This window comes from Cypionkella sp., assembly GCF_030652235.1.
GTDB lineage: Bacteria > Pseudomonadota > Alphaproteobacteria > Rhodobacterales > Rhodobacteraceae > Cypionkella.
Genome location: NZ_JAUSBA010000046.1, coordinates 1 through 56,863, shown reverse-complemented (window position 1 = coordinate 56,863; position 56,863 = coordinate 1). Strand labels below are relative to the sequence as shown.

At 60.8% G+C, this 56,863-nt stretch carries 49 protein-coding genes and 3 pseudogenes (1 of these 52 cut by a window edge); 17 read left to right on the top strand and 35 right to left on the bottom strand.

All coding sequences use genetic code 11. The features are described 5' to 3' along the window. The 4 genes from Q7V03_RS16675 to Q7V03_RS16660 all read right to left on the bottom strand — a co-directional run. A protein-coding gene (locus Q7V03_RS16675) for a tRNA-binding protein (RefSeq protein WP_304926720.1) crosses the window boundary here: on the bottom strand, positions 1-255 show its 5' portion. 111 nt of this gene lie to the left of the window's left edge; only the first 255 of its 366 coding nucleotides appear in the window; the start codon lies at positions 253-255; the stop codon falls past the left edge of the window. After that, positions 252-1,064, bottom strand: a complete 813-nt coding sequence (gene proC, locus Q7V03_RS16670) for a pyrroline-5-carboxylate reductase (protein WP_304926719.1) — start codon at positions 1,062-1,064, stop codon at positions 252-254. The genes Q7V03_RS16675 and proC overlap by 4 nt, the downstream gene beginning before the upstream one ends. A 124-nt stretch (positions 1,065-1,188) precedes the next feature. After that, positions 1,189-1,692, bottom strand: coding sequence for a YbjN domain-containing protein (locus Q7V03_RS16665; protein ID WP_054009027.1), 504 nt, complete (start codon positions 1,690-1,692; stop codon positions 1,189-1,191). A gap of 526 nt (positions 1,693-2,218) precedes the next feature. Then, the gene (locus Q7V03_RS16660) at positions 2,219-3,145 is read right to left on the bottom strand and encodes a helix-turn-helix domain-containing protein (protein ID WP_304926718.1); all 927 of its coding nucleotides are present in this window, start codon (positions 3,143-3,145) and stop codon (positions 2,219-2,221) included. A 147-nt stretch (positions 3,146-3,292) separates the two neighbouring features. Here Q7V03_RS16660 and Q7V03_RS16655 point away from each other — a divergent pair, with 147 nt between their 5' ends. The 6 genes from Q7V03_RS16655 (at position 3,293) to Q7V03_RS16630 (ending at position 11,487) form a co-directional block, all read left to right on the top strand. Then, positions 3,293-4,525: an ABC transporter substrate-binding protein gene (locus Q7V03_RS16655; RefSeq protein WP_304926717.1), complete on the top strand. Its 1,233-nt coding sequence runs from the start codon at positions 3,293-3,295 to the stop codon at positions 4,523-4,525. A gap of 69 nt (positions 4,526-4,594) precedes the next feature. After that, positions 4,595-5,500, top strand: a complete 906-nt coding sequence (locus Q7V03_RS16650; RefSeq protein ID WP_304926716.1) for a carbohydrate ABC transporter permease — start codon at positions 4,595-4,597, stop codon at positions 5,498-5,500. Continuing rightward, positions 5,500-6,348 (top strand): carbohydrate ABC transporter permease, encoded by an 849-nt coding sequence (locus Q7V03_RS16645; RefSeq protein ID WP_304926715.1) that lies wholly within the window; start codon positions 5,500-5,502, stop codon positions 6,346-6,348. Before Q7V03_RS16650 ends, Q7V03_RS16645 begins: the two co-directional genes overlap by 1 nt. Before the next feature lie 16 nt (positions 6,349-6,364). Then, positions 6,365-7,453 carry an ABC transporter ATP-binding protein gene (locus tag Q7V03_RS16640; RefSeq protein WP_304926714.1) on the top strand — a complete coding sequence of 363 codons (1,089 nt, stop codon included), beginning with the start codon at positions 6,365-6,367 and terminating at the stop codon, positions 7,451-7,453. Further along, positions 7,453-9,405 (top strand): beta-galactosidase, encoded by a 1,953-nt coding sequence (locus tag Q7V03_RS16635; RefSeq protein WP_304926713.1) that lies wholly within the window; start codon positions 7,453-7,455, stop codon positions 9,403-9,405. The genes Q7V03_RS16640 and Q7V03_RS16635 overlap by 1 nt, the downstream gene beginning before the upstream one ends. A 3-nt stretch (positions 9,406-9,408) precedes the next feature. Beyond that, a complete protein-coding gene (locus Q7V03_RS16630; RefSeq protein WP_304926712.1) occupies positions 9,409-11,487 on the top strand; it encodes an alpha-galactosidase in 2,079 nt (692 codons plus the stop codon). Positions 11,488-11,661: 174 nt separating this feature from the next. Here Q7V03_RS16630 and Q7V03_RS16625 read toward each other — a convergent pair. Continuing rightward, positions 11,662-12,252: pseudogene (locus Q7V03_RS16625) on the bottom strand (IS5/IS1182 family transposase); the annotation flags it as partial. 260 nt (positions 12,253-12,512) lie between these two features. Between Q7V03_RS16625 and Q7V03_RS16620 the strand changes: the two are divergent. Further along, positions 12,513-13,304 (top strand): dimethylarginine dimethylaminohydrolase family protein, encoded by a 792-nt coding sequence (locus Q7V03_RS16620; RefSeq protein WP_304926711.1) that lies wholly within the window; start codon positions 12,513-12,515, stop codon positions 13,302-13,304. Between the two features lie 90 nt (positions 13,305-13,394). On the opposite strand, the gene Q7V03_RS16615 is transcribed toward Q7V03_RS16620, so the two are convergent. Beyond that, positions 13,395-13,811 (bottom strand): hypothetical protein, encoded by a 417-nt coding sequence (locus Q7V03_RS16615; RefSeq protein WP_304926710.1) that lies wholly within the window; start codon positions 13,809-13,811, stop codon positions 13,395-13,397. 90 nt (positions 13,812-13,901) lie between these two features. On the opposite strand from Q7V03_RS16615, the gene Q7V03_RS16610 reads away from it, so the two are divergent. Continuing rightward, complete coding sequence (locus Q7V03_RS16610) at positions 13,902-14,903, top strand: hypothetical protein (RefSeq protein WP_304926709.1); 1,002 nt, start codon at positions 13,902-13,904, stop codon at positions 14,901-14,903. A gap of 12 nt (positions 14,904-14,915) precedes the next feature. Here Q7V03_RS16610 and cydX read toward each other — a convergent pair whose 3' ends face one another. The 5 genes from cydX to cydD form a co-directional block, all read right to left on the bottom strand. After that, positions 14,916-15,038, bottom strand: coding sequence for a cytochrome bd-I oxidase subunit CydX (gene cydX, locus Q7V03_RS16605; protein WP_054005837.1), 123 nt, complete (start codon positions 15,036-15,038; stop codon positions 14,916-14,918). A 12-nt stretch (positions 15,039-15,050) separates the two neighbouring features. Beyond that, the gene (gene cydB / locus Q7V03_RS16600) at positions 15,051-16,214 is read right to left on the bottom strand and encodes a cytochrome d ubiquinol oxidase subunit II (protein WP_304926708.1); all 1,164 of its coding nucleotides are present in this window, start codon (positions 16,212-16,214) and stop codon (positions 15,051-15,053) included. A 4-nt stretch (positions 16,215-16,218) separates the two neighbouring features. After that, the gene (locus tag Q7V03_RS16595) at positions 16,219-17,829 is read right to left on the bottom strand and encodes a cytochrome ubiquinol oxidase subunit I (protein ID WP_304926707.1); all 1,611 of its coding nucleotides are present in this window, start codon (positions 17,827-17,829) and stop codon (positions 16,219-16,221) included. Positions 17,830-17,921: 92 nt separating this feature from the next. Continuing rightward, entirely contained in the window at positions 17,922-19,559 is a 1,638-nt protein-coding gene (locus Q7V03_RS16590; RefSeq protein ID WP_304926706.1) for an amino acid ABC transporter ATP-binding/permease protein, read from the bottom strand. Further along, positions 19,556-21,208 (bottom strand): thiol reductant ABC exporter subunit CydD, encoded by a 1,653-nt coding sequence (cydD, locus tag Q7V03_RS16585; RefSeq protein WP_304926705.1) that lies wholly within the window; start codon positions 21,206-21,208, stop codon positions 19,556-19,558. Before cydD ends, Q7V03_RS16590 begins: the two co-directional genes overlap by 4 nt. A 153-nt stretch (positions 21,209-21,361) precedes the next feature. Between cydD and Q7V03_RS16580 the strand changes: the two genes are divergently transcribed. Both Q7V03_RS16580 and Q7V03_RS16575 read left to right on the top strand, forming a co-directional pair. Next, positions 21,362-21,691: a hypothetical protein gene (locus tag Q7V03_RS16580; RefSeq protein WP_304926704.1), complete on the top strand. Its 330-nt coding sequence runs from the start codon at positions 21,362-21,364 to the stop codon at positions 21,689-21,691. Between the two features lie 227 nt (positions 21,692-21,918). Then, positions 21,919-22,692, top strand: a complete 774-nt coding sequence (locus Q7V03_RS16575) for a nitrilase-related carbon-nitrogen hydrolase (RefSeq protein WP_304926703.1) — start codon at positions 21,919-21,921, stop codon at positions 22,690-22,692. A 142-nt stretch (positions 22,693-22,834) separates the two neighbouring features. Here Q7V03_RS16575 and galE read toward each other — a convergent pair whose 3' ends face one another. From galE to Q7V03_RS16530, 9 genes are all read right to left on the bottom strand, one after another. After that, the gene (gene galE, locus Q7V03_RS16570; RefSeq protein WP_304926736.1) at positions 22,835-23,821 is read right to left on the bottom strand and encodes a UDP-glucose 4-epimerase GalE; all 987 of its coding nucleotides are present in this window, start codon (positions 23,819-23,821) and stop codon (positions 22,835-22,837) included. Positions 23,822-23,921: 100 nt separating this feature from the next. After that, entirely contained in the window at positions 23,922-24,839 is a 918-nt protein-coding gene (locus Q7V03_RS16565) for a hypothetical protein (protein WP_304926702.1), read from the bottom strand. 74 nt (positions 24,840-24,913) lie between these two features. Then, positions 24,914-26,218 (bottom strand): UDP-glucose/GDP-mannose dehydrogenase family protein, encoded by a 1,305-nt coding sequence (locus Q7V03_RS16560; protein ID WP_304926701.1) that lies wholly within the window; start codon positions 26,216-26,218, stop codon positions 24,914-24,916. A 156-nt stretch (positions 26,219-26,374) separates the two neighbouring features. Next, positions 26,375-27,241 carry a glycine-rich domain-containing protein gene (locus Q7V03_RS16555; RefSeq protein ID WP_304926700.1) on the bottom strand — a complete coding sequence of 289 codons (867 nt, stop codon included), beginning with the start codon at positions 27,239-27,241 and terminating at the stop codon, positions 26,375-26,377. Then, the gene (locus tag Q7V03_RS16550) at positions 27,241-27,654 is read right to left on the bottom strand and encodes a hypothetical protein (protein ID WP_304926699.1); all 414 of its coding nucleotides are present in this window, start codon (positions 27,652-27,654) and stop codon (positions 27,241-27,243) included. Before Q7V03_RS16550 ends, Q7V03_RS16555 begins: the two co-directional genes overlap by 1 nt. A gap of 10 nt (positions 27,655-27,664) precedes the next feature. Continuing rightward, positions 27,665-29,275, bottom strand: a complete 1,611-nt coding sequence (locus Q7V03_RS16545) for a DUF2793 domain-containing protein (RefSeq protein WP_304926698.1) — start codon at positions 29,273-29,275, stop codon at positions 27,665-27,667. Between the two features lie 78 nt (positions 29,276-29,353). Beyond that, the gene (locus Q7V03_RS16540) at positions 29,354-30,235 is read right to left on the bottom strand and encodes a DMT family transporter (protein ID WP_370651152.1); all 882 of its coding nucleotides are present in this window, start codon (positions 30,233-30,235) and stop codon (positions 29,354-29,356) included. Positions 30,236-30,253: 18 nt separating this feature from the next. Next, positions 30,254-30,859, bottom strand: a complete 606-nt coding sequence (locus Q7V03_RS16535) for a LysE/ArgO family amino acid transporter (RefSeq protein ID WP_304926696.1) — start codon at positions 30,857-30,859, stop codon at positions 30,254-30,256. Continuing rightward, on the bottom strand, positions 30,852-31,235 hold the full coding sequence (locus tag Q7V03_RS16530) for an ACT domain-containing protein (protein ID WP_304926695.1): 384 nt from the start codon (positions 31,233-31,235) through the stop codon (positions 30,852-30,854). The genes Q7V03_RS16535 and Q7V03_RS16530 overlap by 8 nt, the downstream gene beginning before the upstream one ends. Before the next feature lie 84 nt (positions 31,236-31,319). Here Q7V03_RS16530 and Q7V03_RS16525 point away from each other — a divergent pair, with 84 nt between their 5' ends. Further along, positions 31,320-31,475: a LysR family transcriptional regulator gene (locus Q7V03_RS16525; protein ID WP_370651153.1), complete on the top strand. Its 156-nt coding sequence runs from the start codon at positions 31,320-31,322 to the stop codon at positions 31,473-31,475. A gap of 29 nt (positions 31,476-31,504) precedes the next feature. On the opposite strand, the pseudogene Q7V03_RS16520 reads toward Q7V03_RS16525, so the two are convergent. From Q7V03_RS16520 to Q7V03_RS16505, 4 genes and pseudogenes are all read right to left on the bottom strand, one after another. Continuing rightward, positions 31,505-32,324: pseudogene (locus Q7V03_RS16520) on the bottom strand (IS5 family transposase). A 145-nt stretch (positions 32,325-32,469) separates the two neighbouring features. After that, a complete protein-coding gene (locus tag Q7V03_RS16515; RefSeq protein ID WP_304926694.1) occupies positions 32,470-33,213 on the bottom strand; it encodes a YebC/PmpR family DNA-binding transcriptional regulator in 744 nt (247 codons plus the stop codon). 84 nt (positions 33,214-33,297) lie between these two features. Then, the gene (locus Q7V03_RS16510; protein WP_304926693.1) at positions 33,298-34,227 is read right to left on the bottom strand and encodes a DMT family transporter; all 930 of its coding nucleotides are present in this window, start codon (positions 34,225-34,227) and stop codon (positions 33,298-33,300) included. 5 nt (positions 34,228-34,232) lie between these two features. Further along, positions 34,233-35,045 carry a TIGR00282 family metallophosphoesterase gene (locus tag Q7V03_RS16505; RefSeq protein ID WP_304926692.1) on the bottom strand — a complete coding sequence of 271 codons (813 nt, stop codon included), beginning with the start codon at positions 35,043-35,045 and terminating at the stop codon, positions 34,233-34,235. A gap of 153 nt (positions 35,046-35,198) precedes the next feature. Here Q7V03_RS16505 and Q7V03_RS16500 point away from each other — a divergent pair, with 153 nt between their 5' ends. Both Q7V03_RS16500 and pdeM read left to right on the top strand, forming a co-directional pair. Further along, complete coding sequence (locus Q7V03_RS16500; RefSeq protein WP_304926691.1) at positions 35,199-37,589, top strand: ligase-associated DNA damage response DEXH box helicase; 2,391 nt, start codon at positions 35,199-35,201, stop codon at positions 37,587-37,589. Positions 37,590-37,690: 101 nt separating this feature from the next. Beyond that, on the top strand, positions 37,691-38,332 hold the full coding sequence (pdeM, locus tag Q7V03_RS16495) for a ligase-associated DNA damage response endonuclease PdeM (protein ID WP_304926690.1): 642 nt from the start codon (positions 37,691-37,693) through the stop codon (positions 38,330-38,332). A gap of 106 nt (positions 38,333-38,438) precedes the next feature. Here pdeM and Q7V03_RS16490 read toward each other — a convergent pair whose 3' ends face one another. From Q7V03_RS16490 to Q7V03_RS16470, 5 genes are all read right to left on the bottom strand, one after another. Then, the gene (locus Q7V03_RS16490) at positions 38,439-39,164 is read right to left on the bottom strand and encodes a LytTR family DNA-binding domain-containing protein (protein ID WP_304926735.1); all 726 of its coding nucleotides are present in this window, start codon (positions 39,162-39,164) and stop codon (positions 38,439-38,441) included. A gap of 172 nt (positions 39,165-39,336) precedes the next feature. Continuing rightward, positions 39,337-40,227 (bottom strand): bifunctional methylenetetrahydrofolate dehydrogenase/methenyltetrahydrofolate cyclohydrolase FolD, encoded by an 891-nt coding sequence (gene folD / locus Q7V03_RS16485; RefSeq protein WP_304926689.1) that lies wholly within the window; start codon positions 40,225-40,227, stop codon positions 39,337-39,339. Between the two features lie 12 nt (positions 40,228-40,239). Continuing rightward, positions 40,240-41,118: a bifunctional 5,10-methylenetetrahydrofolate dehydrogenase/5,10-methenyltetrahydrofolate cyclohydrolase gene (locus tag Q7V03_RS16480; RefSeq protein WP_304926688.1), complete on the bottom strand. Its 879-nt coding sequence runs from the start codon at positions 41,116-41,118 to the stop codon at positions 40,240-40,242. Positions 41,119-41,127: 9 nt separating this feature from the next. Further along, positions 41,128-41,430: a chorismate mutase gene (locus Q7V03_RS16475; protein WP_304926687.1), complete on the bottom strand. Its 303-nt coding sequence runs from the start codon at positions 41,428-41,430 to the stop codon at positions 41,128-41,130. An 87-nt stretch (positions 41,431-41,517) separates the two neighbouring features. Then, positions 41,518-43,194 carry a formate--tetrahydrofolate ligase gene (locus Q7V03_RS16470; RefSeq protein ID WP_304926686.1) on the bottom strand — a complete coding sequence of 559 codons (1,677 nt, stop codon included), beginning with the start codon at positions 43,192-43,194 and terminating at the stop codon, positions 41,518-41,520. A gap of 322 nt (positions 43,195-43,516) precedes the next feature. On the opposite strand from Q7V03_RS16470, the gene Q7V03_RS16465 reads away from it, so the two are divergent. Next, positions 43,517-44,725, top strand: coding sequence for a calcium-binding protein (locus tag Q7V03_RS16465; protein WP_304926685.1), 1,209 nt, complete (start codon positions 43,517-43,519; stop codon positions 44,723-44,725). Here the strand turns inward: Q7V03_RS16465 and Q7V03_RS16460 are convergent. Next, positions 44,722-45,333 carry a sulfurase gene (locus tag Q7V03_RS16460; protein WP_304926684.1) on the bottom strand — a complete coding sequence of 204 codons (612 nt, stop codon included), beginning with the start codon at positions 45,331-45,333 and terminating at the stop codon, positions 44,722-44,724. The two genes, Q7V03_RS16465 and Q7V03_RS16460, sit on opposite strands and share 4 nt — an antisense overlap. Position 45,334: 1 nt before the next feature. Further along, positions 45,335-46,105 (bottom strand): methyltransferase domain-containing protein, encoded by a 771-nt coding sequence (locus Q7V03_RS16455; RefSeq protein ID WP_304926683.1) that lies wholly within the window; start codon positions 46,103-46,105, stop codon positions 45,335-45,337. Between the two features lie 108 nt (positions 46,106-46,213). Here Q7V03_RS16455 and Q7V03_RS16450 point away from each other — a divergent pair, with 108 nt between their 5' ends. The 3 genes from Q7V03_RS16450 to Q7V03_RS16440 all read left to right on the top strand — a co-directional run bounded on the left by Q7V03_RS16450 (position 46,214) and on the right by Q7V03_RS16440 (position 47,004). After that, positions 46,214-46,408: a hypothetical protein gene (locus tag Q7V03_RS16450; protein WP_304926682.1), complete on the top strand. Its 195-nt coding sequence runs from the start codon at positions 46,214-46,216 to the stop codon at positions 46,406-46,408. A gap of 117 nt (positions 46,409-46,525) precedes the next feature. Next, a complete protein-coding gene (locus Q7V03_RS16445) occupies positions 46,526-46,717 on the top strand; it encodes a hypothetical protein (RefSeq protein WP_304926681.1) in 192 nt (63 codons plus the stop codon). Then, entirely contained in the window at positions 46,714-47,004 is a 291-nt protein-coding gene (locus tag Q7V03_RS16440; protein ID WP_304926680.1) for a hypothetical protein, read from the top strand. Before Q7V03_RS16445 ends, Q7V03_RS16440 begins: the two co-directional genes overlap by 4 nt. On the opposite strand, the gene Q7V03_RS16435 is transcribed toward Q7V03_RS16440, so the two are convergent. From Q7V03_RS16435 to Q7V03_RS16420, 4 genes and pseudogenes are all read right to left on the bottom strand, one after another. Beyond that, positions 46,956-49,286, bottom strand: a complete 2,331-nt coding sequence (locus Q7V03_RS16435) for a glycosyltransferase (protein ID WP_304926679.1) — start codon at positions 49,284-49,286, stop codon at positions 46,956-46,958. The two genes, Q7V03_RS16440 and Q7V03_RS16435, sit on opposite strands and share 49 nt — an antisense overlap. A gap of 824 nt (positions 49,287-50,110) precedes the next feature. Next, on the bottom strand, positions 50,111-51,127 hold the full coding sequence (locus Q7V03_RS16430) for a UDP-glucuronic acid decarboxylase family protein (protein ID WP_304926678.1): 1,017 nt from the start codon (positions 51,125-51,127) through the stop codon (positions 50,111-50,113). 1 nt (position 51,128) lies between these two features. Next, on the bottom strand, positions 51,129-56,165 hold the full coding sequence (locus Q7V03_RS16425; RefSeq protein ID WP_304926677.1) for a glycosyltransferase: 5,037 nt from the start codon (positions 56,163-56,165) through the stop codon (positions 51,129-51,131). A 577-nt stretch (positions 56,166-56,742) separates the two neighbouring features. Further along, positions 56,743-56,863 (bottom strand): annotated as a pseudogene (locus Q7V03_RS16420) (IS5/IS1182 family transposase); the annotation flags it as partial.

Sequence of the window (56,863 nt, the reverse complement as noted above, 5' to 3'; positions counted from 1 at the left end):
CTGTCGAGCTGGGAAATTGACCACCGCCAGCACTTGCCGCCCGATCAGGGCTTCCGGCGTATAATGTTCGGTGATCTGTGCCGAGGAGCGTTTCTCACCAATTTCGGGGCCAAAATCGAGCCAAAGTTTGTAGGCCGGCTTGCGGGCCTCGGGATAGGGTTCAGCGCGGGTGATGCGGCCAACGCGGATATCGACCTGCGCGAACTCGGCATAGGTGATCTGGGCTGCGACACTTTGTGGGGGGGCATCGGTCATTTACCAAGCTCCCTGCCCCGGTCGGCGGCGACTTTGACGGCGCGTTTCAGCAACGGCGGGAAGCCTGTGTCTGGGTCCATCAGCACCGCAAGGGCGGCCGCCGTGGTGCCGCCCGGAGAGGTCACGTTGATGCGCAACTGGCTGGCGGGCTCTGACGACTGATAGGCCAGTTCGCCTGCACCGCAAACGGTTGCGCGCGCCAGTTTCATCGCGATGTCGGGCGACAGGCCCTCAGCCTCACCCGCCGCAGCCATCGCTTCGATCAGATGGAACACATAGGCCGGGCCCGAGCCGGACACCCCGGTCACAGCGTCAATCTGATGCTCGCCGTCGAGTTCCACCACTTGGCCAACCGCCAGCATCAATTGATGCGCAAGGGCGAGGCCATCGGCCCCAGCGTGAGAATTGGCGCAGATGCCCGTGATGCCGCGCCCGACCATCGCCGGGGTGTTCGGCATGGTGCGCACGATCGGAGTACGCGCGCCCAAAGCCGCTTCGAACGTGGCAATCGAGGTGCCTGCGGCAATCGATATGAACAGCGTCGTCCCATTGCCCAAGGCTTGCAGGGCAGGCAAGGCCGCGCCCATCATCTGCGGTTTGACGGCGAGCAAGGCCACGGCTGGGGCTGGCGGCATGCCTTGGTTCAGATGCACGCCGGTGGCTTTCAGCCAGTCGGTCGGATGCGGCTCGATCACCCATACGCTCGTTGCAGGCACCCCCGCCGCCAACCATCCGGTCAGCAGCGCCGTCCCCATCTTGCCACATCCCAGCAAAACCAGCCCATCGCGGGCCACCACATCCAACAGCATCGAAAACTCCCCTTTTACAGAGAGGTTAGTGCGCTTTGTCAGGACATTGAATCTAAATTCAGGGCGATCTGCGAATAAGAGCCGATTTCCGAGTTAGGACGCGACTGCAGAAACGCTGTGCGCTTCAGGCCCGGCCGTAAGCCTCGGCAATCGCGACTTTCATCGCATCAGCGGGGGATTTGTCGGCCCAGGACACCAGCTGAAACGCCGGATAAAACCGTTCCGAGGCAGTGATCGCGCCGGAAATCAGCCGATCAATCTGCTCGGGCGCCACCATCTGTCCGCCCGCAAGGCAGAGGCCATAGCGGAACACCATCAGTTTTTGCTCGGCCCAATAGGTGAAAGCCCCGGTCCAAACCATGTCGTTGCAGCGGTTCAAAACGTCGTAGAGGGCCGCCATTTTATCAGTTGGCGGCTCCATCTCAAAGGTGCAGATCAGCCGCAAAGTTTCGTCCTGCGCCGACCACGCAAGGGTCAACGCATAGGTGCGCCACTGGCCCTCGACCGCCATCGCGATCTGATCATCGGTGACGCGGTCGAATTCCCAATCATGGTGGGCGGCGAGATTTTCCACGATGTCGATCGGATGAAGATCGTCGCTCAGCAGGTAATCTTCGGAAAATGACATGGGCCGGCCTCATTATAAAGCCCCAGTGACGATACCGTCCCCTATGGGCTGGGCGCCCGGCAACCAACAGCGTAACCCGGCATCGCCCTTACTAGATATAGTGTGGCTATGGGGGAAGCCTGTAAAGCAAATTGTGGAGAAATCTTCTGTGGACAAGTTGTTTGTGTGTGGCGTGACAGCAAAAGCTGCAGAGTTTGACAGCAGAGTCTGCAGCAACGCGATTTTGCGAAAGTGAGCGCAGTCTAGTCTCTGGATAATCCAGATCCCCTCGGTAAAACTGGATCAACTTACTTTGTCCGCCTGAAATGCAAAGGCACAATTTGATGCCTGACTAGGAAGTCGCACCCCGTGCCTGGGGAACTGAGTTTTGATCGGAACACAAGAGCACTCGTGCTTGACTTACCATGGCTCTGGGGGGCTCAGTCGCGTAATCTGCGCGTCCGCCAGCCAGAAAAGGATACTCATCGTTCAGTCTCGGGGCGGAGAGTGAAATCACGCCATACCTGCAAGATCAACGTGTCCTGACTTAGGAAGAAAGCACGGCTTTCGCACGCAGTCTTTGGCGGAACTTTTTTGGGCGTTCGCCAAACCTATCGGAAAAAGCTTCATAAAAGCGTGAAATTGAGCCAAATCCGGATTCGTAGACGATTTCGGTGATGGATTTATCCGTCGAGATCAACAGCGATTGCGCCGTGTCCAGTCGGTGGCGGGTGATGGCTTGGGTTATGCTTTGCCCGACAGAGCGCTTGAAAAGCGACATGGCGTAGTTGGGGTGCAGGCCACTGCTGGCCGCCACCGCTTCGGCCCGGACATCCCCGAGCGCATGTTCAGCCACGAACCGCAGCATGCGTTCCACATGCTCGATCCGCTCTGCCCCATGCGGGGCCAGGCTGGCAATGGCCGAGCCTTCCTCGCGCAGATCGCGCCAACCGTCGCGCTCGATGCGCAGCACCCGCGCGGTCAACTCATTTCGGATGATCTCGGTCAGGCTGGCATCGTCCGAAAGCAATTCTAAACGCCAGCGCATGAAAATATCGCGGTCCCAAGCGGTGAGATGCATCGCCTCGATCACCGCGCCGCGAAACACCGCATCGCGAAACTGGCTGAGTGACGCCAATCCCAAAAACACCGACATTGGCACATACAGGCAGACAAACCGCGTAGGCTCGGCGCGCGCGATCACCTGATGCGGCACCATGCCCCAGAACAGGCACAGCCGCCCGGCATCCACAGTCAGTTCCCGGCCGTCAAACCAATAGGTCATCTCGCCTTCCAGCACGAAATTCAGTTCAATCTGGCTGTGCATATGCGGGCCAGGCATGCGTTGAACTTCCAAAGATTCACCCGCACAAAACCGATGATCGCCAAACACCACAAGCGGATGGCGCGGGTCATATTCGGGATGCGCGGGCGTCGACTCGTCGCGCATATTGGCCAAAGTCTGGGTTTGCATTGCATCTGCACCTTAGAATCCCGGAAGTATTACACGGCATGTCGATAGAGTTTACTGCATTTGATGCCAAACTCAATCGCAACCAGATACTCTCTAGGAGGAGAGGTTTCTGGGACAAAACCGAATTTCGGTTTCAGGGAGGAAACCATGACACTGACAAAAGCCCTTACCGGGCTGGCGCTTAGCGCATTTCTGATGGGCACAGCCGCCTTCGCAGGCGAGATTGTGATCAACTCGGACCAATCAGACCCAACGCCGAAAAAGGCGATGGAAGAATTGATCGCTGATTTTCAGGTGAAGTATCCTGACATCACCGTGAAATGGAACAACTTCGATCACGAAGGTTACAAAGCCGCGATCCGCAACTTCTTGACAGCCGATCCGCCGGATGTGGCCGCCTGGTATGCAGGCAACCGGATGGAGCCCTTCGTCAAAGCCGGTCTGTTTGAGGATGTCAGCGACGTTTGGGCCGCCAACGGTCTGGATGATCAATTGAAATCGGCGGCCTCGTCGATGACCATTGACGGCAAAAAGTGGGGCGTTCCCTACACCTACTACCAGTGGGGCATCTACTACCGCAAAGACCTGTTTGAACAAAACGGCATCACGCCCCCGAAAAACTGGGCCGAACTGCTGGCTGCCAGCGAAAAGCTGAAGGCCGCAGGCATCGCGCCTTTCGCCATTGGCACCAAGGCTTTGTGGCCAACTGCGGGCTGGTTCGACTATCTGGATCTGCGGGTGAACGGCTATGAATTCCACATGGATTTGACGGCTGGCAAGATCCCCTACACCGATCCGCGCGTCAAAGCCGTGTTTGAGAAATGGGCCGAGCTGGTCAAGCCGGGCTATTTCATCGAAAATCACGCCGCGATTGATTGGCAGGATGCCATCCCGCAAATGGTGCAGGGCAAGGCTGCGATGTATCTGATGGGCAACTTTGCGGTGGCCACGATGAAAGACGGCGGGCTGACCGAAGACCAGATCGGCTTCATGCAGTTCCCGGAAATCACCGCAGGCATTCCGATGTCGGAAGATGCGCCGACCGACACGTTCCACATCCCGGCAGGGGCGAAGAACAAAGAAGACGCAAAGGTGTTCCTAGCCTATTTGGCCTCGCCCGAAGCACAAGCCAAGATGAACGCGACGCTGGGCCAGCTGCCGGTCAACAACCAATCGGCAAAACCCACCGACACCTTCCTTGAGGCAGGCTTCACCATGCTGTCGAATGCACATGCCTTGGCACAGTTCTATGACCGCGACGCGCCTGCGGAAATGGCCAAGGCCGGGATGGAGGGCTTCCAGGAATTTATGGTCAAGCCCGACGACATCGACCGCATTCTTGAGCGGCTCGAAAAAACCCGCGCCAAAGTCTACAAATAGGTCGGACTCCTCCCCCGACTGCGGGGTCGCCTTCGGGCGGCCCCGACCCGCTTTATTCACGAGGTCGATATGCCCCACGATCCCCAGCCTGCCAGGTTCTGGAAACGGAACCAGATGAAGATTGCGCCCTATGCTTTTCTGGCACCGGGTGCCGTGATGTTCCTGATTTACGTGTTGATCCCGATTGTGCAATCCATCTGGATCAGCTTTCAGGACTGGGACGGTCTGGGTCCGAAAACCTGGGTGGGTCTGGCCAACTATGTCGAGTTGATGGACGACGACACCTTCTACGTCGCGCTGAAAAACAACCTGTTGTGGCTTGGGCTATATCTGCTGGCGATCCCGATGGGACTGGCGGCTGCCTTGTTTTTAAACCAGAACGTCTGGGGCATCCGGCTTTACAAATCCTTGTTCTTCTTCCCATTTGTGATCAGCCAAGTCGTTGTCGGCCTGATGTTCACCTGGTTCTACGCCCCCGATTTCGGCCTGTTTTCGCAACTGATCAAATGGCTGACCGGCAGCGAAGTGGCCATTCTGGCGGACGAGCGCTACGTCACCTATGGCATCATCGCGGCAGGGCTTTGGCCGCAGACCGCTTATTGCATGATCCTGTATCTGACAGGCCTGAACAATCTGAACTTTGAGCAGATCGAAGCCGCCCGGATGGACAATGCCCGTGGCTGGCGCTTGCTGCGGCATGTGATCTTGCCACAACTGGCGCCCGCGACCTTCATCGCCATGGTCGTCACGGTGATCGGTGCCTTGCGCAGCTTTGATCTGGTGTCAATCATGACAGCAGGCGGCCCCTATGGCTCCAGTCAGGTGCTGTCTTACTTCATGTATGAACAAGCTTTGTCCGAATACGGCTATCGCATGGGGTATGGGGCCGCCATCGCGGTGGTGCTGTTCCTGATCATGATGGTGTTTATCACGCTGTTCATCATGCGGATGATCGCACAGGAAAGGAACCGCTGATGTTTCCGACCCCGATCCAAAAAGCCTCGGCCCCCGCCCGGCTTGCTTATCAGATCGCGTTGCCCATCGCTTTGGTGATCTGGCTGTTCCCGCTGATCGGCGTGGCGGTGACATCGCTGCGGCCTGCCTCTGATCTGGCGGCAGGCAACTACTTTGGCATGCCCTCGTCGATCGCCTATGAAAACTACGCGTCGGTGTTTCGCGACAGCCCGATCGGCTGGTATATCCTGAACTCGTTCAAGGTCACGATCCCGACGGTGATCGGCGCGGTGGGTCTGTCGTGCCTGACCGGATTTGCGCTGGCGGTGTACGGCTTTCGCGCCAATCTGTGGGTGTTCTTTGCCTTTGTGGCCGGCAACTTCATCCCGTTCCAGATCCTGATGGTGCCGGTGCGTGAGTTGACCCTTAAGGCCGGATTGTATGACACGACCCTAGGGCTGGTGCTGTTTCATGTGGCGTTCCAGACCGGGTTTTGCACCCTGTTCATGCGCAACTTCATCAAGGGCCTGCCGTTTGCGCTGATCGAAAGCGCGCGGGTTGAAGGCGTCAGCGAATGGCAGATTTTCCGCCACATCGTGCTGCCCTTGATGCGCCCTGCCATCGCGGCGCTGTCGGTGCTGGTGTTTACCTTCGTGTGGAACGACTACTTCTGGGCCACGGTTCTGGTGCAGGGCCAGCACGCGATGCCCGTCACGGCAGGGCTTTATGCGCTGAACGGGCAATGGGTGGCGGCGTGGCATCTGGTATCCGCTGGGTCGATCATCGCAGCGCTGCCGCCCGTCCTGATGTTTTTCCTGATGCAGCGGCATTTCATTGCCGGACTGACCCTTGGCGCGACCAAGGGCTGATGAAAAGGAGCCTGTCATGGCCGAAGTAAGCCTAAGCAACGTCAAAAAAGACTTTGGTGCGATCAGCATCATCAAGGGCATCGACCTTGAGATCAAAGACGGCGAGTTTTGCGTGTTTGTCGGCCCCTCGGGCTGCGGCAAATCCACCTTGCTGCGGATGATCGCGGGGCTGGAAGATATCTCGCAAGGTGCCCTGCGCATCGGCGGGCGCGATATGACCCGCGTTGGCCCGTCAGATCGTGGTGTGGCCATGGTGTTCCAAAGCTATGCGCTTTACCCGCATATGACCGTGGGCGAGAACATCGGCTTTGGCCTGCGGATGACCGGCCATGACAAGGCCGAGATTGCCAAGCGCACGGCGGCGGCGGCCAAGATGCTGCAACTTGAGCCCTTGCTGGCGCGCAAACCCGGCCAGCTTTCGGGCGGGCAGCGGCAACGGGTGGCGATTGGCCGCGCGATTGTGCGCAACCCCGAAGTGTTCCTGTTCGACGAGCCGCTCTCGAACCTTGATGCGTCGTTGCGGGTGCAGATGCGCGGCGAAATCTCGCGGCTGCATCAGGATCTGGGTGCTACGATGATCTACGTGACGCATGATCAGGTCGAAGCGATGACGATGGCCGACAAGATCGTGGTGCTGTCGGCGGGGCGCATTGAACAGGTCGGCAGCCCGCTAGAGCTGTATCACCGCCCGAAAAATCTGTTCGTTGCAGGCTTTATCGGCAGCCCGAAGATGAACTTCATCGCGGTTGACGCCCGCCCCCATGACGGCGGCATCGAAGTGACGTTGCCCGGCGGGGCCGTGTTGCAACTGGCAGGTTCGTTGGCGGCGGCAGCCAAGATGACGCTGGGTCTGCGCCCCGAACACGCCAGTGCCACCGGTGCGGGCGATGCGGTGTTGCCCGCAAAGGTGCATCTGGCCGAACATCTGGGGTCGGAAACCTTGTTCTTCGTGGGCCTTGCCGATGGCACCGAAATCGCGGTGAAGGCCGATGGTCTGGCCCCCGAACGTCCCGGCGATAGCATGCAGATCGGCTTTCCGGCGCGCGCCTGCCATTTGTTCAATGCCGACGGCCAGGCCGTGCTGAATGGGGATCTGACGCGCTGATGCTGGGAGTTTGTTATTACCCCGAACAGTGGGACGAAAGCCGCTGGGCCACCGATGCACGCCGGATGCGGGAATTGGGCATCTCTTACGTGCGCATCGGCGAATTTGCTTGGTCGCGGATCGAGCCTGCGCGCGATCAGTTCAACTTTGGCTGGCTGGACCGCGTCATGGATGTGCTGCACGCGGCGGGGCTAAAGATCGTGCTGGGCACCCCCACCGCCACGCCGCCGAAATGGCTGGTCGATGCATGCCCCGACATTTTGCCTTACGACGAACAGGGCCGGGTGCGCGGCTTTGGCTCGCGCAGGCATTACACGATGTCGTCGCAGACATGGTGGCGCGAAAGCGCACGCATCGTCACCGCCATTGCGCAACGCTTTGGCAATCATCCCGGTCTGGTCGGCTGGCAGACCGACAACGAATACGGCTGCCATGACACCACCCTGTCGTGGGGCCCGGAAGATTTGCGCGCCTTCCAAGACTGGCTGCGCCGCCGCTATCAATCCTGCGATCAGCTGAACGAGGCTTGGGGTGCGGTGTTCTGGTCGATGGAGGTCGCTGACTTCTCGCAAGTCACCCTGCCCAACCTGACCGTAACCGAAGCCAACCCGGCGCATCGGATGGATTTCTGGCGGTTTCAGTCTGAACAGGTCGCAACCTATGATCTGATGCAATGCGACATCATCCGCGCACAGTCGCCAGATCGCTGGATCACCCATAACTTCATGGGTTTCGTGTCGGATTTCGACCATTTCGCGGTGGCCGATCACCTTGATCTGGCATCCTGGGACAGCTACCCGATTGGCTTTGTTGAAAAATTCCCGTTCTCGGAGGCCGAGCGTAACCGCTGGGCGGAAACCTCGCATCCCGATATCGCGCCATGGCACCATGATCTGTATCGCGGCGTCGGGCGGGGTCGGTTCTGGGTGATGGAACAACAACCCGGCCCGGTGAACTGGGCCGCTTGGAACCCGGTGCCAAAGCCCGGTATGGTGCGGCTCTGGACATGGGAAGCCATGGCGCACGGGGCCGAGGTGGTCAGCTATTTCCGCTGGCGTCAGGCCCCGTTCGCGCAAGAGCAGTATCACGCCGGCCTAAACCTGCCGGGGGTGGACAAATTATCGCCCGGGGGCCTTGAGGCAGGCCAAGTTGCTCAAGAAATCGCCCAACTTGGCCCGCTGCCCGCCGTGCAGCAGGCCCCGGTGGCCATCGTGTTCGATTACGCCAGCTATTGGGCGACGATGGTGCAGCCGCAGGGCCACGACTTCCGCTATGAAGAACTGGCCTTCCGCTGGTATGAGGCCTTGCGCCGTCGCGGGCTGGATGTCGATGTGGTGCGCCCCGGCGCAGCCTTGGACGGCTACGCGGCGGTGATCGTGCCCACGATGATCCATGTGACTGATGCCGCACAGGCGGCGTTGGAAGCGGCACAAGGCGTGGTGCTTATCGGCCCGCGCGCAGGCTCGCGGACCCGCAACTTTGCCGTGCCGTCCGACTTGCCACCCGGCCCCCTGCACGCCCTGACACAGAACCGGGTGATCGAGGTCGCCTCTCTGCGCCCCGGCCTGACCCAGACGGTCGATGGCGCGGTGCAAGGCAACGCCATCCGCTGGCGCGACCATGCGACCAGCACCGCACAGGTGCTGGCCCGCTTTGAAGATGGTGGTCCTGCGCTGACCCAGCACGGCAGCACCTTGCACCTGCTGTGCTGGCCGGATCAGGAATTGCTCGGGTCTGTGATGGATCTGGTCTGCCAAAACGCAGGCTTGCAAACCATGGCGCTGCCCGAACATATCCGCCTGCGTCGTCGCGGTGATCTGTGGTTTTTCACCAATTACGGCCCTCAGGCATGGACCCTGCCCGATGGCTTTGATTGCCTGCTGGGCGATCCTCAGATGCCACCGCACAGCGTCACCGTCGCAAAAGCTCTATCCCAACCGAAAGAGGTCTAAGCAATGCCGCAGTGGCGTCTGGATACCGCGCAGCAAACCCTTGTGATGGCAAGCACAGGTGCTGTGCCTCAGGTGGTCTATTGGGGCACCCCGCTGCCCGTCTCCGAAGATCTGGCCGCCCTTGCGCTGTCGCAGGTGTCCGATCTGACCGGCGGGATGCTCGACCGCTTGCCCGATCTGTCGCTTTGCCCGCTGCCGGGATCCGACTGGCAGGGCCAGCCCGGCATGACAATCAGCGAAGTGGATGGCCGCCAGATCACCCCGCGCTTTCAGCTTGAACGTGCCGAGATTGCCCCAGACAGCCTGATGCTGCACAGCGCCGCGGATGGCCTGCGCCTAACCCACAGCTTTCGCGCCCATGCCACGGGCGTCATCGCGATGACCACCACCCTGCACGCGGATCGCCCGGTGCGTTTGCATTGGCTGGCAGCACCCGTGCTGCCCATCGCCGCCTTGGGCACCGAGATGATTGACGTCGCAGGAAAATGGCTGGGCGAATTTCAGCTACAGCGTCAACCTTGGTCTGTTGGCGCCCGCCTGCGCGAGTCCCGCACCGGCCGCTCGGGTCAGGAACATCCGCCCTACGCGCTGTTTCCCGAACCCGGCTGCACCAACACCGCAGGCACAGTGCGCGCACTGCACTACGCATGGTCGGGCGGGCACCGCATGGTGGCCGAAGAATTGCCAGACGGGCGGCGTCAAGTGCAGTTTGGCCACGCATGGGGGTCGGAACTTGAAGCGGCTACCAGCTTCCAATCGGCTGAACTGCTGGCGGTGGTGTCAGACAGCGGTCTGAACGGCATCGGCCGGGTGTTCCAGCGCGATATGCGCGACCGCGTGGTGACATGGCCCGACCCCGCCCGCCCGCGCCCGGTGCATTACAACTGCTGGGAGGCGGTGTATTTCGACCACGACCTTGCCACCCTCTCCGACATCGCCAGCCGTGCCGCCAGCTTGGGGGCAGAGCGTTTCGTGCTCGACGACGGTTGGTTCGGGCGGCGCGACAATGACACCTCAAGTCTTGGCGACTGGACGGTGGACCTGCGCAAATGGCCACAGGGCCTGCACCCGCTGATCCGCCACATCCACGATCTAAACATGACCTTTGGTCTCTGGGTCGAACCCGAGATGATCAACGCCAACAGCGACCTTTACCGCGCCCACCCCGATTGGGTGCTGGGGCGCGCCGATCAAACCACAGGGCGCAATCAACTGGTGCTGAACCTTGGTTTGCAACCGGTGCAGGATCACCTGTTTGGCGTGCTGGCTGCGCTGCTGCGCGAATACCCGATCGACTATCTGAAATGGGATCACAACCGCCTGTTGCCGGTGGTGGATGCAGCGCAAAACCGTGGCATCTATGCCCTGATGGCCCGCCTGCGCGCCGCACATCCGCTGGTCGAACTTGAAAGCTGCGCCTCGGGCGGCGGGCGGATCGACGCGGGGATACTGGCACACACCCATCGCGTCTGGCTGTCTGATTGCCTCGATCCAATCGAGCGGCTGCGCATCCAGCACGACGCCGCGCTGTTTTTGCCGTCTTGCCTTGTCGGAAGCCACGTCGGCGCGCGCAGATCCCACACCACAGGCCGCGTGCAGGCGATGTCGCTGCGCGCCTGGGTGGCCGCCACCCGTCACTTTGGCTTCGAGATGGACCTGCGCGCGCTGGATGCAGACGAGGCGCAAATATTGGGCCGCGTCACCGCCTGGTGGAAATCCAACCGCGATTGGCTGATGCAGGCCGCGACCTTGCGGCTCGACAGCGCAGACCCCGCCGTGACCGCCGAAATGCAACTCGCCGAGGACGGGGCGCGGTTTGTGTTAACCGCTGCACAGATCGAGATAAGCCGGCAGATTCTGCCAAAAGCCCTGCGCCTGACAGGGCTTGACCCGACAGCACACTACGAAATCCGCCTGCTCAACCCGGAAGACGCGCCACCGCAATCGCGCGCAAGATGCGCTTTGGCAACGGGCTCGCTGCGCCTAAGTGGCGCCGCACTGATGGCGCAGGGCATCCTGCTGCCGGTTGCATGGCCCGCAACGATTTGGATGATAGAGGGCTCTGTTGCACAAATCGTCTGATGACCGAAGATACCCTTTCCCCGGACAGAGTCATCTTACCGCTTCAGTGACGGGTCTGCCCAGCGCGGTGAAGCCGTTCACAGGACGGCGCCACGGACTTTAAACTCAACCACCTGACACGGCGAGGTGGGGTAATTAACCCTCAAGGCATGACGCGCGCTTTCTCCTCTGGGGTCAGGCAACGCGAACGACCCTGGCCGTTCCGAGGGCCAAGAATCGGTTCATCAGTGTGATGCGGATCTGGATTTCGGCCGCTTGGCAGTCGGCGTCTCGGGCGGCGCTGCGCTCGCCGAAGGCTTAAAGCCCCGCATCCGTTGCCCGGCAATGGGTTTCTTACAAACCATAAAAGGGTTCGCCTCGATCAGGCTTCGGACATTTTATCGGGTCCAGCGCTTCCAGAACGTCCTGCCATAGCGCCGGGTGGCGCGCAGGGTTTCGGGGGGGCGTATGCCGCCGGACAGCCCGGTTTCCGCACAGCCCTGCTTCCACGGTCGGCCGTTCTTGCGGATCGGTATGATCGCGGTTGCCTGGCGCTCGATGATGGCGGTGTGGCAGCTTCGGCCTCAGGGCTCTGGTCGCGCCGCCCTGGCAAAAGAAGACTGTCGCCATCGCGGCTGGGGGTAAACTGCACGGCCCGGATGTCAGACGTGGCGGTGGCCATCGCCAGATGTCCCTTGCGCGCCTGCCACGCGCCATCGCCAAGGACCGTGGTCGCGCGCTGTCCACGCGCAGGTTCAAGGGGCTATCCGCGCACCGGTGGGCGATATATCAAGCCGCCCACATGCCACCGCCGGCGCTGTGGCATTGCTGACTGCGGTGCAGGGATGACTGCAAGCTGACAGACAAAACAGGACGTATCAGCGCCAAACATGGGGGCGAGATCGCCAAGCCTGTTTCCAAATTACACTGACAGAGGAAAGCCTTAAGCTGTGGCTGGTCGGTTTTCGCTGCGGGCTGCCGCGCTTGGATTTGCGGGGATGCGAAGTTTGCCCTAGTGTCGCGCAAATTCGGATCAGGAGTCTTTCATGCAGTCTTACACGTTCAGCCACGCCATCACCCGCAGACCCTCGGCCAGCATCATCGCGGGCTTGCGCGCGGTGGATACCGGCACGCCAGATCTGGCGCTGATGCAGGCGCATCATGCGGATTATGTCGCGGCGCTGATCTCAACCGGGGCGGAAGTCGTCGAATTGGCCGCGCTTGAGGCTTTCCCGGATTCGGTGTTTGTCGAAGATACCGCGTTGTGCCTGCCGAAAGGCGCAGTGGTGATGCGGCCTGGTGCGCCGTCGCGTCTGGGCGAAGCGGCGGAAATGGCCCCGCATTTGCAGGCGCTTTATGGCCAAGTGCTGCGGATTGAGGCGGCAGACAGCTTCATCGAAGGCGGCGATATTCTGACCACAGAAACCGAGATTCTGGTCGGGCGTTCGGCGCGCACCAATGCAGCAGGCGTGGCGGAACTGACGCGGTTGGTTGCCGACTGGGGCTATAGCGTGCGCGAAGTGTTCACGCCGCCGGGGGTTCTGCACTTCAAAACCGACTGCTCGCTGCTGGACGCCGAGACGATCCTGTCGACCAAGCGGCTGGCGGAGTCGGGGTGTTTTGCCGGCTATAAGGTGATCCATGTGGCGGAAGGTGAAGAGGCTTGCGCCAATACGATCCGCTTCAACGATCTGGTGATCATGCCTGCGGGCTTTGCAAAGACCCGCGCGACGTTGGAGCAGGCGGGCTATAATGTGCGCGAGATCGGCAACAGCGAATGTGCCAAGCTGGACGGCGGCATGTCTTGCCTGTCGCTGCGGTTCACGCCTGCGCGCTAAGGATTTGCTCTTTTGAAAAATACTCCCGCCGGAGGCTGCCTGCATCAGCGGCAGGAAGCCTCCGGCGGGAGTATTTTTGCCAAGATGAAATCAGGGCGTCATCACATCGGCACGCTTGAAATCGGCGCTGGCCGCGGTGCCGTCATCAAATGTTACGCTGATGGAAATACTCTGGATCGAGCTTAGAGGTGCAGTGAGGTATATCTCTGCGCCCTCCATCTTCAACGCATTGGGTTGCGGCGCGGTGTCATAGCAAGGCTCCATCGCCCACACCTTGTCTGGGGCAGCCCCATTCAAGCCGTAGCGGATTTCGCTAAGCCCACAACGCCATGCCAGAAGCTGGGTGAAATACAGCAAATCCTTGCCGTCAAATTCGCGCACCGCAATCCAGTTGGCGCGGGTGGCGTCCAGGATCGGTTTGATCTCCGCCGCAGTCGTGAAGTTTTCGGCAAAAGCCGTCGTGGGGATTGTCGCGCAGACGGCAACAATCAGGGAATTCTTCAACATCTGAACCTCCTTTTGCTTTTGCTGCCCTGCAATCGCGCCTAATGTCGCGCCAACAGCAGCAGCACGGGGGCCAATCCCCGCGAGAGAAACATGACCGATCCCAAGCCTGCGCGACAAGCGTTCAATATCGTGGCGGTGGTGCAGGCGGGGCGGCTTCAGTATGAAGCGTTGTTGCTGGCGGCCTCGCTACGGGCGACCAATCCGAACTTTGCCGGCAAGTTGTATCTGGCAGAACCGCAGCAGGGCGGGGCTTGGCCTAAGTCGGTCGCGGTGACGGATGCCACGGTGCGGGCGATGTTGCTGGAATTGGGCGCCGAGTTTTTGCCGTTCGAGGCGGTGCATTTCGGCCAAAGCTATCCGCATGGCAATAAGATTGAGGCTTTGGCGGCACTGCCGGATCAGCCCTTCTTGTTTCTGGACACCGACACGCTGATCACCGGCGATTTCGACACGGTGGAGTTTGATTTCACAACGCCCGCAGCCTCGATGCGGCGCGAAGGAAGCTGGCCTGCGCAAGAGTTGTACGGGCCGGATTTGGCGGCAACTTGGCGCGCGCTGTATGATCGGTTTGGTTTGGCGTTTGACGGTACGATTGATCCGACCCAACCCGAAAATTACTGGCAAAGGTTCATGTATTTCAATGCGGGGTGGTTTTTCCATGCCAGCCCGAAGGCGTTTGGGGCGCGGTTTTTAGACTACGCTTTGGCGATCCGCGATGACCGGCCCGAGGCTTTGATCTGTCAGGAGATTTACCCTTGGCTGGATCAGATCGCGTTGCCTTTGGTCATTCACAGCTTTGGCGGCGGGCGTCCGGGCGCGGCTCTGGCGGGCTTGGATGGGGCAGTGACTTGTCATTACCGCACGTTACCGCTGCTTTATGCGCGCGAAAATGACCGCGTGGTTGAGGTTTTAGAACATGTAGCGGGCCGGAAAGACCTGCGGCGGATCTTGCGCGATCACGAGCCCGCACGGCTGATGATTTATCAGAACCGGGGCCGCAAGGTGCGGGCGCTGTTTGACCGTGACGACCTGCCCCGTCGCGAGCAAGCGATCCGGTTTGTGCTAAAGCGCGAAGGGTTGTGGCTGCGTTAATCTTGCCGCAGCTTATGCGTCATCTTCAAGTGTGCCGATTTTGCGGCTGTCTTCCTGCATTTCCAGCCACATCGCGTTGACCACCGCGAACATCGCAGCCAGCGGCAGGCCAAGCATCCATGCGAAATACCACATATTCTTATCCTTTCAGTAAAGACCGTGAGAGTTTTCCGAGACATCCGCCTCTGTGACTTTGCCCCAGAGCACTTTGTAAACCCACGCGGTGTAGATCAGGATCAACGGCAGGAAGATCACCGTAACCACCAACATGATGAACAGGGTCAGGTGTGAGGATGAGGCATTCCAGACTGTCAGCGAGGATCTTGGATCGGTGGATGAGGGCAGAATGAACGGGAACATCGTCAGCCCCACCGAGGCGATCATGCCAAAAATTGCCATTTTGGAGGCGAGCAGCGTGGTGATTTCGCGCCCAGCCCGCAGGCCAAGATAGGCCATCAATCCGCCGACAACGCCCATGATCGGGGCAATCGCGATCCATGGCCGCAGGGCATATGCCTGCATCCAACTGCCGCCTTTCGTCACCTCAAAATGCAGCGGGTTCGACGGGCCGCCTGTGACATACGCGCCCGCGATCTGGTATCCGTCAAAGCCGTAGGCCAGCCAGAGGCCCAAGCCAATATAGCCGCCAATCGCCACCAGTGCAGCCCACGAGCCGATACGGCGGGCGCGGGTTTGCACCGGACCTTCCGCTTTCAGGGTCAGCCAAGCCGCGCCGTGCATCACCAGCATCGCCAGTGACACGACACCGGCGCACAACGCGAAGGGATTAAGAAGGCTGAGGAATTTCACATACCACACGCCTTCATAGATCGCGTGCAGATCATCGGTGAAGTGAAACGGCACACCCTGCAGCACATTGCCAACCGCCACGCCAAAGATCGTAGCCGGCACAGCGCCGCCCGCGAACAATGCCCAATCCCATGTTGCCCGCCAGCGCGGATCGTCGCGTTTGGAACGGTATTTGAACGCCACAGGCCGCACGATCAGCGCCGCCAGCACAATCCACATCGCAAGGTAGAATCCCGAGAACGACACAGCATAAAGCGGCGGCCATGCCGCAAAAATCGCGCCACCACCAAGGATGAACCAGACCTGATTGCCCTCCCACACCGGGCCTACGGTGTTGATCGCCACCCGGCGCTCGGTGTCGGTTTTGGCGACGAAGGGCAGCAAAGCCCCGACCCCCATGTCGAAACCATCAGTCAGCGCAAAGCCGATCAGCAGCACACCAACCAAGACCCACCATGTCAGGCGTAGGGTTTCGTAGCTGAGAAGTTCATGCAGGATCATGGCGTTACTCCGCTGGCATTGCGATGGCATCGGCGTTTTTGCGCCCCATCAGCCGGATTTCATGGCGCTTCATCCAAGCCTCGGTTTCGGCAACCTCAAGGAACGGGCCTTTGCGGATGTATTTCAGCATCAGACCCATCTCGACGACGAACAGGATCGAATAGAAGATCACAAAGCCCGCCAGCGTGATCGCCACTTCTGTCATCGACAGCGCCGAGACCGACAGCGCTGTCGGCAGCACCCCGTCCACCGTCCAAGGCTGGCGGCCAAATTCGGCAACAAACCAGCCCATTTCAGCGGCAATCCAGGGGGTTGGAATCATCCAGACCGCCAGATGCAGCGCTGGGCGCGGGAATTGCATCCGCTTGAACGAGGCGCGGTAGAAGAAGTAGATCATGGTGCCGATGAAGGCGAACCCCAGGCCCGCCATGATGCGGAACGCCCAGAACAGCGGCCAAACCGTTGGCACCGTGTCATTCGCGGCCATTTTGATCTGCGCTTCGGTCGCCAGATGCGGCGTGTCGGTATATTTGCGCAGCAGCAGTGCAAAGCCCAGATCGGCGGAGTGCCGCTCGAAGGTATCTTTCACGACCTGCGGCGTGGCCTCACGCTCGGCGCGCAGGGTCAGCAGCGCCTCATAGGCGATCATGCCGGAACGGATGCGGGTGTCGGCTTGCGCGACAAGTTCCGTGATGCCGGGGATTTCGGTGGTCAGCGACCGGGTGCCGATCAGGCCCATCACATAGGGGATATGAATGGCGTAATGCGTCTCTCGGGCTTCCTGATCAGGAAAACCGAAAGCGGTGATCGCGGCGGGGGCAGGTTCGGTGTGCCACATGCCTTCGATGGCTGCGAGTTTCATCTTTTGGCTGTGGGTGGCATTGTAGCCAGATTCATCGCCCAAAAGCACCACTGAGAACGCCGAGGCCAACCCAAACGCCGCAGCCACAGCGATAGAGCGGCGCGCAAGTTCAACATGGCGGTCGCGCAAAAGATACCAAGCCGACACGCCCAGCACGAACACCGAGGCGGTGACATAGCCCGCCGAGACGGTATGGACGAATTTCGCTTGAGCGACTTCGTTGAACAACACGGCCCAGAAATCGGTCATCTCCATCCGCATCGTCATCGGGTTGAATGCGGCACCGACCGGATCTTGCATCCAGCCGTTGGCGATCAAAATCCACAGCGCGGAAAAGTTCGAGCCAATAGCGACCAGCCAAGTGACCCCAAGATGCGCAGTCTTGCTAAGTTTATCCCAGCCGAAGAAGAACAGTCCGACAAACGTGGCTTCCAAAAAGAACGCCATCAAGCCTTCGATGGCAAGGGGTGCGCCAAAGATGTCGCCAACGTATTGGCTGAAATAGCTCCAGTTCATGCCAAATTGGAATTCCATGGTGATGCCGGTCGCCACACCAATCGCAAAGTTGATGCCGAACAATGCGCCCCAGAATTTGGTCATCTGCCGCCAGATCGGGCGGTTGGTCATCACATAGACTGTTTCCATAATAGCAACGATGATCGACAGGCCGATGGTCAGCGGCACGAACAGGAAGTGAAACATCGCGGTTGTGGCGAATTGTAGCCGCGAAAGCTCGACAATACCGAATTCCATAGATGTGCTCCTGCTGATCGGGGTGCCGATGTCGCTTGCTGTATCAAGCCTGCACCCAGCGGGCAGAGCTAAGCTATATCACAGATTACAATTTAGGGGATCATCCGCACAATGTCAGCCCAATCCAGCTCGACAGGGCGATGTGACGCAGTCAGAATCGCAGCTTGGGGCAGATAGCGGCGGATGCCGTGCAGAACGTCGCGGGCGATGGCGGTATCAAGGCCCTCGGTCGGCTCGTCCAAAAGCAGGATCGCAGGCGCGCGCAGCAGCGCGCGCGCGATGCTCAGGCGGCGGGCTTCTCCGCCCGAAAGGCCCGCGCCGCGCGGGCCAAGTTGGGCGTCAAGGCCGCCCTTGGTGCGGATCACTTGATCCAAAGCCACGGCCTGCAGCACGGCCCACAACGAAGCGTCGTCAGCCTCGGGTGCGGCGAGGGTCAGCGCTTGACGGATGCTGCCCGCCATCAGGGCGGCGCGTTGCGGGATCAGGGTCAGTTGCGCGCGCAGGGCGACCTCACTCCAGTCGGGCAGAGGGTGGTCGCCCAACCAGATCGTGCCGCTGCTGGGGTGAAGCAGGCCTGCGGCCAGCAGCAAAGCGGTGGATTTTCCCGCACCACTGGGGCCGGCAAGGGCGAGGGTTTCGCCGGGGTGCAGGGTGAAGCTAAGCGGGTGCAGGCTGGGGCGGGCAGCGCCGGGGCGGCGGTGGCTGACGGCGTCAAAGCGCAGCGCGGTCGCTGCATGACTTCGCCCGCTTTGAAGGGCAGGTGCAGACAGCCCCTGTACCACACGCCGAGCGGCAAGGGTCATCCGGCCCAGTTCCGCCACCGCGCGGCGCAGCGGGGATACGGTTTCCAACAGAGCGAGGGCGGCGAAGAAACCCATCGCGGCCAGCGCAGGGCTAAGCTGGCCGCGTTGCGCAAGCGCCATGCCCAGCGCCAAGGCCACCGTCGCCAGCCCGGTGCCAAGGCAAGACAGCGCAAGGCCTGCGCGCCGCTCGACACGGTCTTGCGCAAGGCGGGCGCTTTGCCTGCGGCTGTCTGCGGCCAGAACCGCGCTTTTCTGCACCGCAAGTTGGCCGTAAACCGCAAGATCGCCGCGCGCTTGCACCAGATCAATAAAGCGGCTGCGGAAGGCTTGGGCCGCCAGTTCGGCGCGGCGCGAGGGCGCAAAGCCCACCCTGCCTGCCGAGATCAGCACCACAGCACCGCCACCGACAAAGCCCAGCGCCAGGGTTGCGGCAATCGTCAGCCCTGCCAGCGCCCAAAGCACCGCGAACGTAAGCAGATGTGTGGTGATCCCGGCGATCAGCGGCAGGACCAGCCGCAACGGCAAGCCGTCCAACGCGTCAATATCAGCGATGAGGCGGTTCAGCATCTGCGGGCCACGCAGGCGGCTCAGCCGGTCATAAGGCGCGCGCGTACAGCTTTGCAGCAGGCGCACCCTAAGCGCTGCGAACGCGCGCAAGGTCGCGTCATGCGTCAAAACCCGCTCGCCATAGCGCGCAACGGTGCGACCCAAGGCAAGGAAACGCACCGAAGCCGAAGGGCGGAACACGTCAAACGACACGCCGACCCCGGCCATCCCTGCCGCAGCGGCAGCGGTGATGAACCAACCCGACAGTCCCAGCAACGCCACCCCGGCCAGCAGCACCACCACACCCAGCACCGCCCCGCGCAACAACGGCGTGCGCTGGTCGCGCCAGATCAGCTGAAACACCTGCCACAGCGCGCTCATACCAGCGCCTCCAGCCGGATGACCCGGTGCATCCGCGCGGCCAGCGCCTCGTCATGGGTGGCGATGATCAGGCTGCACCCCGTCGCGGCCAGCGCCAAAAGCCCCTCGGTGATGGCCTCGGCGGTCAGCGCATCCAGATCAGCAGTCGGCTCATCAGCCAGCAGCACATCGGGGCGGGCGTGCAGGGCGCGTGCCAGCGTCAGGCGGCGCGCCTCTCCGCCCGACAGCCCGCCACCGCCCTCGCCCAGCCGCGTGTGCAGACCCTGCGGCAAGCCTGCGACCACTTCTTGCATCGACACCGCCCCCAGCACGGCGGCGAGATCGCCAGACCGCCCGAAGCCAAGGTTGTGCCGCAGGCTGGCGTTCAAAAAATGCGGCTGTTGTGGCATCCAGCCCAACCGCGCCCGCCAGCCGTCGGCGGTCTGACCATTCAAGGGCTGGCCTGCCACACGGATCTGTCCGGTCTCGGGGTGCAGCATCCCGGCCAGCAGCCGCAACAGCGTGGTCTTGCCCGCACCGCTTGGCCCGAGCAGCGCGAGCGTCTCGCCCGCGGCAAGGCTGAAATCCGGCAGGGTCAGCAAATGCGGCCCAAGGCGCACCTTCAGCCCGGTGGCGACAATATCCGCAGGCCCGGCCAAACGCGCCGCCACAGCGCCCTGCCCCAGCAACGGCGTATCACCACGCAGGTGCCATTCGTCCCATTCCACAGCCACCGCCAGTGCTGCCGCGCGGTCATGCCATGCGGCGGACAGGTCGCGCAGGGGCTGGTAGAACTCAGGCGCCAACAGCAACAAGAATATGCCAGCAGCCGGGGTCAACGGCGTGGCATAACTCCCAAACCCCAGCAGGCCCAACAGCGAAAACCCGACATAAACCGCCACCATCGCAACCCCGATGGCCGCGAACAACTCCAACACCGCCGAGGACAAAAAGGCCACCCGCAGCACGGCCATGGTCTGGGCGCGCAGACGGTCGGCGGCCTCGGCAAAGCTGTTGACCACGGCCGCGCCCGCGCCCAGCAGCCGGATATCCAGCAGCGCTTGCAGGCGTTCAACCAGCAAATCGTTCAGGCTGGCGATCTCGGCCATCTGGCGCTGGCTGGCGGCTTGTGCGGCCCAACCGATCAGCGCCATGAACACCGGAATCAACGGGCCGGTCATCAAAAAGATCACCCCCACCGCCCAAGAGTGCCAGAACGCCAGCGCCAAGATCAGCGCGGGGACCACCATCACCCGCGCCTTCGCCGGGGCGTAGCGGCTGACATAGGGCATCAGCGCGTCCAGCTTTTCGGCGGCAAGGGCGGCGATGGGCCCGGCGGCGGGGCCGTTACTGCGGGTGGCCTCATGCACCACAATCGCCGCCCGGCACTGACTGGTGACGCGCAGACCTGCGGTGAAGGCGATGCCCTCGGCCCAATGGTTCAAAACCGCACGCAGCACCCCCAGCAAGGCAAATCCAGCGACATGCGACCACAGCGGGGCGGCATCTGTCAGCAATTCAGCCAGCGCGCCTGCCACCAAAGCCGCTTGCAACGGCCAGATCAGCGCCGCCAGCCCCGACAAAACCGCCGCCCGACGCAGCGCGCGCCGCTCGGGTGCGACCAATTCGGCCAACACTTTGGCGCTTCCCAGATCATCCTGCTGCGTCATGCCTGCCCTGACTGATATCGAGTAAGACCTAATCTGTGCCGCATCTTACGGCAACGCAATCCGGGTCCTGGACGGCTGCCTGCGGCAATCGGTCTGGGTGTGGCGCGGGCTGCCAAGCGCGCGGGACCGGCCTCTCATCCGTGGACAAAGACGATGCCGCCCTCGATGCCGTGCAGCAGACGCCTAGATCTGATCCGGCTGCCCGGGCCGCTGTTCAGCCAAAGCTTCGATGTTCTGGCCGGCTTTAACCCGGCAGCGGCGGCGCTGCTGAACGCGCAGAATTGCTGCGGCAATCTGCATCAGATGGCGGCGCTGGCAACAACGCTGGCCGCGCGTTGTCCGCCGCAGGTGGGGGCGATCACGCGGGGCAAGGCCGATCTGTTGCCGGATCTGCCGGGATCACAGCACGACCGGGCCTGCGCTGCCGCGGCATCTGCTGGTCGCCGCGAACAGCTGTTCGGTGCCATCACAGCAATTGTTTGACGCGATCAGGATGCGGTCAAACCCCAATATCAGACGATGCGCCACCTCTTGCGGCAGGAACCGGCCTTCATCTTTGACGCGGGAAATCAGGCTATGGCCGGGAGGCAAGCAGAACCGCTTGGTTTGGGGAAAGCTGAGGAAAGCCCGCGATAAAGTCAATGCCGGTGGGGGTGACAGCGCGCCGTCGCCGCGCCATGATGCGGCCAAACCAAAGCAGGAGTCCTCCGATGCCCGATCTTCGTCTTGCGCTGATGCAAGCCCCCTCGCCCGCCGGAGATTGCGCGGCAGCCTTCTTGGCGGTGAAGCGTGGTTTGCGTGCCGCGGGGGCTGCCGGGGCCGATATGCTGGTGGTGCCGGAAAGTTTTGCGCCGGGCTATAACAGCGATGCGATTGCTGCGCTGGCACTGCTGCGTGGCGGGGCGTGGCAGGATGGTCTGGCCGATGCCTGTCGCGGCGCGGGCTGTGGGCTGGTGTTCGGCTATGCCGAGCGGGACGGTGATGCCGTTTACAACGCGGCTTTGGCCTTGGGGCCGGATGGCCGCGCGTTGGCACATTACCGCAAAATCCAACTGTATGGCGCGCGTGAGGCATCGATTTACCAAGCGGGCGATGCCTATGTCACCTTCGATCTGGCCGGGCACAAAGCCGCACTTCTGATTTGCTATGATGTTGAATTTGCCCCCCATATCGCGGCTTTGGCGGCGGTGGGCGTCACGGTTCTGCTGGTGCCAACCGCCAATATGCTGCCCTATACCCATGTGATGCGCGCCACTGTGCCCGCGATGGCGGCCAATCATGGCATGACGATTGTTTATGCCAATTACTGCGGGATCGAGGGCGATCTGACCTATGCAGGCGGCTCTTTGATCGTGGGCGCGGATGGCGAGGTGTTGGCGCAAGCCGGGATGGGTCCTGCATTGCTGATAGCAGATGTGCCGCGGGTGGCGGCTGCGCGGCTGTCAAGCCAAGCGCGCGATTATCGGGCGATCGGGCAAGGCTAAAGTTAGAAAGCGTTAACTATGATATTTGCCTCATGTCGCGCAATACCACAACATATTGTGGAAAATGGCGTTGAAACTGTACGAATACACAAGTCACTCCCAGCTGGGAAGACGAACTGACGCGATGCTCTGAAAGCCACTTTTAGCGCAGAAACCCAGGTTTCTGGCTCCAGCCCAGCGCATCGCGGATCATCTCTGGCAGGGTAGAGCGAACAGGCTGCCACCCCAGTTCAGCGCGGGCGCGGTCAGAGCCTGACACCAGCGACGCCGCATCGCCCGCCCGGCGCGGGCCTTGCAGGATCGGCACATCGCGGTTGGTCACAGCGCGACTGGCATCCACCACCTGCCGCACCGAAAAGCCATGCCCGGTGCCAAGGTTGAAGGCGCGGTTGCCGCGCCCTTCCAGCAGCCAGTTCACCCCCTTCACATGCGCATCGGCCAGATCCATCACATGCACATAGTCGCGCACACAGGTGCCGTCGGGCGTCGGGTAATCCTGCCCAAATACCGTCAGCGCCGGGCGACGGCCTTCGATCGCATCCAGCATCAGCGGAATCAGATGGGTTTCCGGGCGGTGCTGTTCGCCAACTTCCGCCTCGGGGTCGGCACCTGCGACGTTGAAATAGCGGAAGATCACATGGTTCAGCCCGTAGGCCGCACCAAAATTCTTCAGAATTTCCTCGATGGCCTTTTTCGACGCGCCATAGGCATTGATCGGATGCTGCGGCGTATCTTCATCCAGCAACACGCCGTCTTGGTCACCATAAGTCGCACAGGTCGAGGAGAACACGAAATTCATACAGCCCGCCGCCACCGCTGCCTCGACCAGATTGAGCGAGCCGTTGACGTTGGTGCGCCAATAACGCCCCGGATCGGTCATCGACTCGCCCACCAAGGACAAAGCTGCAAAATGCATCACCGCCACCGGGCGATAGCGCAGGAAAGCCGCGTCGATCTGGGCCCGGTCCAACAAATCACCCTGCACAAAGGGCCCGAATTTCACCGCCTCCGCCCAGCCGGTCGACAGGTTGTCAAACGCCACCGGCACAAAGCCCGCTTGTGCGAGAACCTTACAGGCATGCGCGCCAATATAGCCCGCCCCACCCGTCACCAACACATGCCTTTGCATCATCCGCTTTCGCCCGTCCCCGCAGCCAATGCCGCGACTAAATGCGGGTTTTAGCGCCAAGGTCCAGCGCAATCGCCGAGACTACGGGCAAATTTGCCCATCACGCCGCCGCTGTTTCCACCGGATCGACGGCGAGGTTGCTCAACTGCGCCAGCAGCGCCTCGGCCATGGCCGCAGGCACACAGGCGAGGGCATCGGCGATAAAGATGGTGTGAAAATCTAGCCGCTTCAGATGGACAAAACGGTGATAATGGATCAGCCGGGCCTTCTTGGCGCGGCTCAGCTTCAAGCGGTCCGCGATCGAGAAGTTCCACAGCTCATGCAGCACCTGATAGGAAAAGCCGAAGCGCTTCATGGTCAGCGGCAGCGTGATCTGATCCAGCCAAGGTCGCTTACGCTTGATCGGGCAGCCATGGTCAAAGTCGATGGCGGTTTGCAACCAGTCTTGCGCAAAATTCGTGGTCGCACCGGGGCGGGGCAGGTCGCCAAAGCCAATAAAGCCGGCGTTGAAATAGGGCAGATAGTCAAGCTGCCGCCCCCGCGTCAATTGCACCCGATCTTCCGGCAACGGCAGGCCAAAGAAATCATAGGCACGCTGCCATTTATCGGGTTTTTTGCCCCAAGTCGGCAGGCCCTCGGGTACCAGTGCCACCACATCGGGACCCACCAGATCAAGCCCGGTCAGCCCGCCAAGGCAAACCGTATCGGTGTCAATAAACAGGCTGCGGGTTGAGCCGCGCGGGGCTGCGCAGGCAAGGATCTTATTGCCATGCGGATAGGGCTTGGCCCAAATCCCGTCAGCCGAGGGCAAGGGCTGCACCTGCACGCCGCAATGTGCATAAAGCGCCCGCGTCACCTCTGTCAGACTGCCCGCCGAGCGGGGCGAGACATACGCGATCAGATCAACCGTGCTGCGGTCGGGGTGATGCTTGGCCAAAGACGCGGCCAGCAGCAAAGATTGTGCCTCAAGCCCCGTGCCGTCCACCACGAAAAGGATCGACTCTTTGGCGTCCAACATCTGCACCACCTCACTCACACCAAAGCTTTGCCAGAGCCTGACGCCCGAGCAAAGCTTAAATCATAGCCCTTGGTTCAGCGCCCCACCGCGACATAGGTTTCAAACCCGGCCTCGGTAGCTTCTTCCAGCGAGTAGATGTTGCGCAGATCGGCCATCCGCGGCGTGACCATCTTCTTCGCCAGCTTCGCAAGATCCAAGGCGCGGAACTCATTCCACTCGGTCAGCAGCACCACCAGATCAGCGCCATGCGCCGCCTGATACGGGCTTTCGACCCATTTCACCCCCGGCAACAGCGCCTCACCCTCGCGCTGGCCTTGGGGGTCAACCACACGCACCTTGGCCCCACCGCCCACCAAAGCGGGCACGATGGTCAGGCTGGGCGCGTCGCGCATGTCATCGGTGTTGGGCTTGAAGGTGACGCCCAGCACCGCGATGGTCTTGCCGTTCAGGCTGCCGTCACACAGATCGACAAGCTTGTCGATCATCCGGCGTTTGATTTCATTGTTGACCTTGATCACCGTCTCGGTGATCTGCATCGGCACGGCATGATCCTGACCAATACGGGCCAAAGCCATAGTATCTTTCGGAAAACACGACCCACCATAGCCCGGGCCCGCGTGCAGGAACTTGTTGCCGATGCGGCCATCCATCCCCATGCCTTTCGACACATCCTTGATATCCGCGCCGACCTTCTCGCACAAAGCCGCGATTTCGTTGATGAAGGTGATCTTGGTGGCCAGAAACGCATTGGCCGCGTATTTGATCATCTCGGCGGATTCCAGCCCCGTGTACACCACCGGAAATTCGCGCAAAAACAGCGGGCGGTAAATATCCGCCATCACTTTGCGCGCCCGCTTGGATTCGACCCCCACCACGACCCGATCAGGCCGCATGAAATCGTCAATCGCAGCGCCTTCGCGCAGGAATTCCGGGTTTGAGGCCACGTCGAACTTGGCATCCGGGTTGGCCGCAGCCACCGCCTCGGCCACCTTCCGGTTGGTCCCCACAGGCACCGTCGATTTGGTGACGATCACCGCGTAACCGGTCAACGCGCGGCCAATTTCTTCCGCTGCGGTCATCACATAGGTCAGATCCGCATGGCCGTCACCGCGCCGTGTGGGCGTACCCACCGCGATAAACACCGCCTCCGCGCCCGCCACCGCCTCGGCCAGATCCAGCGTGAACGACAACCGCCCGGCGGCGACGTTCTTGGCCATCAACACCTCAAGCCCCGGCTCAAAAATCGGCACTTCACCCGCACGCAACCGCTCGATCTTGCCGGGGTCTTTGTCGACGCAAATCACCTCATGCCCGAAATCCGAGAAACACACGCCCGAAACCAAGCCGACATAGCCGGTTCCGATCATCGCAATCTTCATGCCAAACGCTCCTGGCTGTTCCAGTCTTGTCTTAGGCAGAGCGGGGCACTGTGTCAAATACGCGAACAATCAAAGCGTGGAAAACCAAGCGAAAAATCGCGAGCCATGCAAAAGGCCGGAAGGTTTGCCCCCCCGACCCGATAACTGCGCCGCAGCTTAGGAAATGCAGGTGATCAGCACAAAGCCGTCGCCGCCGCGCCCACCCTGACCTGCGGTAACGCCAGCCCCGCCGCCGCCGCCGCCCGAGCCGCGCGCGCCCGCGCCACCCGTCCCGCCCGCAGCAGTGTTCGAGGCCCCACCGCCCGAACCACCCGAGAAGGTTGGCGGCAGCCACAGCTCATAGCCCGCCGCACCGTTGTTGCTGCCCGCCGCACCGCCTGCAAGCGTCGGGCACAGCCCAGCCCCATTCAACGCGCCGCCCGCGAAATCAGCCGAGGTTGCCCCCGCGCCCCCCGCGCCGCCTGTGATGAAAACATTGACGCCGCCAAACGCCACCGCTGTGCCGGTGCCACCCGCCACAGCCCCACCCGCACCACCCGCTTGGCCCGCGATGCTGACAAAGCTGCCCAGCGCCGAATAGGCCCCGCCGGTGGTGATGGTCCCCGCAGCCCCCGCAGCGCCCACCGCAGCACCAGTCCCTGTGCCGCCCGCACTGCCACCATTGGCGCTGACCAAGTTGCTCGCCACCGTCGCCACCGGGGTGACACCGACACTCGAAGCCCCACCCGCCACCCCACTCGCACCACCCGCGCCCGCCGAGACGAACAGCGTCCCCGGCAGCAAAGCCGCCGCCACCACGATACGCGACACCGCCCCACCCCCACCACCGCCGCCGCCGCCGCGCGCCGCAGCCGCTGCCGCCGCAAAACCAGCGCCGCCACCGCCACCGCCACCGACCAGCAATATCTCCAGCAGCACAGCGCCCAGCGGCACCGTATAGCTGTGCCACTGGCCCGCAGCACCCGCAGGATCAAACCGCCTTGTCTGTCCTGCTTCTCGCGGCAGGAAATACGGAAAACTCATCAGTAATCCCCCCCAAAGCCCACCACCGCATAGCCGCCCGCCACTGCCGTTCCCAACGTGACCTGCACGCGGTAGCCGGGCGGCACCGGGATGTTCAGCGGCAACTCGTTGCCCGACAAAGCCGCCACTTCGGAAAGCGTGGTCGCAGGCAGCGACAACTCGGCAATCAGCACATTATTGCCGGCGGTGGCATTGGTCACGCCGTTGTTCAAAAACACCCGCAGCACCGAGGCCACATTGGTGCCTTTCGGGCGCACCCCCAATTTTTGCAGATAAGATCCATTCGTCGCATCCGCCGTGAACACCGTATCCACGGTGCCAGTGCCATCCTTGGCGGTATTGGCGGCGGTAATGCCGCCCGCCCATTCCACACGGGCCACTCTTGAGAAAATCGGGGAAGTATTGCCGGGCATTGCCGCTCTCCTAGTTAATAAATGCTTGTTGGTTCAGCGCGACCTGCACGCCGTATTTTGCTGGAGCCGCCAGCGCCCAGACCGTGCCGCCACCCGAGACGATGACATCCCCCTTGGCACCGTCACTGATCCCGGCGCTGATCGCTTGGCTGACCCCCGCACTGCGCACCTTGACCTGCCCCGAGGTGGTATTCAGCCAGACCATGCCATTCACCGGGCTGGCAGGGTCCGCCGCCTGACCACCCAAATTCAGCACCTGCGGCAGCGTGGCCTGCCCCGTCGCCCGCCCCACCGTCATCGCAGTGTAAAATGTCGATCCGTCCGGGCTGACCTTGATCGCGAAATCATCCGAGCCGGTGGTGCCCATCTCGGCCCGCCCAGAAAACCCGGTCTGAAACGTCAGGCTGGCGGTATCTGCGGCCCCAGCCTTGTTCAGCTTAACCTGATGCCCGGCCCCGGCATGGTTCAACAGCGTCGCGGCTGCATTGACAGACAGGCGGTTGGTCGCGTCGGGGGTAGCGCCGCCCAGACCCAGCTTATCGGCCGTGACCGCCGCCGCAGGGGCCGCAATGCTGGTGACGCTGGCCGCAAAGCTGACGCTGGGCGAGTTGATCACCGTTGTGCCCAGCGCCCCCGCCACGCTCGATCCGATATTGACCACTGTGGTCGAACCACTCACCCCGCCGGTGCCCAGACTGATCGTCGAGGTGTTGCCCGATGCCGTCGCTCCACCACCGACGCTATAGGTGCTGTTCGCGGTTGAGGTGCCAAGACTCGCCGTGGCTCCGCTCACCGTCAACCCACCCGAAAACGTCTTCGCCCCGGTGAAGGTCTGCGTCACCGCAAGCCCCGCCAATTCTGTGTTGGCGTTCGGCAAGGTATAACTGCGCGTCGTGGCCGTCGTCACAGATGCCAGCGAAAAAGTCGCCCGCTTGGTCGGATCAGCCGGATCGCGCAAGGTGAACCCGCTCGCCAGCACTCCCTGCGGCAGCGCCACATAGCCCGTGCCTGCCGCCACCGTCACGGCATCCAGAAAACTGGCCCCATCCGATGAGACTTTCAGGCTGAAATCATCCGAGCCTTGCGTGCCCAGCAAAGCCCGGCTGGAATATCCGGTTTGAAACGCCACGCTGGCGCTGTCCGTTGCACTGGCCTTGTTCAGCTTCATCAGATGCCCAGCGCCCGCATGATCGAACAGCGATGCAGGTGAGGACACCGCCAGCCGATTGCTCGCATCCGGCGTCGCTGACACACCAAGCTGTCCCACCGAAAGCGGTCCGTCGGTCAAAGCCAGCCAAGCCGTACCGTTGAAAATCGCCATCGCCGCTTCGGCGACAACATAGGCCTGCCAGCCCGCCAGTGGCGTGAAAAACTGCCACACCCCGGTCTCGAACAGTGCAATCTTCCCCGCCTGCCCCGCCCAAGCCCCGCTCGCCTCCGCAGGCACGATATAGCGGTCACCCAGCACTGGGCTGACGGGCGGCACGCTCAAAGCCCGCGCCTTAACCGAAAGCTGCACCATCAAATCGAGCAGCCGCACGGCTTCGTTATGCGTCACATGTTTTTGCGCTTGCGCGGGTTGGATCATGGGCAGCGACAGGATTGTCGATGTGTCGGGCATATAAACCTCCGCAAAACGCTCTTGGAGGCAGAAGCTATGAAAAACCCCTTAATACCGCCGCACCAGAGCGCGCGGTGGTCAGTCGCCCTGTAAGGCGGAGGCGTCTACCGCATCCCGCCACGTCACAAAAGTAATCGCCCCGATGATCATCGCCCCGCCGAGCAGCACGAAAACATCCACCGCCTCATCGAACACAATCGCGCCCAATGCCGTGGCCCAGACCAGCGACAGAAAGGTCACCGGCTGCGTCACGGTAAAGGGTGCGGCCCGGAACGCCCGTGTCATGCAGTAATGCCCCGAGGTGGCACAGCCCGCGACAATCGCAAGCCAGCCCAGTTGCGCCCAACTGACCGGAACCCACACCCACCACGCCAAGGGGGCCAGCCCAATCGTCACCGTCACAGACATCATCGCCACAATCACCGAAGCACTGGCCAGCGCCGTTAACCTTTTGGCAAACAAATAACTTGCACAGAAGAACACCGAAGCCCCGATCTGACTCAGATGCCCGATATTCAGCGCCTGCACCCCCGGCCGCAGCACTATTAGCGCTCCCGCCAAAGCCACCGCCACCGCAATGATCCGCCGGGTAGAGAACTTCTCATGCAAAATCACCGCCCCGGCGATCAGCATCAAAACCGGATTAAGATAGCCAATCGCCGTGGCATGGGCGACGGGAATCCGCGCCATCGCATAGAACCAGAACAGCACCGCAATGGTGTGCATCACCCCGCGCCACGCAAACAGCCGCAGCACCTGGCCGCTCATCCCCCGCGCCAGTCCCGGCAGCACCGGAGCCAACAGCAGCACCCCGAAGGCAAAGCGCAAAAAAGCCGACTGCGCGGCAGGCAAATCCGTGCCGAGATAGCGCACGATGCCGTTGACCCCCACAAAGGAAAGCCCCGATAGCACCATCCACATCATCCCCTCGCGGGGTCGTCCCAGATCGGTCATTTTCATCTGCCGACAGAACCAAGCCTAACCGCCAAAGGCAAGCCCAAGCGCGATGGCCCACATCGTGGCACCAACGATAATCTCCAACACCACCCAAGCCTTGGGATTGGCAAACACTGGGGCCAGCAACCGTGCCCCATAGCCCAAAGCCGTGAAGAAACTAAAACTGCCGCAAGCCGCCGCCACCCCAAACGCCAAGCGATGCCCCGGATACTGCGCCGAGATCGAACCCAGCAACACCACAGTATCCAGATAAACATGCGGATTGGCCCAAGTCAGCACCAACACCGTCGTCAGCACTTTTGACACGCTGGTTGCTGCGCCATCACCCGGTTTCAGCGCCTCGCCCCCCGCCAAGGCCGCCTTGAACCGCAAGCCGCCATACACCAGCAGGAAAACCACCCCACCCCAGCGCATCGCCTCGCCAATCCACGGCACCGAGGCCGAAACCACGCCAAACCCCGTCACCCCCAGCGCGATCAAAATCGCATCAGAAATAGCGCAAGCCAGCACCACCACGCCAACATGCTCGCGCCGCAAACCTTGCCGCAACACGAATGCATTCTGCGCCCCAATCGCCAAAATCAGGCTGAGTGACACCAAATAGCCCTGAACCGCCGCTTCAAGCATCGCTCAGCCCCCGCAGCGCCGCCATTGCATCCAAACGCCGCTCCCAAGGCACAAACACATGATCATGGTAAAACCCCGCCACCACATTGGCGCTGATCCCTGTCGCCGCCAAAGCCTGCGCAATCGCCGCCGTCAACCCCACCGCCGCCAGATCAGAATGCACCGTCAAACTGATCCGCGCCCAAGCGGGTTCCACCACGATCCCATGCGCCTGAAGAACCTGAATCGTCGCAATTACCGTCATGCCCTCGGCCTCAGCCACTTGCGCAAACACCCCAACCACGGCCCTGTCGGTCACCGCATATCCATAAGCCGCCGCATGCAACTCCGGCTGCATCGACCGCAGCAATACCGCCAAATCCGCCTCACCCGCCATCACATCCTCCGGTTTCGACTTGACCTAGCAGCCTGTCACGACTTCACTCAAGTTAATAAGTCTCCAATCAGATAAGCCCGGCTACTGTTCGATCCCGCCAAACTCGCCGCCCTCGCCGCCGTGCATCGTCGCGGCTCGTTTGATCTTGCCGCAGCCGAATTGCATGCCACCCCCTCGACCATCTCGCAACGCCTGAAAGCGCTGGAGGAGACCGCACGCACCCTGTTGATCCGCCACTAAGTATTTATTTAATTAGGGGCTGTTGACGTTCACCGTATTTGAATGAGGGTTGCTATGAAGGCTGTGAAGCGCTGGTCTGTCTTGCAGGCGCGGATCTCTATTCCTCTGTTTTCCTTCAATTTTCCGAAGTAGTTTTCGATCAGATGTCGCCATTTGTAGGTTTCCTTGTCGAACACAGATGGGAGCTTTCGGTTCGATTTTGGTGGGATGACAGCAATGATACCGCGTTCCTTCAGGTCAGTGCGCAACCAGTCCGCATCAAAGGCCCTGTCCGTTGCCCGGCAATGGTTTGTTTTCAAACCATGAAAGGGGGCCAGCAGGTGTCAGGCTGTCAGGCCGCAGATCAGCGTGTCGGTCTCGCGTATATCGTGGGCTTGTCCCGGCATCAGGCGAAAGTCGACGAGGTTACCGAGGGCGTCCGTCAGAGCCAGTATATTCGTCGTTATGCCGCCGCGAGAGCGGCCGATGGCCTCGCAATGAGGCCCCCTTTTGCACCCTGACCCAAGCGGTGGACTTTGACGATGGTACTATCCGTTGCCCGGCAGGTGAATGGAACATTCACCGAGAGGGAACCACGGCATATTCTAGGTCGGCGTCTGCGGCTAACACTCTGAACATATTATAGAACACATCCGCGTTGACCCATCTGCGGAACCGCCTGAAGACAGAGTTCCACTTGCCAAACTCTTCCGGCAACTCTCGCCACTGCGCCCCGGTGCGCACAATGCATAAGACCGCTTCCACAAACAGCCGGGGGTCACGCCCGGTTTGTCCCGGATCGGATGACTTCCCAAGGCAATACGGCTCAACTGTTGCCCACTGGCCATCGTTCAAAACCCTTCGCATCAAGGCTGCGCTCCTCTGTTTGCAACCTTGAATCAAAAGTCAGGTGATTTGGGAATCCTGAACGTCAACAGCCCCTAGTTGATTTGGTGTTTTGGCGATCACCCGGCTCTGTTGATGGCGTAGGGTGGGGTTCCACCCCACCGCTCGCTTATTCCAGCTGTGCCGCCACTTCTTCCGACATATCGAAGTTATGGGTGACGGTTTGCACATCGTCATCCTCTTCCAGCATGTCGATAAGCCGCATCAGTTTGGTGGCAGTATCCAGATCCACCTCGGTCAGCACTTGCGCTTTCCAAATCAGCTTGGATTCCAGCGACTCGCCCAAGGCTTTCTCCAAAGCGTCGGAGACCTCGTTCAAAGCCTCAACCGAGCAATAGATCCAGTGGCCATCTTCATCGGATTCGACATCATCGGCACCCGCATCCAAAGCGGCCATCATCACATCATCGGCAGAGCCAGCCGAGGCGGGATATGAGATTTCACCCATACGGTCGAAACCATGCGAAACCGAACCGGTCTGCCCCAGATTGCCGCCGCATTTGCTGAAATAGCTGCGCACATTTGACGCGGTGCGGTTCAGGTTGTCGGTCATCGCCTCAACCATAATGGCGATGCCATTCACGCCGTAACCTTCGTAGCGGATTTCGGTGTAATCGGCACCATCGCCCATCTGGCTTTTCTTGATCGCGCGGTCGATCACGTCTTTCGGCATCGACACGGATTTTGCCGCTTTCACCGCCAGCCGCAGACGTGGGTTCATGTCGACGTCGGGCATCCCCATCTTGGCGGCAACGGTGATTTCCTTCGCCAGCTTTGAAAACATTTTTGAGCGGAGTTTATCCTGCTTGCCCTTGCGGTGCTGAATGTTCGCCCATTTTGAATGGCCTGCCATGACCCGTCTCCGATCCCTAATTCAGGTGTTGGATTGCCATACACCAGCCTGCCCTGCAGGTGCAACCCCGCCTGCAAATCAAGCCTATTCGTTCAACGGTTGCAGGGTTTGGTGCCGCAGTTTCGGCTGCACAAGGCTAAGGCCCGCCAACATCACGCAAGCCGCCGCCCAGACCCAAGGGCTAAAGCGTTCGCCCAACAGCAGCATCGCCCAGATCACGCCGGATGCAGTGACGATATAGCTGCATTGCGACGCAAACACCGCGCCGGCTTTCGCCGCCAGCCAGACGAAAGCGGAATACAGCAGCGCATGCATCGCGGAAGAAGCGATCAGCGCCCATTCGGCGCGCCCGGGCGGCAGGGGCATGGCAAAGCCATGACCAAGCGCCAGCATGATCGGCGTGCACAGGATCAATCCCACCAGTGACGCGCCAAACATCGCTTGCAGTGCATCCATCCCGGCGGTGCCAGTTTTTGCGACATAGGTGCTTTCCATCGCGTAAAACAGCGGGCCAATCATCGCAATCGGCAAAAACGCCGCCATCGCCGGATCGGGAAGACTGGCGTTGGGCAAGGCGATCAACAGCACGCCGGCAAGGCCAAGCCCCAGACCCACCAAACGGCGCGGCGAGAAATTGTCCATCCCAAGCGCCATCGCCATGGGAAACGCCAGAAGCGGCACCATCGAGATCAGAATTGACATGATCCCCGAAGGCAGACGGGCAACCGAGATGTAGAAGGTGGCATTTGGAACCAGCGTGCCAAGCACCGCGACAACGACGTAAAACTGCAAAGCCTCGGGGCGCAGCGACAGCCGCTTGCCGCGCAGCAAAGTCAGTGACCCCAGCACGAAGGTGCAAACAATAAGTTGCCAGAAGATCAACCCGAACGGCTGATGCCCCGTACTGGCCGCGATCTTGCCCAATGGCTGCGTCATACCCCAACCAAGACCAAGACAGAGCAGGATCAGCAGCAGATGCCCGCGTTTTGGTGCGGCTTGGGCATGAAGCGGCACCGCACTCACGGGTTGGATTGCTCTAAGGTGCCGCCATTGCGGATCATCTTGATTTTCAAGGCTTTGCCCGTGCGATCATCGGTTTCGACATAGGCCCCCGACAACGTGGCGGGGCCTTCGGCGGGGGTAAACCGCGCGCTCGACATGCCGGTGATGAAGCGGCGCAAAGGCTCCAGCTTTTCCATCCCGATCACCGAGTTGTAATCGCCGCACATCCCAGCATCGGTCATATAGGCCGTGCCGCCGGCCAGAATTTGCGCATCACCCGTTGGCACATGGGTATGGGTGCCGACCACCAACGACGCCTGCCCGTCGCACCAATGCCCCATCGCCATCTTCTCGGATGTGGCTTCGGCGTGGACATCCACCACCGCTGCCTGCACTGCTGCGCCAAGGCGATGGGTTTTCAGGATGGTTTCGACAGCAGAAAACGGATCGTCAAACGGGCGCTTCATGAACACCTGCCCCAGCACCTGAGTCACCAGAACCTTGCGCCCCTGCGTGGCGTCAAAGATCTTCACACCCCGCCCCGGAGCGACCTTGGAGAAGTTCAACGGCCGGATGATCCGGGGTTCGGCTTCGATGTATTGCAGCATGTCTTTTTGATCGAAGGCATGATCGCCCAAGGTCAGGCAATCCGCGCCTGCACTCAGCAACAGCCGTGCGTGTTCCGCCGTAAGACCCGCGCCCTGAGATGCGTTCTCGCCATTGACCACGACAAAATCGAGTCCCCAATCACGGCGCAAGCTTGGCAGGCGATCCACAATCGCTGCCCGCCCTGCCCGCCCCATCACATCGCCTAAAAACAGTATTTTCATGGAGATTGCTTAGGCTGTGAGGACGGCGGCAGCAAGCCCATCCGCGACATTGTGGCGGCGGTGGAAGCCTCCGGCGGGAGTATTTAGGCCAAGATGAAATTGTTAAGCAGGCAGAGGGTTTTCCTTAGCACCTGCGCGCCCTAGCTTGCGGGGATGGAATTGCCCGCCGCCCTCAGTGAATGGTTTGCCGCCCAAGGCTGGGCGCTGCATCCGCATCAGGTGGCGATGTTGAAGCGGGCGACGGATGCCTCAACCCTGCTGATCGCGCCGACGGGGGGGGGGAAGACCCTCGCGGGGTTCCTGCCAAGTTTAGCGGAACTGGCAGCGGGTTCGCATAAGGGATTGCACACGCTGTATATCTCGCCGTTGAAAGCGCTGACGGCAGATATTCGGCGGAATTTGCGCCGCCCGGTCGAGGGTGCGGGCCTGCCCATTCGCATTGAAGATCGCACCGGCGATACCACCTACACCCAGCGCCGCAGGCAGCGCGCCGATCCGCCGCATATCCTGTTGACCACGCCGGAAAGCCTTGCGCTGCTGCTTAGCTATGAGGATGCGCCACGGATTTTCGCCGGGCTGTCCCGCGTGATTGTCGATGAAATTCACGCCCTTGCCGAAAGCAAACGCGGCGATCAGCTGATGCTGCAACTGTCGCGGTTGGAGAGCTTGGCGCCGGGGTTGCGGCGGGTCGGATTGTCGGCAACGGTGGAAGACCCTCCGGCGCTGGCGGCATTCCTTGGGGCGGACACGCAGGTCATGCAGGCCGATCCCGGCCCCGACCCTGATATTTCGATGCTGATCACGCAACAGCCGCCGCCTTGGGCGGGCAATGGCGCCCATTATGCGATTCCGGCGATTCTGGAGCAGGTGAAGCGCCACAAAACCACGCTGATCTTTCACAACACCCGCGCACAAGCCGAGATTTTCTTTCATCGGTTGTGGCTGCTGAATACCGAAGATTTGCCAATTGGCATCCATCACGGCAGCCTGTCGCGGGAACAGCGCGACCGGGTGGAGCAGGCGATGGTCGACGGTCGCCTGCGGGCAATTGTCTGCACCGGCAGCCTTGATCTCGGGATAGACTGGGGCGATGTTGATCTGGTGATTCAGGTCGGCGCGCCCAAAAACGTCAAGCGTCTGGTGCAGCGCATTGGCCGGGCCAATCACCGCTATAACGCGCCCTCGAAGGCGCTGCTGGTGCCTGCCAATCGCTTTGAAGTGGTGGAATGTCAGGCGGCCCTTCAAGCGGTGAAAGCGCATCAGTTGGATGGTGATCCGCGCGGGCCGGGGCCGTTGGACGTTTTGTGCCAGCATATCCTTGCCAGCGCCTGCTCGGTCCCGTTCGACGCGGATGCGCTGTATGCAGAGGTGATCACTGCCGGGCCCTATGCGGGACTTTCGCGGGCGGAGTTCGACAGCTGTTTGGATTTTGTCGCCACGGGCGGCTACGCTTTGCGCGCTTATGACAAGTGGCAGCGGTTGATGATCCGCGATGGCAAATGGTCTTTGCGTGACCCGCGTGCCGCAGCGGTGATCCGGCAGAATCTTGGCACGATCATCGACACCGAAACCCTGAAGGTGCGGCTGAAGGGGCGGATGGGCGGCACACCTTTGGGCGAGATTGAGGAAAGTTTCGCCAGCACCCTGACCTCCGGCGACACCTTTTTGATCGGCGGCCAAGTGGTGCGCTATGATGGGTTGCGCGAGATGACGGTAGAGGTGACGCGGCAACCGGGGCGTGATCCGAAAGTGGCGGTGTTCTCGGGGACGAAATTTGCCACCTCGACGCAGCTGTCCGAGCGGATTTTGCAGATTTTCCAGCAGGGGGACTGGCCCGATCTGCCCTCCCACACCGCGCAGTGGCTGGCCTTGCAGCGCGAGGTCTCGCAGCTGCCGCAGCCGGGGCGGTTGTTGGTGGAAACCTTTGGCTATGAGGCGCGGCAGCATCTGGTTTTGTATGGCTTTGCGGGACGCAATGCGCAGCAGACCTTGGGGCTTTTGCTGACCAAACGCATGGAGGATCAGGGGCTGCATCCACTGGGCTTTGTCGCCACCGATTATGCCACGATGATCTGGGGGCTGACAGAGGTGCTTGATCCGGCGGCGTTGCTTGACCGTGCCAGCTTGCGTGCTGATCTGGAAGGTTGGCTGGGCGGCAATGCGGTGATGAAGCGCACCTTCCGCAATGTCGCGATCATCGCCGGGCTGATCGAGCGCAGCCATCAGGGCCGGCGCAAATCCGGGCGGCAGGCCACTTTTTCCAGCGATATCCTCTACGACACGTTGCGCAAATATGATGCGGGTCATCTGATGCTGGCGATCACCCGCGCTGAGGCGATGCGGGGCTTGATTGATTTCGGACGGCTGGAGGCAATGCTGGAACGGATCGGCGACCGGATTGACCATGTCCGGCTGGAGCGCCCCTCGCCGCTGGCAGCACCGCTGTTTTTAGAGATGGGCAAGGTTCCGGTTGACGGTAGGGGCCGCGAGCGATTGGCGGAAGATGCGGCGGCACAGCTGATGCGCGATGCCGGGTTGACCTGACAACGGGGGCCAGCTTGGCGGGCATAGAGCCCGCGCGCTGGCGTTGCCACGGGAGGCGGCGCGGTCTTGCCAAGCGCGGAAGCCTGCGGCAAAGCTGCCGCATGTATCGGTTTTCCCTATCTTCGGCGGATCTGCACGCCCTGCCCTCGGGCGCGTTGCATTGGCCTGCCGAACGGCTGTTGGTGGTGTCGGATCTGCATTTCGGCAAATCAGAACGCCTTGCGCGGCGCGGCGGGGCATTGCTGCCGCCGTTTGAGACTCGCGACACCTTGCAACGTTTAGACGGTGATCTGGAGGCGACGGGCGCGCGGGTGGTGATCTGTTTGGGCGACAGCTTCGATGATCTGCGCGCCGCCGAAGCAATGGACCCCGCCGATCAGCTGTGGCTGACCCGGTTGATGGCGGGGCGCGATTGGGTCTGGATTGAAGGCAACCATGACGCGGGTCCGTTTGCTTTGGGCGGCAGTCACCGGGCGGAACTGCAGATCGGGCCGCTGGCGTTTCGCCATATCGCCACGACGCACACACCCGAGATTTCAGGCCATTTTCACCCAAAGCTGCGGCTGGCGGGCCAAGTGCGGCGCTGCTTTTTGCTGGACCAACTGCGGGTGATCCTGCCCGCCTATGGCAGCTACACGGGTGGGTTGTGGAGCCATGACCCGACCCTCGCCACCCTGATGCAGCCGCAAGCCTTGGCTGTGGCGATCGGCAAAACCGCTCTGCCCCTGCCCATGCCGCGCTAAAGCGTGTCAGGTTTGGAGTGCATCAAAAAATCGCGGCCTCTCGCAGATGCTCGAACGCGTCTTTTCGATAAGCGTGTTTCTATCAAACCCGGACACGCAGCAGCCGCTACAGCAAGCCGCGCGCCGCCAGTTTTTCACGGTGGTTTTTCGACACCGGCAGACGGCTACCGCCCTTCAGCACCACGAACAGCTTGACGCCATCGCGCTCGACCCCTTGTACCGCCTCCCACGCCACCCAATGCGAGCGGTGGATTTGCGCGCCCTCCACCGGGCCAGTCTCGGCCATCGCATCGCTGAACCGCATAAGCAGGCTGGTGATGCCAGAACTGGTCTGCACGTCAACATAGTGATCGCGCACCGAAATCGACCACAGATCACAGGGGGCCGCGACATCCAGCCTTTGCAGCAGCCTGGGCAGAGTCCGGGCTTCGGGTTCTGACGCGGACGTAGCCTGCGGCGCAGGCGGCGGGTCAAAGTCTGATGCGACCATGCGGCGCAGCGACGCAAGCCCCAGTGACAGCGAAAACACCAGCAGCAGCAACTCACCGAAACGCGGATAGATGACGGTGTCGGTCGGCGGGATCTGGTGCAAAAAATGATCCAGCATCGGCGCGATGATCAGGCTGGCAAGGCCCGCGTTCAACGCCGAAACCCAGCGAAACCGCCACCGCGGCAGCGTGCTGAACACCAGTGCGCGGATCGCCATGCCTAACAGCATAAACGCCAGCAGCAGGGGGGCTACAGCCAGCAAACGCTGGCCAAAACTATGGCTGGCGTAGGTGCCAAACGGCCCGGTCATCGCGACAAACAGCATCAGGCCTGCCCAAAACATAAGGGACACGCCTGAGCTTATTTCTTGCTTAAATCTGTGGGCGAAGGCCGACATGTGCCTCTGGCGCGTTACTGGTTACTGCGACAATACTTAGCGACTGGTTTAAGGTCTTGCAATCATTTCAATTATTCAAATGGATAACTGCTGCGTTTTAAAAACGCTCTGATGGGCCTCAGGCGGTCAACCCCTCGGGTTCGGGCAGGCCATTGGCGCGGCAACATGCCGTAAGGGCATTTGCCAGCAGGCAAGCGATGGTCATCGGGCCAACGCCGCCCGGAACCGGGGTGATCGCGCCCGCCACTTTGGCGGCTGATTCGTAGTGCACATCGCCGACCAGCTTGTTTTTGCCATCGCGCTCAATGCGATTGATGCCAACGTCGATCACCGTGGCACCGGGCTTGACGTAATCTCCGGTGATCATTTCCGCGCGGCCCACGGCGGCCACCAGAATATCCGCACCCCGGCAAACGGCGGCGAGATCCTTGGTGCGGCTGTGGGCAATCGTCACGGTGCAGCTATCGCCCAGCAGCAGTTGCGCCATCGGTTTGCCGACGATGTTCGAGCGGCCCACCACCACTGCGTTCAGACCCGCCAAGCTGCCGTGATGGTCGCGCAGCATCATCAGGCAACCAAGCGGCGTGCAGGGCACCATGCTTTTCTGACCAGTGCCCAGAAGGCCGACGTTGGAAATATGAAAGCCATCGACATCCTTGGCCGGGTCAATCGTGTTGATGATCAGTTCGGAATTCAGATGAGCCGGCAGCGGCAACTGCACAAGAATGGCATGAACTTTCGGATCAGCGTTCAGGCTGTTGACCAGCGCCAGCAGATCGGCTTCCGAAGTGTCGGCGGGCAGGCGATGTTCGAAAGATGCCATGCCGACTTCAATGGTCGAAGCGTGCTTGTTGCGCACATAAACCTGCGATGCCGGATCTTCGCCGACCAGAACCACCGCAAGGCCCGGCTGGATGCCATGGCTTTCAAGCAATTTGGCGACATGCGCCTGCACCTGCGCGCGGACTTTGGCAGCGAAGGCTTTGCCGTCGATCACTGTAGCGGTCATCTTGTGTCTCCCTTAACTCGCGGCCGCGAAGGCGCTGCGATAATGGTCCATTTGCATCCGGGTCGCCAGAACGGCGTTTTTCATCAATGTGGCGACGGTCACCGGGCCAACACCGCCGGGAACCGGGGTGATCCAGCCCGCGACCTTCGAGCAGCTTTCAAAATCAGCGTCACCGACGGTTTTGCCATCGACGCGGTTGATGCCAATGTCGATCAAAGCCGAGCCGGGTTTCAGCATCGCTCCGGTGACAAGGCCCGGCTTGCCAACCGCGACAAACACCGCATCGGCGGCGCGGCTGTGCACGGCGACTTGACGGGTCATGTGGTGGCAGACGGTCACAGTCGCCCCCAGCCCCATCATCAGGAAAGCGATTGGTTTGCCGACGATTTCACTGTGACCAATGACGCAGACATCCAAGCCTTCCAGCGTCAGCGGCAGGGTTTTCAGGATTTCGACGGCAGCGACTGCCGTGCACGGGCCAAGCGCCAAGTCATTGTAGACGATATTGCCGATCGAGGCCGGGTGCATCCCCTCCACATCCTTCAACGGATGCACCGCTTTTTGCAGCGCCTTCACCGGGATATGCGCGGGCAGGGGCCGCTGGATGATGATGCCATTGACGCGGGGATCAGCGTTCAACCCCGCCAACACACCGGTAAGCTGTTCCAGCGAAATGCTTTCCGGATAATTTCGCGCCTCAAAACCGACGCCCGCATCCTGCGCTTGGCGTTTCTGGTTGCGAACATACAACTCCGCCGCCGCCACATCCCCCACGGAAATCGACACCAGCTTTGGCGTCCAGCCCGCATCCGTCAAAGCCTGCGCTTCCAGCAAAGTCTCGCCCCGCATCCGCGCCGCGATGGCTTTTCCGTCAATCAGCGTCGCCGTCATACCGCCCTCTCAGGGGCTAACCGGCCCCAGAACCTGTTCCTCTCGGGCAATCGACCATTCGATCAGCCGCCGCCAAAGGTCTTCTGTCAGCGCTGGGTCCAAGCCTTCGACCAAGGCCCGCGCCCGCACCCTTTCAACCACCTGCTCGACCCGATCTTCAATCCGGGCAGGCAGCAATTCGATCTGTTTCAAGGCGATGGCACGGTCAATGTAAGCCGCCCGCGCCGCCAGTTTTGCCACGATTTCCGCGTCCAGAAGATCAATCTGCACCCGAAGGTCTTGCATCGAATGGCAATCAGCGGGGGCCTTCATCGCGCTCTCCTTTGGGCTGGCATCGAGTTAATTCCGATGCCGCCCAAAGGCAAGGTGACGAATGGCCCCAGCCGGTTTCGAGGCGGTTTAGAACAGCCCTTCGACGTTGCCATCCGCGTTCAGGCGGATCACTTCGGCGGACGGCACTTTCGGCAGACCCGGCATGGTCATGATCTCACCGCAGATCGCGACGACGAAACCAGCGCCTGCCGACAGACGCACTTCGCGCACCGGCACGGTGTGGCCGGTCGGCGCACCGCGCACGGTCGGATCGGTGGTGAAGCTGTACTGGGTCTTGGCCACGCAGATCGGCAGGTGGCCGTAGCCCGCCGCTTCCCAAACGCGCAGTTGGTCGCGGATCGACTTGTCGGCAATCACCGCATCGGCGTGATAGATCCGCTTGGCGATGGTTTCCAGCTTTTGGAACAATGGCATGTCATCAGGATAAAGCGGTGCAAAGTTCGCAGCGCCAGACTCAGCCATTTGCACAACTTTATGCGCCAGTTCTTCGATGCCTGCCGACCCCAAAGCCCAATGCTTGCACAAGATCGCCTCTGCGCCCTGTTCAGCCACATAGGCTTTCACGGCTGCAATCTCGGCATCAGTGTCGCTGAAGAAGTGGTTGATCGCAACCACAACCGGCACGCCAAAGCCTTTGACGTTGCCGATGTGACGGCCCAAATTCGGGCAGCCCTTTTTCACCGCTTCAACGTTTTCCGCACCCAAGTCAGCTTTCGCCACGCCGCCGTTCATCTTCATCGCGCGCACGGTGGCGACGATGACAGCAGCGGAAGGCTTCAGGCCAGCCTTGCGGCATTTGATGTCGAAGAATTTCTCGGCACCAAGGTCAGCACCGAAACCAGCTTCGGTCACCACATATTCGCCCAGTTTTAGCGCGGTCTTGGTCGCGATCACCGAGTTACAACCATGCGCGATATTGGCAAAAGGGCCGCCATGCACGAAGGCCGGGTTGTTTTCCAGCGTCTGCACAATATTCGGCTGCATCGCGTCTTTCAGCAGAACGGTCATCGCACCGTCCGCCTTGATGTCGCGGCAGTAGATCGGGGTTTTGGCGCGGGTGTAAGCGACAACGATATCGCCCAAACGCTTTTCCAGATCTTCCAGATCGTTCGACAGGCACAGGATCGCCATGACTTCCGAAGCCACAGTGATATCGAACCCGGTCTGCCGCGGGAAGCCGTTCGACACACCGCCAAGGTTGACCACGATGTCACGCAACGCGCGGTCGTTCATGTCCATCACCCGGCGCCAGACGATGCGGCGGGCGTCGATCTCAAGGCTGTTGCCCCAGTAGATGTGGTTGTCGATCATCGCCGACAGCAGGTTGTGGGCCGAAGTGATGGCGTGGAAGTCGCCGGTGAAATGCAGGTTCATTTCTTCCATCGGCACGACTTGGCTGTAGCCGCCGCCCGCAGCGCCGCCCTTCATGCCGAAGTTCGGGCCAAGCGAGGCCTCACGAATACAAACCACGGCCTTCTTGCCGATCCGGTTCAGGCCATCGCCCAAGCCCACCGTGGTGGTGGTCTTGCCTTCGCCCGCAGGCGTCGGGTTGATCGCTGTGACAAGGATCAGCTTGCCATCCGGGCGGCCTGCCAAAGATTTGATGAACTCTTGGCTGACCTTGGCTTTGTCATGGCCGTAGGGCAGCAGATGCTCGGACGGGATGCCCAGCTTCGCACCAATCTCCATGATCGGCAATTTCTTCGCTTCGCGGGCAATCTCGATGTCGGTTTTGAAGGCCATTTTTATCTCCCAAGGGGCACGGACTGTCCCGTTGGCGACGTGATAGCGGAGAAAACGGCAATTCAAACGCGCTTTTCCGACTTCTTCCCATCCAAATTCGCCAGCTTAGGTTTCCGATCGGAAAGTGCGGGGCGGGTGGAGGAAAAATTCCACCTTTGGAATATACGTTCCGAACAGCCTGCCAGCATTTGTCATCCGCTTTGCCCAACGCAACGCTTGAGCGAAAGCCATGCTTGGCTTACCGTCGGATCAGTTCAGCCACGATTATTTATCTGCTTTGATTGCCCTGCATGCTTAAATCGCCTTTTCACAGGAGTTTTCCATGACCAATAACATTTACAACGCCGATATTCTTGCCCCAACCACCGCAACCATCACCCTCAGCGATGATGGCATCGGGCTGGATTGGCTGGTGGTTGGCGGCACCTATCCAGTGAGCACTGATATACGGCTCGGTTACTCGAGCATGAATGGCGTCTCGACCCAAGCTTCGGCACGGTTCGACCCTGTAGCGGGGCAAGGCCATCGTTTGGTGATCAACGGCCTGATTGAGAATGTGCGTGGCGCCAACAGTGCGGATTTCATCCAAGGCAATGAGGCGGCTAACATTCTATACGGCGATGCCTTGGCAACGGGGCCGGGTGGCAACGACACGATCTCGGGATTTGAAGGCAACGATTCGATTTTGGGCGGCGCGGGCGATGACGCAATCAACGGCGATCTGGGCAATGATTGGCTTTACGGCGGCACCGGCGCGGATAGTATAAACGGCGGCGGCGGGCGCGATCTGATCAACGGCGGCGCAGGCGCGGATGTGATGTATGGCGGTGCCGATGGCAATGATACGCTGTCCTATTACGGGTCGTCTGCGGGCGTGGTCGTGGCGCTCACCTATGGCACCACCACGACGGGCGCGGGTGGTGATGCACAGGGTGACGTCATCGGCGGCTTTAGCGACATTATTGGGTCAAACTTGGCAGACCGTCTCACTGATACGGTCAAGACGGCGGTCAGTTTTGGCGGCAATGACAACAGCTTTTACGGCGGTCTTGGTGATGATGCGCTGCTTCTGGGCGGTGGCGTCGACGATGGCTATGGCGGCGCGGGCAATGATTCTTTGCTGGGTGAGCAGGGCAATGATCTGCTCGCGGGGGGTGATGGCAACGATGTGCTGGTGGGCGGCCTTGGGGCAGATCGGCTCTATGGCGGGGCGGGCGCGGATCGCTTTGTGTTCCAGACGGTTCCAAGTTCGACCCCTGCTCTGGCAGGCCGTGACACGGTGTTTGACTTTCACCACACCGAAGCCGATCACGTTGACCTGCGCGGCATGGATGCGGTACCGGGCGGCGCAGATCAGGCCTTTACCTTCATCGGCACCGCCGCGTTTGATCACAGGCTGGGTCTGGTGCGTTACGCGGCATCGGGCAATGACGTCATCGTCAGCGGCGACCTAAACGGCGATCTGACGGCGGATTTCGCCATTCTGGTCAAGAATGTCACCGTGCTGGTGCTGGGCGATTTCTTTCTTTAGATCAGGGTCTTGCCGTCTCTGACATGGTCCCGTTGCGCCCATGCCGGCTGGTCAGGGATAAACAGCCGCACCTTAGCACCCAAATGCAGCATACCCTCCGCTTCGACCCAAGCGGTTATTCCGCGCAGGCCTTGCGCTGCGGATTTGAAATGCTTGCCATAACCCGCATGGCTGTTCTCAATCGGGCGGGCGGGCAAGGTGCAGGGGCGGTTTTCCATATCGACCACAAGGGTGGCACCGCCTGTAGCCTGCAAGCGACTGGAAGGCGGCAGATGGCTGAAATCCGGGATGCCTGCAATCACAAGGCTGGTGCCCAGCAGCGTGGGGTCAAGGCTGTCTAGGCCCATCTTCGCCGCGATCTGCGCCAAATCCTCTGCCGCCATCACCGCGAATTGCCTTGTGTTGCGGATCGGATGGTTGCGCTTATACAGCGCCGCCACCCGGCTACAGGCAGGGCGGTTGATCCCACCATGCGCCTCACCTTCCGGGCCGTCGAAGCCTGCGAAAATCTCGGTCAGCGCAGCACTTTCCAGCGCCGCATCGCGGTCGGCCACGCGACCGATCCAAGTGATAGTGCCGTAAAACGCGGTGGGGATAAGTGCGGGCATCTCAGACCTTTAACGTGAAAAACACCCGTTTGAACGGGAACAGCACCGCGCCATCTTTTTGCAGCGGATAAGCGGCGGAAAGGCTGGCTTCGTAGGCGGCGCAAAAGCTGGCGTGCTCCGCCTTTGACAGCTTTTCGGCAATTGGGCGCATTGCGGTGCTTTCAGTGAAAGCGCGCACCGGATGCATCGCGGCGGTCGGCTCTAACCGTTGGATGTATTCGGTTTCCCAAGCCTCAACCCTGCCCAAGGGCGACAGCAGGGCGTGATACTCCTCAGCCTTGGCGCAGGGCGATAGCTCTTTTGAGAAATCAAAGCGGTCGGGGAACATCGACCCCGCAATGTCGCGCAAAAACCGATGCGAGGCGGCTTTGAACTGCCGCGGCATCTGCACCGCCAGCACGCCACCGGGCGCCAAATAGCCCGCCAAACGAGGCATCAGGATGGCATGATTTGGCAGCCATTGCAGCGCCGCGTTTGAATAAATCAACGCGGGCGGAACTTCAGGCTGCCAGTCCGCAATATCAACCGCCGCAAGGCTAGCATAAAGTCCCAAAACCCGCGCCTGCGCCAACATCGCCTGCGAGCCATCCACCCCGTGCAACACCCGCCCCGGAAACTGCACAGTCAAGGCCCCCGCCACCGCGCCATCGCCACAGCCAAGATCCACCACGCAGCCCTCGGGCAACTCCCCCACCTGCGCCAGCAAATCCAGTGCGGGGCGCAAACGCAAACCCCGAAACCTTGCGTAGCATTCGGTATCCCATTGAAACATCAATAATCCTTAGTATTTACGCTACTCCCATGCTGCAATTTGTGCTGCATAATGAGCAGAAAATCAACCGGGGGCCACCTAAGATAGATTACCTTCTAACACCTATTCTTGGACTTCGACACCCGCGCCGCCGTCGCGCGCCGCCATGCAGTCGGTGGCGTTTTGTCCGATCTGGACTGGCACGGACTCTATCGCCGTGTGGCTTCGAACTGCGGCTGCACGCCCGAAGATGCGAAGCGTTCGATCAAGGGGCAGAACAATCCGGCAAATGATGTAACTGCGATGAAAGGTGAAATGACATGACAGCTTTTCTCGAAATCTACCTGTCGTCGTACTGGGCTTGGTCTGGAATAACAATTGGGGCCGCCACAGTGCTTGGTAGCATCACCGCAACTCTTGATGCGTGGCGGAAATAGGCCAATGGCTGACCGCCTTCACCCCATCGTCACCGTCCAGCTTTCCGGCTCGACCACCGCCCAAGGGCCGACTGTCGAGCAAGCCAACCCCCGCCACAACAGCCTTCCCACCGATATGCACGGCTTTCTGGCCGTCTCGACAGGTGAAAACACGGGCGCCATTGGCGTGCCAATTTACCAAGTGAGGAAGCCATGACCGCCACCGATACCGCGCCCCTGACAGCAGAGGTGGGGGCGATCACCGTTGATGCGCTTTCCAGTGCTGCGCTGTGGGCCGCTGGAAGTAATCATGGTGGGGTTCTGCGGGCGTACGACCGTGCCGCCAACATGCTCACCACCTTCGCGTCACCGCTTGCCGAGCGTCACGCGGAGTTGGCGCCGGTATCAGTAGCCAGCGCCACATTGTCGCTCGTTGCATGGCCGGTTGTGCACCACTACTTTTGCGCGGAAAACAGAACGGCAATCTTCGATTGTTCGACGTGACGCTTAAGCATGGCCGCATCGGCCCCGGTCATCGCTACGACAGCGTCGACAGCCCCCGGCTCCTCTCGCAGAACCAACGTCTTCACAAAGGGGTTGCCAATGTTGATCAGAGCCTTCCATCCCCAATGGGCCGGGCTGAAGGGCGGCAGAAGACGGGCCTGCTTTCCAAAAAGATCATGAACCCCGAACAAAATCTGGCAACTCGAGTCCGGCAGGTCATCGCACAGGTCGGACAGCGGGATTTCGTACTGGTCAATCACGGCCTGTTTATCCGGCAGATTCACAACGCCCTCCCAAAACGATCTGAGGGGTTGCGCCGAAAGGTTCTGTCCTGCCCAACCAAAGAAATAGCTCTGGGCGTGATACTTCGGCACCGTTGAATCGGTCAGCGCAAAAAAGCCGGCGTCTTCGGCGCGGATTTTTTCAAAAAGGCCGTGGAGAGGCACAAACGGACCAGCCACGCTGTCGTTGGCGAACATCAGCCGCCTCACGGTCCAAAGCTCGGGAAGCAGCCTAAGGAGATCCGCCCAAGCGCCAAAGTCAAAGCCGGCGTTTTCGCGCAGCAGAACTGCGTCCGCATGATCGAGCCAATCAGATTGAATAGGATCCCCAACCTTCTCAACTGCTATGCATACGATGACATGTAAACCGACGTTTCGAAGCTCCAAGAGATAACGGGCCGTGCTTTCCGACAATTGCCCGTAGGGTGCATGTGCCACGAAAAGACAAATCTCTGCATCGGCTGAGATCATGCCCGCAGGTGGAAAAGCACGCCAGCGTTGTGCCGCAGGACCCTGCATGGGTCCGGACGATGCCTGTTTTTCAGCCGCCGTTGCGAAAAAGCCGGAAACGCCATCTTTCTGGCGCAGAACATCCCCCGAATTTCGACAGAATTCTTCTGCGACAAGGACACGGATAGCACCGTGACGCGCGCAAATCCTTCGAAATCCATCCGAAAGCAGAGCCGCCCGCTGTTCAGTCGCAACGCTTCCTGACTGTAGGTGATGCACATAGACGTCATCGACCAGACAAGGAAAAAGACCAAGATCAATCATGCGAAGCGCCAAATCCTGCACTTCCCAATAGCCGCGTGGATAGTCAATTGCATCCAAAGGCCCCGCGACATTGTAGTGATCTCGCCGCACCATTAAGCAGAACCCGCTTAGAAACGGGACTCTGGGATAGGCAGCCAAACCATTCGCACGGACAAAGGCCGCGCGTTTTTCAATTATTCGAACGTCATGGGCACCTGCCGCAGTGTTCATAAGATCTGGCTGCGAAATGGATTGGAAATATGCGAGATTTGACAGCGGTCCAGCCATCGCATGGTCCTCGCGGGCGGTGATCCCACGCCAAAGGCCCGTTATCCAGCCATGCGAAACAATGGTATCGCTGTTGAGCATGATGAAAAAAGGCGCTTCGCTCGCCTCGATTCCAGCGATGACGCTGCGTGTAAAACCAAGATTTTCGGCGTTGCGCACAAGAATCGTGTCTGGGTTCGTAGCAACAAAGCGATCCATCCAATCCTTAGTCGTTTGGTCGGATGCATCATCAACCAGAATGATCCGCCTCAGCGCCAGATCGGGATAGCGGCGGAGCGAAGCGATGCAAATTTCCAGGTGATGCACCGCATTGTAAACCGGGATGATTACATCAATCGACGCAGCCTCGGGTTCGAAACTCTGGCGGCTGGCGTTGCGATTGTTCGTATCGTCAAAAGATAGTCCAAGCGCATCAAGGAATTCGTCAATACGCTCTTTTTGCCCAGAGGTGATGAACGCCTTGAAACTTTGCTCAAACAGCTCTCGCGCCAGAACAAGGTCATCTCTTCCGTCGATCAGATCGGAAAGCTCTGCAAGAGCAACTTCGTAATTTCCTTCGGCGACCATAAGCCGATGTTTCAGCATCGCGTGCATATGTCGGAATTCCCCACCCGAAGGATACTGGCCCAACAGGGACTGCGCACGGCTGAGATCATTTTTGCGGACGCTGGCCTCAATCTGGACGGCAAGCGCGGCCTTGAAGGTTGGGTCCGCCGCTAAGACGGCGTTCGAGTACTTCACTGCATGTTCGATCGCCCCTAGCCGGATGCAGGTTTCAGACAACAAATAAAGCACCTGCACATCTGCAGGATCGAGCCATAGCGCGTGCAGAAGGTTACCGTAGGTGTCCTTCATTCTGCCCGAAGCGAAGGCCTCGATGGCTGCCGTCAAGTATGCTTGATTTTGCCGTTTCAGTTCATCGTGATCGGCGGCGCTGGTTTCTTCGACAGTCGGGGTCACTTGGTTTTCTCTCCAACGTCAGCCCATAGAAATCATAACGAAAACAGCGCAGTGCCTATTTTGGAACGGCCTTCCGCAGCGTAAGCTTAAGCTCACCAAGCTGCTGCAATCACGTCGCCATCGGTCGCGGACGAAACTCTCAGCTCACTCCGTAAATTCTCAGAGTATCCAAAAAAGTGTTAGTTCTTTATTTCAGGCGTAGTAAATAGACACAAAAGTTCTGCGTTGGTTTCTTTCGGATACTGATGGCGCGTGACAGGACCGAAGGCTCATGTTTCAACCAAACCCAAGACATGACAGGCCCAATTTCGACCACACGTTGGATGAATGGTCGTGAATGGCCCTGTCCGCGACTTTTGCACAGGTTCGGTGTTTCGCGACCAAACGCGCTATCGGCCATGTCCCGACCTCAAGCGACACATAACCCACCCAGGAGCTGTGTCTGCTTTTGGGGAATGCTGCCTGATCATGCAACGCGGTTTTCGGCGTCGGTGGGCGCTGCGACACCGTCGAGGCATATGACGCCCATCGATGAAGCGTGGCAAGTGGTTCGCGCCTTTGGAAATCGGCACCGAAAATTGGGCCATGCTCGCCTCTCTGGTCGCCACCTGCAAGATAACGGGCGTGAACCCTGTCGACTATCTCGCGGCCATTTTATACGGCCATGCCGAGAGAGGCATCGAAGGCCTCGTACCGTGGCGTTTACTGTTTGGAAGCATGCCGTATCTTCGCATCCTTCGACGGTCTGCGACAGAAGATGCTCGCCGAATGCCTACCACCCAGGGCGTCTGGCACAAATCGTCCAATCCTTACTTTAGACACCTTCAAGAAAGAGCGTGATGACACAACGCTGCGGGCAAAATCGGTAAGCAACTGGCACCCTCACGCACCAGTTTTTGACGTAAATGCAGGATGGTGGCCCTCAGCCCGTCTTGCAAAGCCACGTTCGGCGCCCAACCCAGAACGTCGCGCGCAAGGCTTATGTCGGGGCGACGCTGGCGCGGATCATCTGCGGGCAGCGGCAAATGCAGGACGGGCGAGGATGAGCCGGTCAGCCCGATGATTTTCTCCGCCAGTTCCAGCATCGTCAGTTCTGTCGGATTGCCAAGGTTAACGGGTCCGGTCACGTCATCGGGGCTTTCCATCAGCCGGATCAACCCATCGACCGTATCCGCAACATAGCACAAAGATCGGGTCTGCAACCCGTCGCCGTAGATGGTCAACGGCGTTCCGCGCAGCGCCTGAATGATGAAATTTGTGACGACCCGGCCATCGTCGCTCTGCATCCGCGGGCCGTAGGTATTGAATATTCGCGCGACCTTAATGGAGACGCCGTGAATTCGGCGATAGTCGAAGAACAAGGTTTCCGCACAGCGCTTGCCTTCATCATAGCAGGCGCGGGGGCCGATGGGGTTGACGTTGCCGTTATAGCTTTCCGGTTGGGGATGCACGAACGGATCGCCATAGACCTCGCTGGTCGAGGCTTGCAGGATGCGTGCATGCGTCCTGTGGGCAAGGTCCAGCATGGCCATCGCCCCCAGCACCGACGTGCGCAGTGTTCGGATCGGATCGCGCTTGTATTGTGGAGGCGACGCCGGACAGGCGAGATTGTAGATCTGGTCCACATCCAGATGCGGCGGATCGGTGACATCGCGCTCCAGCAGGGTCAGGCGCGGATTGTCGGCATGGTGGGACAGGTTGCCCCGGTCGCCCGTCTCGTAAGTGTCCAGACAAAAGACCGTCTCGCCACGATCCAGCAGCGCGTCGATCAGATGCGATCCGATCACGCCTGCACCTCCCGTCACGAGCACACGCCGGGGTCTTGCGGCAGAACCAATCATGTCAGGCTCCGTCCAGTGGGAAAGGGTCGCGCGGCTGCGAGGCGCGATCCATGCGACCTTTGCCGCCACGGAGCCGGTCTGCCAACACACGGCGGATGAGAGGCGCTTTGACGGGGTCCAGCTTGCGCAGAAAGAACGACCCGTCCTGCCGCAGGACCGAACCCGCATCCGCGTCGGTATAGACCACAGGTGCGGCGTTGTCGCGATGCAGGTTCATCCGTTGGACTTGCGCCGTATCGGCAATCAAACCATTGGCCAGAATGGTCTGGATGATCATCTCTTCCGGGAACACACCAGGCAATGTCGCGGCGACAAGGCCCGAGGCACGCGGCGAGTCAAGATAATTCACGAGCGCCTCGACGACTGAACGGTGCAGCGCGTACCAAGCCCGCCCGACATGTGGGACGATTTGGCGGAACAGACGCCGCCGCAGGGCAAATTCAGCGGCGGTCAGCGGGCGTATATCAAGCAGGTGTCGCTCACCCTCCGGTTCCGAGACATGGACGAAGAGGCGGTTGTTGGGGTTCACGATTGGGTTGCGCCCCGGATCACGGAACCAGTCCAGCAGCGCGGCGGGTCCGCGCAGTTCCGCCCGTCCGGCACGACCCCGGATCATCGGACCGTCGGTGCGCTGCAGCGGCAGACGTGGGCCGTCCTCGATGGGGAATGAAAAGCAATGCGCCCGGATGCCCCGCCCATGCGCCTCTGACAAATGTGCTTTCAATGCGTCAAGCGGTTGGAGCGGCGCGCACGTGCCCGACAGGTTGACCAGATAATCCCAGCCCGAAATCGAAAGCGATTGGCGCAGACGGTCGATCAACGCGAGATGGATCGACGGTCCGCCCCAGCGCAGATGCGGTGACCGCGTCAGACCGAAATGCGCGAAACCTGCACGCAAACCGTGCGCCGCCGCGCGCCCTGTGGCGAGCGCGTCTTCGTCGCCGTCAAGGCTGAGATGCAGGCTGTGACGTGGATCGGCCAACAGGTCCGCCAGCCAAAGCGCCGGATCCGGTGCGCCATGGTGCTGCACCTCGAAATGCAAGGTGAGCCGCTGCGCCGCATCGTCAAACGTGGCGAGAGCGGGTGCTGCAAGTTCTGAAGGCGCCGCTTTCGGCAGGGTTGGGCGCAGCACACCGTCGAGCAGCGCAGCCATCGCCCGCACCCCGGCGTCATGGCCATACTGTCGCCGGGCATGATCAAGCGCGGCTTGCGACATGTCGCTCCAAAGCGCGTCGTCAGACAACAGGCGGTCAATCGCCGCCGCCCAATCCACCGGACTTTCCACGATCAACGCGTGCACGCCATGCACTAGGCCCAGCCCCTCGGCGGCAACGGGCGTCAGCACGCAGGGGATTCCGTGGCAGAGCGCCTTGATCACTTTGCCCTTGACCCCGGCCCCGGCGAGCAATGGCGCGACAAACACCCGATATCGGGCAAAACAATCTGAAACATCGTGCGCAAAACCGCGAACCCGCACCTGGGCCGTGGCCAGCGCCTGCACCTCTGGCCCGGCTTCCGATCCATAAACGTCCAGCGCCGCGGCGGGCAAAAGAGGAAGAACCTCGGACACGAACCAGCGCACGCCGTGAAGGTTGGGCGGATGGGCAAAACCGCCAAGGAAGGACAGCCCGGCCCGTTCAGTTGCCGGGGGAACGGTGCAGGCAACCTCTTCAACCCATGGGCAAAGGCGGGCTTCGATCTGCCCATCGCTCGCCTCCCACAGGATGGCAGTTTCGGTGGCGCTGTAGCACAGCACAAGATCGGCGAGCGACAGGGCGGCAATTTCTTCACGTCGCAGGGCGCGGGCAGCATCAAGCGCCGCCGGATCGCCGTTCAGCCGTGCCTCGCGCATTTCGCGCAGGAAATGCAAGTCCGCGACGTTAACCACGGCCCGCGCCGCCGGATTTATAGCACGCAGCAGTGGGATCAGCCGTCTGGCCAGCCAGTAGCGGCTGACGTAGATAAGATCGATATCGGCGCCGCGAGCCTTGATCGCCTCTTCGGGCGAGGACACAAAAGGAGCGTGCAGCACCTCGACGCCAATATCCTGCAAGGCTTCGACATATCCCGGCAGATAGGCCGCCGCCGCATCAATGAAGGTGACTTTCCAGCCGAGGGCAATCATCATCCGCATTTCTTCAAAGCTGGCATGTCCGCCTGCGTCATGATCCGGCCGCGGGACAGAAAAATCGACAAAGAGAATGCGACCTTTCGCCCTGTGATCCGCGCGAAGGTCAAATGGCATGTCCGGGGACGGATAGTTGCTCAGAAACGTGGCCCACCGGTCACGGAAACGCGGCCGGTTCACCTCTTGCAAGGCCTTCGGGCCAGTTTTCACGTCCCGGCCAGAGGTGGTGCCTTCGTGGTGTATGACGATTGCCGCAGAGACGTAGACCACGGGCAGACCGGTCGCATGCACCTTGCAAGCCAGATCGGTATCTTCGAAATACATCCCTTCAAGATAGGTAGAAAAACCGCCAACGCGTTCCCAGACCTCGTGCGGGATCATCAAAGCGGCACCCGAAAGGTAGTCAGCTTCACGCCGGTAGGCAAACCTAGGGTCCAGCGGATGGCCTCCCGACCCGAAGTTGGCAGGGTTGGCCGCGTTGTCGAGAAGGCCACCCGCTTCTTGCAACCGCCCGTCAGGCAGGATCAGCCGCGCCCCCGCAAGACCAGCCCCCATCCGGCAAGCGGCCAGCATCGCGGACAGCCAGCCGGGCGTCGGTTCGGTGTCATTGTTCAAGAAGCACAGAAACTCACCCCGGGCCACCGAGGCTCCGGCATTGCAGGCCGCGATGAAACGCTCTGGCGTCTGGTTGCGCAGCACGCGCAGGCCACTCACGACGGTTTCCAGCGTGCGCGTGGCATCGCTAGACCCGTCATCGACAAGAATCACCTCAAAAGGTGGAGTTTCGCCCTGTAGCCTCAGCGCAGACAAAGTGCTGTAGGTCGCGCCGATCTGGTTGTGGGCTGGAATGATAATCGACACGACCGGGGTATCGGATGTCTGCAGGGCGAACGGCAAAAGTGCTGGCTTGTCGAACCCCCGCTCCAGCGCGGTCAGCGCCTCAGTGGCGGTCGCGGCATCGCGAGGCCAGAGCGCTGCAAAGGCTGAAGCGCGCAGCGCGATCGGCAGATCAGCGCTGTCATGACGCACCATGGCTGCAAGAAGACGCGGGCGGTCCGGCAGGCCCGCAGCGGCAAGCGCGACGCCAAGCCGCCGTGCCACGCGATCCGAGGCGACCAGTTCTACCGCAAGCAGGGCCCGAAGATCGCCTTCGCGCCTGCACAGGCGCAGAAGAGCTGCATCGGCGATCAGGGTTTCGGCCCTGTTCGACCTGTCGGGGTCTGGCATTTCGGCAATCGCACCCGCCCAACTTGCCACGCCCAGTCCCGCATCGGTCAGGGACAGCGTCACGGCAGGAATGATGTCGTCAAAGTCGGTGAGCGGTACGTCCAGACGCTCCAACGCCGCCACGGCAGTTTTGGCCGCCAAAGCGACGGCCCCCCCAACCAGCATCGGCAGGGGGCAAGGCGCGCAAGTCGCAGCGAAGACCTTGGTGATTGCGGCACGAAGCGGCTTAGATGCAGGTTCGGATCCGAAAAGGTCCGGCTCGTTCAACAAAGCAGTGCCAAGCGCCGCCCAACCTGTCCGCGCCCGTTCAGCGACAAGCGCGGTGATAGACTCTGGTTGGACGCGGTCGCCTGCCCGCACAAGCACGACAGCCGTTGCGCCAGAAGCAGAGCGCAATCGCGCCAATAAACGATCGACCAAGTCGGGGCCCGACTGCAGTCCGTCGTCCCCGAGGCGCAGGATCACCACCTCGCCTGTCGGCCGCGCATCAGCTTGGCCTGGAACGCCGGGCCGTAGCGCCAGATCATGGATCAAGTCTGGCAGGCTGGTGCCAGATGCCCTTGCATCACTCACCAGCCGCCGCCAGACAACCCGCGCCTCGTCCTGCAGAACGGTTGCGCCGTCGGCAATGGCGCGCGCGACGGCCGACGCGCAAACGGCCAGGGCCAACTCGGACTCGCCGCGCCGTGCTGACAGCATCGCCGCAAAAATATCCAAACTTGGCAGATCGCCCAAAATCCTGCGCGCTTCGGTAAGTGCGGCCTCGGCATCATCAAGCGCTTCCCGTTCAAGACAGGTCCGCACACGCACCAGATGGGCGTCCAAAAGGCGGGAATCTTGTGCCAGCGCGGCGGTCGCACGGGTGGCGGCAAGATCAGAATTGCCGACCATGCTTTCCGTCACGGATGTGATGGAAAGCGTGACGGGATTGGTCGGATCAGCCTCAAGAGCAAGGTCGAACAACCTGCGTGCGACCCATGGCTCATTCCGCTGAAACCGAGCCAAGCCAAGGTCCAAGAGCACCTCTGCCCGTTGTCGTGATGCAGACACTGCGGGTTGCGCGGTTTGCTTGGCATAGCCAAACCGTTGATAATCCTCGGCATAAACGTCCTCCACCACGGCACGCGCCCGCTCCGAAAGCGGGGCATGCTCTCGGGATGCGGTCCGTGTGTTAAGCATCGGGACGCGCAGCTCGCTTGCGCCGTAACGGCTGTCGAGCCAATCGGTGAAGGCTACAAACCCGTCCTCCAGCCGAAAAACCCGCGCGTCGTCTGGTACAGCACAGGCCATCGGCGCGACGTGCCCGTCAAACGCCCACGGGTCTGCCCCGACAAGTTCAGGGAGCCCCATCACCCAGTCTTCAAACCGGACCTCCGGGGCGATCAGACGTTCCTTGTCACGCTGGTAGTGAAACACCGACTCGATCCGCGCCGCAGGATCACGCACGAAAGCGAAACTTGCCGAGAAGAAACCTTGCGGAAACAATCGGCGCAGAACCTCAGCCGGGATGTGTTGCGGCGAGGTGCGCGACCATCGCCTGTTGTAAGGCATGTCTAGGAACGCATTGTCCGTCAGCGCAGGCTCACCGAAGCGTTCACAGAGATAACTTGAAATCGACTGTCCCGCGCATTTGGGCACATGCGCGAACAGCAAAATGTCTAATCTGGTGAGGAAAATCGGCATGACGACGTTTTACTCCGGTCAGTTGAACCAACATAGCGGCGCACCAGAACCGCCAAGCGTCCAAATCCGCGTTTTTTCGCGAACTGCGCGTGCAGGCATGACAAGGTAGTTTTCGCCTAGCGTCACGCAAATCAGACTTCCTGCGACTTTCGACAAAATTTCCTCGACAATTCAGGGCCCTACCGGACGACAGATCCCCACCTATGCCAAGCATCAGCCGATTGCCCGGTATCTTTAGAGTAAGAAGGCTCTGTTGATGGCGTGGATGCCCCCCAACTGACAGCATCGCATTGTGCAAGTGTGATGCTTGTTTAAGCCATCAGATAACCTGCAGTTTGCTTTTCCCTCTGTGCGATTATCGGCGATGCTCCAGAATTGATTGAGCGCATCAGAGACATTGAGCCTTGGCTATGCTCCGCCCCCAAGTATCGCGGACGCCTCCTGTTTGTCGATTTTACCGCTTGGCATCACCACCGCCTCAAGCCGCGCCATCCATTCCTCAATGGGCAACTTTGCCACTTCTGCGGCAGGGAAGTAACGGTAGCCTCGTATAACAGCTAGGCTCTGGACTCATTGATCATATCCAGAAGATGACGATGGCCGCGATGGCGATGGCTGACATGAAGGTGTGGGCGCAGCGGTCGTAGCGGGTGTGGATGCGCCGCCAATCCTTCAGCTTGCCAAACATGTTCTCGATT

What these genes read in the sequence shown, in the direction of transcription:
- Q7V03_RS16545 (WP_304926698.1), bottom strand. Translation starts at nt 29,275, where the DNA reads ATGCCCGACACATCGACAATCCTGTCGCTGCCCATGATCCAACCCGCG.
- pdeM (WP_304926690.1), top strand. Translation starts at nt 37,691, where the DNA reads ATGTATCGGTTTTCCCTATCTTCGGCGGATCTGCACGCCCTGCCCTCG.
- Q7V03_RS16565 (WP_304926702.1), bottom strand. Translation starts at nt 24,839, where the DNA reads ATGTTGGACGCCAAAGAGTCGATCCTTTTCGTGGTGGACGGCACGGGG.
- cydX (WP_054005837.1), bottom strand. Translation starts at nt 15,038, where the DNA reads ATGTGGTATTTCGCATGGATGCTTGGCCTGCCGCTGGCTGCGATGTTC.
- proC (WP_304926719.1), bottom strand. Translation starts at nt 1,064, where the DNA reads ATGCTGTTGGATGTGGTGGCCCGCGATGGGCTGGTTTTGCTGGGATGT.
- Q7V03_RS16650 (WP_304926716.1), top strand. Translation starts at nt 4,595, where the DNA reads ATGCCCCACGATCCCCAGCCTGCCAGGTTCTGGAAACGGAACCAGATG.
- folD (WP_304926689.1), bottom strand. Translation starts at nt 40,227, where the DNA reads ATGACCGCTACAGTGATCGACGGCAAAGCCTTCGCTGCCAAAGTCCGC.
- Q7V03_RS16610 (WP_304926709.1), top strand. Translation starts at nt 13,902, where the DNA reads ATGACCGATCCCAAGCCTGCGCGACAAGCGTTCAATATCGTGGCGGTG.
- galE (WP_304926736.1), bottom strand. Translation starts at nt 23,821, where the DNA reads ATGCAAAGGCATGTGTTGGTGACGGGTGGGGCGGGCTATATTGGCGCG.
- Q7V03_RS16430 (WP_304926678.1), bottom strand. Translation starts at nt 51,127, where the DNA reads ATGATTGGTTCTGCCGCAAGACCCCGGCGTGTGCTCGTGACGGGAGGT.
- Q7V03_RS16480 (WP_304926688.1), bottom strand. Translation starts at nt 41,118, where the DNA reads ATGACGGCGACGCTGATTGACGGAAAAGCCATCGCGGCGCGGATGCGG.
- Q7V03_RS16550 (WP_304926699.1), bottom strand. Translation starts at nt 27,654, where the DNA reads ATGCCCGGCAATACTTCCCCGATTTTCTCAAGAGTGGCCCGTGTGGAA.
- Q7V03_RS16515 (WP_304926694.1), bottom strand. Translation starts at nt 33,213, where the DNA reads ATGGCAGGCCATTCAAAATGGGCGAACATTCAGCACCGCAAGGGCAAG.
- Q7V03_RS16460 (WP_304926684.1), bottom strand. Translation starts at nt 45,333, where the DNA reads ATGCCCGCACTTATCCCCACCGCGTTTTACGGCACTATCACTTGGATC.
- Q7V03_RS16575 (WP_304926703.1), top strand. Translation starts at nt 21,919, where the DNA reads ATGCCCGATCTTCGTCTTGCGCTGATGCAAGCCCCCTCGCCCGCCGGA.
- Q7V03_RS16595 (WP_304926707.1), bottom strand. Translation starts at nt 17,829, where the DNA reads ATGGAATTCGGTATTGTCGAGCTTTCGCGGCTACAATTCGCCACAACC.
- Q7V03_RS16590 (WP_304926706.1), bottom strand. Translation starts at nt 19,559, where the DNA reads ATGAGCGCGCTGTGGCAGGTGTTTCAGCTGATCTGGCGCGACCAGCGC.
- Q7V03_RS16555 (WP_304926700.1), bottom strand. Translation starts at nt 27,241, where the DNA reads ATGAGTTTTCCGTATTTCCTGCCGCGAGAAGCAGGACAGACAAGGCGG.
- Q7V03_RS16615 (WP_304926710.1), bottom strand. Translation starts at nt 13,811, where the DNA reads ATGTTGAAGAATTCCCTGATTGTTGCCGTCTGCGCGACAATCCCCACG.
- Q7V03_RS16475 (WP_304926687.1), bottom strand. Translation starts at nt 41,430, where the DNA reads ATGAAGGCCCCCGCTGATTGCCATTCGATGCAAGACCTTCGGGTGCAG.
- Q7V03_RS16455 (WP_304926683.1), bottom strand. Translation starts at nt 46,105, where the DNA reads ATGTTTCAATGGGATACCGAATGCTACGCAAGGTTTCGGGGTTTGCGT.
- Q7V03_RS16505 (WP_304926692.1), bottom strand. Translation starts at nt 35,045, where the DNA reads ATGAAAATACTGTTTTTAGGCGATGTGATGGGGCGGGCAGGGCGGGCA.
- Q7V03_RS16440 (WP_304926680.1), top strand. Translation starts at nt 46,714, where the DNA reads ATGACCGCCACCGATACCGCGCCCCTGACAGCAGAGGTGGGGGCGATC.
- Q7V03_RS16635 (WP_304926713.1), top strand. Translation starts at nt 7,453, where the DNA reads ATGCTGGGAGTTTGTTATTACCCCGAACAGTGGGACGAAAGCCGCTGG.
- Q7V03_RS16465 (WP_304926685.1), top strand. Translation starts at nt 43,517, where the DNA reads ATGACCAATAACATTTACAACGCCGATATTCTTGCCCCAACCACCGCA.
- Q7V03_RS16500 (WP_304926691.1), top strand. Translation starts at nt 35,199, where the DNA reads ATGGAATTGCCCGCCGCCCTCAGTGAATGGTTTGCCGCCCAAGGCTGG.
- Q7V03_RS16665 (WP_054009027.1), bottom strand. Translation starts at nt 1,692, where the DNA reads ATGTCATTTTCCGAAGATTACCTGCTGAGCGACGATCTTCATCCGATC.
- Q7V03_RS16580 (WP_304926704.1), top strand. Translation starts at nt 21,362, where the DNA reads ATGCCGCCCTCGATGCCGTGCAGCAGACGCCTAGATCTGATCCGGCTG.
- Q7V03_RS16470 (WP_304926686.1), bottom strand. Translation starts at nt 43,194, where the DNA reads ATGGCCTTCAAAACCGACATCGAGATTGCCCGCGAAGCGAAGAAATTG.
- Q7V03_RS16645 (WP_304926715.1), top strand. Translation starts at nt 5,500, where the DNA reads ATGTTTCCGACCCCGATCCAAAAAGCCTCGGCCCCCGCCCGGCTTGCT.
- Q7V03_RS16535 (WP_304926696.1), bottom strand. Translation starts at nt 30,859, where the DNA reads ATGCTTGAAGCGGCGGTTCAGGGCTATTTGGTGTCACTCAGCCTGATT.
- Q7V03_RS16620 (WP_304926711.1), top strand. Translation starts at nt 12,513, where the DNA reads ATGCAGTCTTACACGTTCAGCCACGCCATCACCCGCAGACCCTCGGCC.
- Q7V03_RS16640 (WP_304926714.1), top strand. Translation starts at nt 6,365, where the DNA reads ATGGCCGAAGTAAGCCTAAGCAACGTCAAAAAAGACTTTGGTGCGATC.
- Q7V03_RS16530 (WP_304926695.1), bottom strand. Translation starts at nt 31,235, where the DNA reads ATGGCGGGTGAGGCGGATTTGGCGGTATTGCTGCGGTCGATGCAGCCG.
- Q7V03_RS16660 (WP_304926718.1), bottom strand. Translation starts at nt 3,145, where the DNA reads ATGCAAACCCAGACTTTGGCCAATATGCGCGACGAGTCGACGCCCGCG.
- Q7V03_RS16560 (WP_304926701.1), bottom strand. Translation starts at nt 26,218, where the DNA reads ATGAAGATTGCGATGATCGGAACCGGCTATGTCGGCTTGGTTTCGGGC.
- Q7V03_RS16445 (WP_304926681.1), top strand. Translation starts at nt 46,526, where the DNA reads ATGGCTGACCGCCTTCACCCCATCGTCACCGTCCAGCTTTCCGGCTCG.
- cydB (WP_304926708.1), bottom strand. Translation starts at nt 16,214, where the DNA reads ATGATCCTGCATGAACTTCTCAGCTACGAAACCCTACGCCTGACATGG.
- Q7V03_RS16655 (WP_304926717.1), top strand. Translation starts at nt 3,293, where the DNA reads ATGACACTGACAAAAGCCCTTACCGGGCTGGCGCTTAGCGCATTTCTG.
- Q7V03_RS16490 (WP_304926735.1), bottom strand. Translation starts at nt 39,164, where the DNA reads ATGTTTTGGGCAGGCCTGATGCTGTTTGTCGCGATGACCGGGCCGTTT.
- Q7V03_RS16630 (WP_304926712.1), top strand. Translation starts at nt 9,409, where the DNA reads ATGCCGCAGTGGCGTCTGGATACCGCGCAGCAAACCCTTGTGATGGCA.
- cydD (WP_304926705.1), bottom strand. Translation starts at nt 21,208, where the DNA reads ATGACGCAGCAGGATGATCTGGGAAGCGCCAAAGTGTTGGCCGAATTG.
- Q7V03_RS16540 (WP_370651152.1), bottom strand. Translation starts at nt 30,235, where the DNA reads ATGAAAATGACCGATCTGGGACGACCCCGCGAGGGGATGATGTGGATG.
- Q7V03_RS16425 (WP_304926677.1), bottom strand. Translation starts at nt 56,165, where the DNA reads ATGCCGATTTTCCTCACCAGATTAGACATTTTGCTGTTCGCGCATGTG.